This is a genomic window from Staphylococcus sp. AC872, from assembly GCF_979255425.1.
In genome coordinates this window covers 230,278-287,948 of sequence record NZ_CEEDKW010000001.1, presented here as the reverse complement: position 1 = coordinate 287,948, position 57,671 = coordinate 230,278, and the positions used below count along the sequence as shown (strand labels likewise).

The 57,671-nt window shown below is 32.7% G+C and carries 56 protein-coding genes and 1 pseudogene (2 of these 57 only partly in view); 37 read left to right on the top strand and 20 right to left on the bottom strand.

Annotated features, from left to right (window positions below; all coding sequences use genetic code 11):
- The 3 genes from arsB to ACZ267_RS01495 form a co-directional block, all read right to left on the bottom strand.
- Nucleotides 1–19 carry the start of an arsenite efflux transporter membrane subunit ArsB gene (gene arsB / locus ACZ267_RS01505; protein WP_079448993.1) on the bottom strand. The gene continues 1,271 nt to the left of window position 1, outside the view, so 19 of the gene's 1,290 nt are visible here — the first part of the coding sequence; it begins with the start codon at nucleotides 17–19; the stop codon falls past the left edge of the window.
- A complete protein-coding gene (locus ACZ267_RS01500) occupies nucleotides 19–336 on the bottom strand; it encodes an ArsR/SmtB family transcription factor (protein WP_047211068.1) in 318 nt (105 codons plus the stop codon). The genes arsB and ACZ267_RS01500 overlap by 1 nt, the downstream gene beginning before the upstream one ends.
- A gap of 110 nt (nucleotides 337–446) precedes the next feature.
- The gene (locus ACZ267_RS01495) at nucleotides 447–2,024 is read right to left on the bottom strand and encodes an FMN-binding glutamate synthase family protein (protein ID WP_079448974.1); all 1,578 of its coding nucleotides are present in this window, start codon (nucleotides 2,022–2,024) and stop codon (nucleotides 447–449) included.
- Nucleotides 2,025–2,231: 207 nt separating this feature from the next.
- On the opposite strand from ACZ267_RS01495, the gene lnsB reads away from it, so the two are divergent.
- The 5 genes from lnsB (at nucleotide 2,232) to ACZ267_RS01470 (ending at nucleotide 6,706) form a co-directional block, all read left to right on the top strand.
- The gene (lnsB, locus tag ACZ267_RS01490; RefSeq protein WP_047211066.1) at nucleotides 2,232–2,984 is read left to right on the top strand and encodes a CPBP family lipoprotein N-acylation protein LnsB; all 753 of its coding nucleotides are present in this window, start codon (nucleotides 2,232–2,234) and stop codon (nucleotides 2,982–2,984) included.
- A gap of 30 nt (nucleotides 2,985–3,014) precedes the next feature.
- Entirely contained in the window at nucleotides 3,015–3,803 is a 789-nt protein-coding gene (locus ACZ267_RS01485) for a CPBP family glutamic-type intramembrane protease (protein WP_058714562.1), read from the top strand.
- Nucleotides 3,804–3,950: 147 nt separating this feature from the next.
- The gene (locus tag ACZ267_RS01480) at nucleotides 3,951–4,613 is read left to right on the top strand and encodes an ABC transporter ATP-binding protein (RefSeq protein ID WP_047211064.1); all 663 of its coding nucleotides are present in this window, start codon (nucleotides 3,951–3,953) and stop codon (nucleotides 4,611–4,613) included.
- Nucleotides 4,606–5,379, top strand: coding sequence for an ABC transporter permease (locus ACZ267_RS01475; RefSeq protein ID WP_047211063.1), 774 nt, complete (start codon nucleotides 4,606–4,608; stop codon nucleotides 5,377–5,379). Before ACZ267_RS01480 ends, ACZ267_RS01475 begins: the two co-directional genes overlap by 8 nt.
- A gap of 151 nt (nucleotides 5,380–5,530) precedes the next feature.
- Nucleotides 5,531–6,706, top strand: a complete 1,176-nt coding sequence (locus tag ACZ267_RS01470; protein WP_047211062.1) for an MFS transporter — start codon at nucleotides 5,531–5,533, stop codon at nucleotides 6,704–6,706.
- Between the two features lie 61 nt (nucleotides 6,707–6,767).
- Here the strand turns inward: ACZ267_RS01470 and ACZ267_RS01465 are convergent, their stop codons facing one another.
- Both ACZ267_RS01465 and ACZ267_RS01460 read right to left on the bottom strand, forming a co-directional pair.
- Nucleotides 6,768–8,132 (bottom strand): carboxylesterase family protein, encoded by a 1,365-nt coding sequence (locus ACZ267_RS01465; protein ID WP_047211304.1) that lies wholly within the window; start codon nucleotides 8,130–8,132, stop codon nucleotides 6,768–6,770.
- A gap of 129 nt (nucleotides 8,133–8,261) precedes the next feature.
- Complete coding sequence (locus ACZ267_RS01460) at nucleotides 8,262–9,974, bottom strand: APC family permease (RefSeq protein ID WP_002467072.1); 1,713 nt, start codon at nucleotides 9,972–9,974, stop codon at nucleotides 8,262–8,264.
- 177 nt (nucleotides 9,975–10,151) lie between these two features.
- Between ACZ267_RS01460 and ACZ267_RS01455 the strand changes: the two genes are divergently transcribed.
- Nucleotides 10,152–10,751 (top strand): YdeI/OmpD-associated family protein, encoded by a 600-nt coding sequence (locus ACZ267_RS01455; RefSeq protein WP_047211061.1) that lies wholly within the window; start codon nucleotides 10,152–10,154, stop codon nucleotides 10,749–10,751.
- Between the two features lie 256 nt (nucleotides 10,752–11,007).
- On the opposite strand, the gene ACZ267_RS01450 is transcribed toward ACZ267_RS01455, so the two are convergent.
- The gene (locus tag ACZ267_RS01450; RefSeq protein WP_047211060.1) at nucleotides 11,008–11,787 is read right to left on the bottom strand and encodes a (S)-acetoin forming diacetyl reductase; all 780 of its coding nucleotides are present in this window, start codon (nucleotides 11,785–11,787) and stop codon (nucleotides 11,008–11,010) included.
- A 503-nt stretch (nucleotides 11,788–12,290) separates the two neighbouring features.
- Between ACZ267_RS01450 and ACZ267_RS01445 the strand changes: the two genes are divergently transcribed.
- The 4 genes from ACZ267_RS01445 to ACZ267_RS01430 are packed head-to-tail and all read left to right on the top strand — an operon-like array spanning nucleotide 12,291 to nucleotide 15,846.
- A complete protein-coding gene (locus ACZ267_RS01445) occupies nucleotides 12,291–13,544 on the top strand; it encodes a betaine/proline/choline family ABC transporter ATP-binding protein (RefSeq protein WP_002466464.1) in 1,254 nt (417 codons plus the stop codon).
- A complete protein-coding gene (locus ACZ267_RS01440) occupies nucleotides 13,544–14,179 on the top strand; it encodes an ABC transporter permease (protein ID WP_015364713.1) in 636 nt (211 codons plus the stop codon). Before ACZ267_RS01445 ends, ACZ267_RS01440 begins: the two co-directional genes overlap by 1 nt.
- 21 nt (nucleotides 14,180–14,200) lie before the next feature.
- Nucleotides 14,201–15,154: an osmoprotectant ABC transporter substrate-binding protein gene (locus ACZ267_RS01435; RefSeq protein ID WP_002466458.1), complete on the top strand. Its 954-nt coding sequence runs from the start codon at nucleotides 14,201–14,203 to the stop codon at nucleotides 15,152–15,154.
- Between the two features lie 2 nt (nucleotides 15,155–15,156).
- Nucleotides 15,157–15,846: an ABC transporter permease gene (locus ACZ267_RS01430; protein ID WP_002450378.1), complete on the top strand. Its 690-nt coding sequence runs from the start codon at nucleotides 15,157–15,159 to the stop codon at nucleotides 15,844–15,846.
- Nucleotides 15,847–15,908: 62 nt separating this feature from the next.
- Here ACZ267_RS01430 and lrgB read toward each other — a convergent pair whose 3' ends face one another.
- A complete protein-coding gene (gene lrgB / locus ACZ267_RS01425) occupies nucleotides 15,909–16,613 on the bottom strand; it encodes an antiholin-like protein LrgB (RefSeq protein WP_002466453.1) in 705 nt (234 codons plus the stop codon).
- 2 nt (nucleotides 16,614–16,615) lie between these two features.
- Nucleotides 16,616–17,062, bottom strand: coding sequence for an antiholin-like murein hydrolase modulator LrgA (lrgA, locus tag ACZ267_RS01420; RefSeq protein ID WP_002466455.1), 447 nt, complete (start codon nucleotides 17,060–17,062; stop codon nucleotides 16,616–16,618).
- A 602-nt stretch (nucleotides 17,063–17,664) separates the two neighbouring features.
- On the opposite strand from lrgA, the gene ACZ267_RS01415 reads away from it, so the two are divergent.
- The 5 genes from ACZ267_RS01415 (at nucleotide 17,665) to ACZ267_RS01395 (ending at nucleotide 22,140) form a co-directional block, all read left to right on the top strand.
- Nucleotides 17,665–19,068, top strand: a complete 1,404-nt coding sequence (locus ACZ267_RS01415) for an MFS transporter (RefSeq protein ID WP_047211059.1) — start codon at nucleotides 17,665–17,667, stop codon at nucleotides 19,066–19,068.
- A gap of 153 nt (nucleotides 19,069–19,221) precedes the next feature.
- Nucleotides 19,222–20,154, top strand: a complete 933-nt coding sequence (locus ACZ267_RS01410) for a 2-dehydropantoate 2-reductase (RefSeq protein ID WP_002466456.1) — start codon at nucleotides 19,222–19,224, stop codon at nucleotides 20,152–20,154.
- A gap of 106 nt (nucleotides 20,155–20,260) precedes the next feature.
- Nucleotides 20,261–20,710 carry a GNAT family N-acetyltransferase gene (locus tag ACZ267_RS01405; protein WP_047211058.1) on the top strand — a complete coding sequence of 150 codons (450 nt, stop codon included), beginning with the start codon at nucleotides 20,261–20,263 and terminating at the stop codon, nucleotides 20,708–20,710.
- A 66-nt stretch (nucleotides 20,711–20,776) separates the two neighbouring features.
- Entirely contained in the window at nucleotides 20,777–21,250 is a 474-nt protein-coding gene (locus tag ACZ267_RS01400; protein WP_047211057.1) for a DUF1440 domain-containing protein, read from the top strand.
- Nucleotides 21,251–21,288: 38 nt separating this feature from the next.
- Nucleotides 21,289–22,140 carry an NAD-dependent epimerase/dehydratase family protein gene (locus ACZ267_RS01395; RefSeq protein WP_047211056.1) on the top strand — a complete coding sequence of 284 codons (852 nt, stop codon included), beginning with the start codon at nucleotides 21,289–21,291 and terminating at the stop codon, nucleotides 22,138–22,140.
- A 63-nt stretch (nucleotides 22,141–22,203) separates the two neighbouring features.
- On the opposite strand, the gene yidC is transcribed toward ACZ267_RS01395, so the two are convergent.
- Nucleotides 22,204–23,016, bottom strand: coding sequence for a membrane protein insertase YidC (gene yidC / locus ACZ267_RS01390; RefSeq protein WP_047211055.1), 813 nt, complete (start codon nucleotides 23,014–23,016; stop codon nucleotides 22,204–22,206).
- A gap of 141 nt (nucleotides 23,017–23,157) precedes the next feature.
- Nucleotides 23,158–24,666: a serine hydrolase domain-containing protein gene (locus tag ACZ267_RS01385; RefSeq protein ID WP_047211054.1), complete on the bottom strand. Its 1,509-nt coding sequence runs from the start codon at nucleotides 24,664–24,666 to the stop codon at nucleotides 23,158–23,160.
- A 254-nt stretch (nucleotides 24,667–24,920) separates the two neighbouring features.
- Here ACZ267_RS01385 and ACZ267_RS01380 point away from each other — a divergent pair, with 254 nt between their 5' ends.
- Entirely contained in the window at nucleotides 24,921–26,750 is a 1,830-nt protein-coding gene (locus ACZ267_RS01380) for an APC family permease (RefSeq protein ID WP_002466462.1), read from the top strand.
- A 66-nt stretch (nucleotides 26,751–26,816) separates the two neighbouring features.
- On the opposite strand, the gene ACZ267_RS01375 is transcribed toward ACZ267_RS01380, so the two are convergent.
- Nucleotides 26,817–29,000 (bottom strand): cation:proton antiporter, encoded by a 2,184-nt coding sequence (locus tag ACZ267_RS01375; protein WP_047211053.1) that lies wholly within the window; start codon nucleotides 28,998–29,000, stop codon nucleotides 26,817–26,819.
- 125 nt (nucleotides 29,001–29,125) lie between these two features.
- On the bottom strand, nucleotides 29,126–30,529 hold the full coding sequence (locus tag ACZ267_RS01370) for an amino acid permease (RefSeq protein WP_047211052.1): 1,404 nt from the start codon (nucleotides 30,527–30,529) through the stop codon (nucleotides 29,126–29,128).
- 355 nt (nucleotides 30,530–30,884) lie between these two features.
- Here ACZ267_RS01370 and ACZ267_RS01365 point away from each other — a divergent pair, with 355 nt between their 5' ends.
- Nucleotides 30,885–31,694, top strand: coding sequence for a metallophosphoesterase (locus ACZ267_RS01365; protein WP_047211051.1), 810 nt, complete (start codon nucleotides 30,885–30,887; stop codon nucleotides 31,692–31,694).
- Between the two features lie 55 nt (nucleotides 31,695–31,749).
- Here the strand turns inward: ACZ267_RS01365 and ACZ267_RS01360 are convergent, their stop codons facing one another.
- Nucleotides 31,750–32,364: a C39 family peptidase gene (locus ACZ267_RS01360; protein WP_015364716.1), complete on the bottom strand. Its 615-nt coding sequence runs from the start codon at nucleotides 32,362–32,364 to the stop codon at nucleotides 31,750–31,752.
- Nucleotides 32,365–32,529: 165 nt separating this feature from the next.
- On the opposite strand from ACZ267_RS01360, the gene ACZ267_RS01355 reads away from it, so the two are divergent.
- Entirely contained in the window at nucleotides 32,530–33,009 is a 480-nt protein-coding gene (locus ACZ267_RS01355) for a GyrI-like domain-containing protein (RefSeq protein WP_079448973.1), read from the top strand.
- 66 nt (nucleotides 33,010–33,075) lie between these two features.
- Here ACZ267_RS01355 and ACZ267_RS01350 read toward each other — a convergent pair whose 3' ends face one another.
- From ACZ267_RS01350 to ACZ267_RS01340, 3 genes are all read right to left on the bottom strand, one after another.
- On the bottom strand, nucleotides 33,076–34,281 hold the full coding sequence (locus ACZ267_RS01350) for a multidrug effflux MFS transporter (RefSeq protein ID WP_047211050.1): 1,206 nt from the start codon (nucleotides 34,279–34,281) through the stop codon (nucleotides 33,076–33,078).
- 248 nt (nucleotides 34,282–34,529) lie between these two features.
- Nucleotides 34,530–35,216 carry a hypothetical protein gene (locus ACZ267_RS01345; RefSeq protein ID WP_047211049.1) on the bottom strand — a complete coding sequence of 229 codons (687 nt, stop codon included), beginning with the start codon at nucleotides 35,214–35,216 and terminating at the stop codon, nucleotides 34,530–34,532.
- Nucleotides 35,217–35,249: 33 nt separating this feature from the next.
- Complete coding sequence (locus ACZ267_RS01340; RefSeq protein ID WP_047211048.1) at nucleotides 35,250–36,398, bottom strand: glycerate kinase; 1,149 nt, start codon at nucleotides 36,396–36,398, stop codon at nucleotides 35,250–35,252.
- A 189-nt stretch (nucleotides 36,399–36,587) separates the two neighbouring features.
- Between ACZ267_RS01340 and ACZ267_RS01335 the strand changes: the two genes are divergently transcribed.
- The 3 genes from ACZ267_RS01335 to ACZ267_RS01325 all read left to right on the top strand — a co-directional run bounded on the left by ACZ267_RS01335 (nucleotide 36,588) and on the right by ACZ267_RS01325 (nucleotide 39,680).
- Nucleotides 36,588–38,099: a hypothetical protein gene (locus ACZ267_RS01335; RefSeq protein WP_058714567.1), complete on the top strand. Its 1,512-nt coding sequence runs from the start codon at nucleotides 36,588–36,590 to the stop codon at nucleotides 38,097–38,099.
- A gap of 2 nt (nucleotides 38,100–38,101) precedes the next feature.
- The gene (locus ACZ267_RS01330) at nucleotides 38,102–38,482 is read left to right on the top strand and encodes a GtrA family protein (RefSeq protein ID WP_002466655.1); all 381 of its coding nucleotides are present in this window, start codon (nucleotides 38,102–38,104) and stop codon (nucleotides 38,480–38,482) included.
- 295 nt (nucleotides 38,483–38,777) lie between these two features.
- Entirely contained in the window at nucleotides 38,778–39,680 is a 903-nt protein-coding gene (locus tag ACZ267_RS01325; RefSeq protein ID WP_047211046.1) for a cation diffusion facilitator family transporter, read from the top strand.
- A gap of 69 nt (nucleotides 39,681–39,749) precedes the next feature.
- On the opposite strand, the gene ACZ267_RS01320 is transcribed toward ACZ267_RS01325, so the two are convergent.
- Nucleotides 39,750–40,130, bottom strand: coding sequence for an aggregation-promoting factor C-terminal-like domain-containing protein (locus ACZ267_RS01320; protein WP_002466656.1), 381 nt, complete (start codon nucleotides 40,128–40,130; stop codon nucleotides 39,750–39,752).
- A 386-nt stretch (nucleotides 40,131–40,516) separates the two neighbouring features.
- Here ACZ267_RS01320 and ACZ267_RS01315 point away from each other — a divergent pair, with 386 nt between their 5' ends.
- Nucleotides 40,517–41,203, top strand: a complete 687-nt coding sequence (locus tag ACZ267_RS01315) for a 2,3-diphosphoglycerate-dependent phosphoglycerate mutase (protein ID WP_002466650.1) — start codon at nucleotides 40,517–40,519, stop codon at nucleotides 41,201–41,203.
- Nucleotides 41,204–41,360: 157 nt separating this feature from the next.
- Here the strand turns inward: ACZ267_RS01315 and ACZ267_RS01310 are convergent, their stop codons facing one another.
- Entirely contained in the window at nucleotides 41,361–41,465 is a 105-nt protein-coding gene (locus ACZ267_RS01310) for a putative metal homeostasis protein (protein ID WP_047211045.1), read from the bottom strand.
- Between the two features lie 168 nt (nucleotides 41,466–41,633).
- Here ACZ267_RS01310 and ACZ267_RS01305 point away from each other — a divergent pair, with 168 nt between their 5' ends.
- The 4 genes from ACZ267_RS01305 to ACZ267_RS01290 all read left to right on the top strand — a co-directional run bounded on the left by ACZ267_RS01305 (nucleotide 41,634) and on the right by ACZ267_RS01290 (nucleotide 45,392).
- Nucleotides 41,634–43,070 carry an MDR family MFS transporter gene (locus ACZ267_RS01305; protein WP_058714569.1) on the top strand — a complete coding sequence of 479 codons (1,437 nt, stop codon included), beginning with the start codon at nucleotides 41,634–41,636 and terminating at the stop codon, nucleotides 43,068–43,070.
- Nucleotides 43,071–43,187: 117 nt separating this feature from the next.
- A complete protein-coding gene (locus ACZ267_RS01300) occupies nucleotides 43,188–43,970 on the top strand; it encodes a transporter substrate-binding domain-containing protein (RefSeq protein WP_047211043.1) in 783 nt (260 codons plus the stop codon).
- Nucleotides 43,951–44,670: an amino acid ABC transporter permease gene (locus ACZ267_RS01295; protein ID WP_002466658.1), complete on the top strand. Its 720-nt coding sequence runs from the start codon at nucleotides 43,951–43,953 to the stop codon at nucleotides 44,668–44,670. The genes ACZ267_RS01300 and ACZ267_RS01295 overlap by 20 nt, the downstream gene beginning before the upstream one ends.
- Nucleotides 44,667–45,392, top strand: a complete 726-nt coding sequence (locus tag ACZ267_RS01290) for an amino acid ABC transporter ATP-binding protein (protein ID WP_002466659.1) — start codon at nucleotides 44,667–44,669, stop codon at nucleotides 45,390–45,392. Before ACZ267_RS01295 ends, ACZ267_RS01290 begins: the two co-directional genes overlap by 4 nt.
- A gap of 57 nt (nucleotides 45,393–45,449) precedes the next feature.
- On the opposite strand, the gene ACZ267_RS01285 is transcribed toward ACZ267_RS01290, so the two are convergent.
- Nucleotides 45,450–46,700 (bottom strand): aminoacyltransferase, encoded by a 1,251-nt coding sequence (locus ACZ267_RS01285; protein ID WP_015364722.1) that lies wholly within the window; start codon nucleotides 46,698–46,700, stop codon nucleotides 45,450–45,452.
- 278 nt (nucleotides 46,701–46,978) lie between these two features.
- Between ACZ267_RS01285 and ACZ267_RS01280 the strand changes: the two genes are divergently transcribed.
- The 7 genes and pseudogenes from ACZ267_RS01280 (at nucleotide 46,979) to ACZ267_RS01250 (ending at nucleotide 52,064) form a co-directional block, all read left to right on the top strand.
- Nucleotides 46,979–47,338, top strand: a complete 360-nt coding sequence (locus ACZ267_RS01280; RefSeq protein WP_002465456.1) for a DUF4467 domain-containing protein — start codon at nucleotides 46,979–46,981, stop codon at nucleotides 47,336–47,338.
- 26 nt (nucleotides 47,339–47,364) lie between these two features.
- The gene (locus tag ACZ267_RS01275; RefSeq protein WP_047211042.1) at nucleotides 47,365–47,964 is read left to right on the top strand and encodes a thioredoxin domain-containing protein; all 600 of its coding nucleotides are present in this window, start codon (nucleotides 47,365–47,367) and stop codon (nucleotides 47,962–47,964) included.
- Between the two features lie 293 nt (nucleotides 47,965–48,257).
- Entirely contained in the window at nucleotides 48,258–49,262 is a 1,005-nt protein-coding gene (locus tag ACZ267_RS01270) for a metal ABC transporter solute-binding protein, Zn/Mn family (RefSeq protein ID WP_047211041.1), read from the top strand.
- A 149-nt stretch (nucleotides 49,263–49,411) separates the two neighbouring features.
- On the top strand, nucleotides 49,412–49,882 hold the full coding sequence (locus ACZ267_RS01265) for an SRPBCC family protein (RefSeq protein ID WP_002465462.1): 471 nt from the start codon (nucleotides 49,412–49,414) through the stop codon (nucleotides 49,880–49,882).
- An 81-nt stretch (nucleotides 49,883–49,963) separates the two neighbouring features.
- Nucleotides 49,964–50,143 (top strand): hypothetical protein, encoded by a 180-nt coding sequence (locus ACZ267_RS01260; RefSeq protein ID WP_047211040.1) that lies wholly within the window; start codon nucleotides 49,964–49,966, stop codon nucleotides 50,141–50,143.
- Between the two features lie 286 nt (nucleotides 50,144–50,429).
- The gene (locus ACZ267_RS01255) at nucleotides 50,430–51,248 is read left to right on the top strand and encodes a formate/nitrite transporter family protein (RefSeq protein WP_463680278.1); all 819 of its coding nucleotides are present in this window, start codon (nucleotides 50,430–50,432) and stop codon (nucleotides 51,246–51,248) included.
- Between the two features lie 279 nt (nucleotides 51,249–51,527).
- Nucleotides 51,528–52,064, top strand: a pseudogene (locus ACZ267_RS01250) (GNAT family N-acetyltransferase).
- 93 nt (nucleotides 52,065–52,157) lie between these two features.
- Here the strand turns inward: ACZ267_RS01250 and nikA are convergent.
- Nucleotides 52,158–53,630, bottom strand: coding sequence for a nickel ABC transporter substrate-binding protein (gene nikA, locus ACZ267_RS01245; protein ID WP_047211038.1), 1,473 nt, complete (start codon nucleotides 53,628–53,630; stop codon nucleotides 52,158–52,160).
- A 318-nt stretch (nucleotides 53,631–53,948) separates the two neighbouring features.
- Between nikA and ACZ267_RS01240 the strand changes: the two genes are divergently transcribed.
- The 4 genes from ACZ267_RS01240 to cobA form a co-directional block, all read left to right on the top strand.
- Nucleotides 53,949–54,671 (top strand): sirohydrochlorin chelatase, encoded by a 723-nt coding sequence (locus tag ACZ267_RS01240; protein ID WP_047211037.1) that lies wholly within the window; start codon nucleotides 53,949–53,951, stop codon nucleotides 54,669–54,671.
- 69 nt (nucleotides 54,672–54,740) lie between these two features.
- On the top strand, nucleotides 54,741–57,146 hold the full coding sequence (gene nirB, locus ACZ267_RS01235; RefSeq protein WP_463680277.1) for a nitrite reductase large subunit NirB: 2,406 nt from the start codon (nucleotides 54,741–54,743) through the stop codon (nucleotides 57,144–57,146).
- A gap of 2 nt (nucleotides 57,147–57,148) precedes the next feature.
- Entirely contained in the window at nucleotides 57,149–57,463 is a 315-nt protein-coding gene (gene nirD / locus ACZ267_RS01230; protein ID WP_002465474.1) for a nitrite reductase small subunit NirD, read from the top strand.
- A protein-coding gene (cobA, locus tag ACZ267_RS01225; protein WP_047211035.1) for a uroporphyrinogen-III C-methyltransferase crosses the window boundary here: on the top strand, nucleotides 57,454–57,671 show its beginning. The gene runs 709 nt beyond the window's last position; the window shows 218 of its 927 coding nt (coding positions 1–218); the start codon lies at nucleotides 57,454–57,456; the stop codon falls past the right edge of the window. Before nirD ends, cobA begins: the two co-directional genes overlap by 10 nt.

Sequence of the window (57,671 nt, the reverse complement as noted above, 5' to 3'; positions counted from 1 at the left end):
CGATAGCAAGAATGGTCATCATGATTGATCATCTCGTTTCACTGACTGACATATACACTGATCATGTGTTGTATTAATAAGGTTTAGATTATCAATGATTTGTGTGTAAAATTCATGATTTAATTGATAAAAACGTTTATTGCCTTCTTTTCTGATTGAGACAAATTGATATGTAACTAAAACTTTCATGTGATGACTTAAGGTAGGTTGGGAAATTTGAAAATGTTGTAGTAAATCATACGCACATAGTTCACCACATGATAAAATATCTAGAATTTCCAATCGGTTTTCATCAGATAATACCTTTAATATAGATGCTAATTGTTGATATGACATAATGACCTCCAAAACATATATAGATTAACATCTATATAGATGAGCGTCTATGATAAAAGCACTGAAAAAGGCGACCACTTGTAAAGTAATCGCCTTGTATGTACACCATATTATGAAATTAATTTTAATTTGTAATCGTGGATGGTTTGTGTGCCACCATCTAATTTTCGATAAATGATATGGTCTGCAGTGATTTCTGTTGGACTTGATACGCCTACAGCTGCAGCAATATTAAATAAACCTTCATGTAAACTAGTGACATAGTTAGTTACACGGTATTGCTTTTCATCAACAATTAATCCTTTTTCTTTCTTTGGATCAGTTGTAGCAACACCTACAGGACATGTATTCATATGACATTGTTGACTCATGATACAACCTACACTAATCATCATACCACGCGCGATATTAACTAGATCGGCACCTAATCCTAAAGCAATAGCAATTTTATCTGGTGTGATCAGTTTACCAGATGCGAAAATTTTCATACGATCTCGTACGCCATATTTCTCTAACATGCCAGAAACAATAGGTAGGGCGGTTAGTAAAGGTAATCCAACACCATCTTGAAGTTCTTGGAATGTTGCACCCGTACCACCTTCACCTCCGTCAACAGTGATGAAGCTTGGGTATTTATCGAGTTCCACCATGGTTTTGACTAGTGTCTCGATCTCTTCAACACGACTGACAACAATTTTAAATCCAACAGGCTTTTGGCCTAACTGTTGTATATCGTCTACCCAATTGAGTAAGTCTGTAGTATTATGAATAAATTCGAAACGGTTTGGTGAGTTAATGGTTTTAAATGGTTCTACATTACGTATTTTAGCAATTTCTTCATTTACTTTATTACCTTCCATATGTCCACCACGAGTTTTTGCACCTTGTGCTAATTTTAATTCAAAAGCACGTACATTCTTACGTTCGGCAACTGTTTTAAATTGTTCTTTACTGAAATTACCTTCTTTATCTCTAACACCGAATAACCCAGGTCCAATTTGGAATATGATATCACCATCACCTTTAAGATGATAATCTGATAGGCCACCTTCACCTGTGTTCATCCATGTGCCAGCTTTAGATAAACCTTTAGATAATGCTGAGATAGCGTTTTTACCTAAGGCACCGTAACTCATACCTGATTGGCCGACTAAACGTTTAATTTTATAAGGATGTTCTAGATGTTCACCAAGAACCACTGCATTGTCATCAGTTAAGTAGAACGGGTCAATCTGTTTGCCTTTACGATGCTCATCACGACTAAATAAGCGTTCATTCTCGATTTGATAAATAAAAGTTGAAAGTAGTGTCGTATTATCAACTTTTAATTCACTCGCTTGTAATGGAAACATAGTATTTTGTATGTAAAAACCATCTTTATAATCTGACATTGTCCCAAAACTAGTCATTCTTGAATTATATTTCCCCGCTAATACAATATTTTTATAATCTGTACGAGAGAATGGTTTGCCTTCATTATCACCAGAAAATAAATATTGTCTAAGTTCAGGTCCCATTTTTTCTGAAAGGTATCTAATACGTGCTAATAGTGGATAGTTTCTTAACACACTGTGTTGTGTTTGTCTTTTATCTTTGATTAGCCAGATGATACCTAGCAATAATGCACCCAATAAAAAAATCATAATAATGATGTTGACGATAAACTGCATTGTAGTCAATACACTCATTAAAATGCCCCCCTTAATCATTACTCCAACACTATGATACACTTTTCTTTATGTTTTACAATGAAACCGGTTAAATTTATATTGTAGAATTTTAATTGTATAAGTTTATGAAATATTTATATAAGGAAATTTAACTTAAATAATGTATTAATATGAATAATAAAATGATAAAGTAATTATGATAGAATGCGATGGAGGAGGTGACACATGAACCAACAACAAAGACAACATGACATTTGGAACCAACCCAAAATCATGAAAAAAGATTTTTTAATGATACCGTTATACATATTATTTCAAATGGTGGTACCTATTATCGTAGTGTTTGGCACACTAGGATTAACAGCTATGATCACCCAAAAGCCACCAGCCCAGTTTTTATATAACTTATCTTTGAGCATAGGATTTGTCTTAGCTCAATTTTTAGTATTATTTATCTTTTTTGCGATGCATAAATTTGATATTGCTCAAGTCATGAAAAGGCAATTTCATTTTGGACGAAACAAGACCTTACATATATTGTTAATGATTATCGGTGTAATGATAGTAATGTGTATATTGCGATGGCTCTTTAACATATTGGGTATAGGGCCAACTCAATACGAAAGAAGAGTTGAGGGATTATTTCATTATCCATCAGCGCTATGTTTTACCATGATTTCAATGGTTATCTTACGTCCAATGTTGGAGGTAATCATTTATAAGCATCTCATCATACATGAATTAAGTAAGATATGGCCTACTACTGTGACTATCATACTTTCTATTATGATTGAGACTTTGGTTCATGTGTACGATATGATGAGTGTGTGGGAAATGTTACCATTTTTAATAATGGCAATAGGTTCAACATTGATTTATATTAAATCAGGTATGAATCTAGCCGCCGCATATCTTTATCAGTCGGGGATACAAGGCGTGTTATTTATCATCATGGTATTCAAAATGTTAATTATGTAAAACTAATTCAAGAGTGAAAAGGAGTTTTTTATGGAAAACCAATCCACACAACAACCCTTAGATTCACAGCAACACAAAAATGAATTTGCGTCCAAGAAGATAGTTAAAAGAGATTTCTGGCTTATAGTTGCTTACCTCATTGTGGGACAATACGTATTTCCGATGATTGGTATGATGATTGGTACCATCGTTGCGATGTCACTGGAAATCAAATCTGATAGTAGGATTAATGAGATTGGTATCAATTTTGCTACTGTATTTGGTTTCATTGGAATGTGTTTAGTCCTATTATTATTTTATTTAATGCATCGAAAGACACTTATTCCATTAGCTATTCAAAGAGTGAAAGATCTTAAAAAATATATAGTAACTTTAATCATCATTATCGTTATCATGTACATATTGAATATGTTGTATGGTATAATGGTTGAATTTTTACCAGAGAAATATCAGTTTAGTGATACAGAAAATAATAAAATGTTAGAAAAAATGTTTACTTCTGCATGGATGTGGCCGGTATTGTTTTTAGATATTGTCATTGTGACACCTATAGTAGAGGAACTGTTATTCAGACACTTATTAATTCACGAGTTAGGTAAGAAATTAACATATGGTTTGATGTATGTGGTTTCGATTCTGATGTTTGCAGGGGTACATGTAACAGAAGCGCAATCTCCATTTGAATTAGGACCTTATGTAATTATGGCAAGTGGTTTCGTAGCTGCTTATCATCTTACGAAACGTAATTTAGCAGCTTCAATAGCCCTGCATATGATTAACAACGCGATATCTTTTGTTGTGATTTTATTTACTTTATAAAATTTTAGAAAGAAATAATGAGAGGATGTGTATAAAAGCACATTCTCTTTTTTTATAATTTAAATTATCATAAAAATTAATTATATTGTTATTTAACGTGGAAAAATGGGAATGAGTAGTGTAATGGGATTTAAAGGAGCGTGTAACATGTTATTAGAAATTGAACATTTAACTTACGAAGCGGATCACCGAACAATTTTAAAGGATATTAATTTTAAGGTGGATAAAGGTGATACTATAGCGATTATTGGTCCTTCAGGAAGTGGCAAGAGTACACTTTTAAAGCAACTTAATCATTTGATTGAACCTACATCGGGCACATTGTATTTAAACGGCAAACCTTATCATGACTACACACCTGAAAGTATTCGTATGAAGGTAAGTTACTTAATGCAACAAAGTGAGATGATTGGTACAACGATTGAAGATAATATGAAGTTTCCTTCAGAAGCGAGAAACCAAGCATTTGATAAAGATAAAGCACTTAACCTTTTAGAAAAAGTAGGCCTAGGAGACTATGATTTATCTGCAGAAATTGAACATATGTCAGGAGGGGAAAAACAACGTATCACAATTGCACGACAATTAATGTTTGAACCCGAAGTCTTATTATTAGATGAATCGACAAGTGCTTTAGATACACATAATAAAGAACGCGTAGAAGATATTATTTTTAAAATGGCTGAAGAAGGTATAGCGATTTTATGGATTACACATAGCGATGACCAAAGTATGAGACATTTTCAAAAGAGAATGACAATCATTGATGGTGAAATTGATAAGATAGAGGAGTTGAATCAACATGAGTAATACGGCATTATGTTTAACAGCGTTGTTACTGTTTATTCCTATCCTCATTTCTTATAAGGAAGGCTTACATATTATTAAAGATTTAGTGGTAGCAACGATAAGAGCGACCATTCAATTGCTCATTCTTGGCTTCTTACTACATTATATTTTTAAAATAAATGATAAATGGTTACTTATCTTATGTGTGTTAGTGATAATCATTAATGCATCTTGGAATACCATTCAACGTGCATCCCCAGTGATGCATCATGTGTTTTGGATTTCATTTGTTGCAATATTTGTAGGTACTGCATTGCCACTAGCAGGTACGATTGCAACAGGGACCATTGATTTTACTGCTAATGAAGTGATTCCAATAGGTGGGATGTTAGCCAATAATGGTTTAATTGCGATTAATTTAGCCTATCAAAATTTAGATCGTGCATTTGTACAAGATGTTTCCGAAATAGAATCTAAATTAACGTTAGCAGCGACACCGAAACTTGCTTCTAAATCATCAATTAGAGAAAGTATTAGATTAGCTATCGTGCCAACGATTGATTCCGTTAAAACATATGGGCTTGTGTCTATACCAGGTATGATGACAGGATTGATTATCGGTGGGGTGCCGCCATTACAAGCTATTAAATTCCAATTGTTAGTGGTATTCATCCATACAACAGCTACGATCATGTCTGCACTCCTTGCTACATACATGAGCTACGGCCAATTCTTCAATGCAAGACACCAATTAATAGCAAGAAATACAGACATTAAGTCAAGTTAATGAAGAAAAGTTTTAAACTTTTGATTTCCTGACAAACAAAATAATGAAAAAATATTATATAATGAAACAGTTACTTATCTTAGTTAAATGGGTTTGTAGCTGTTTTTTTATGCTATAAACATTGAAAATTTATGAAAGGGGGATATGAAAAATGTCGATGATGCGTATCGTTACTTTCATTTTTAGTGTGTTTATCGTTGGTATGGTCGAGATGATGGTAGCAGGTATTATGAATTTAATGAGCCATGATTTACATGTATCTGAAGCCGTCATTGGCCAACTTGTTACGTTATATGCTTTAACATTTGCCATTTGTGGACCGATTCTGGTTAAAGTGACGCAACGTTTTAAAGCTAAATCGATATTACTTTGGACATTAGTGACTTTTATTATAGGGAATTTAATTATAGCAATAGCGCCTAATTTCACTATTTTAGTGATAGGACGTATTCTGTCCTCTGCAGCAGCATCACTCATTATTGTTAAAGTACTTGCGTTGACTGCAATGTTAACTTCACCTAAAAATCGAGGTAAGATGATTGGTGTTGTCTATTCAGGATTTAGTGGTGCCAATGTATTTGGTGTACCTATTGGAACATTAATAGGCGATTGGGTAGGTTGGCGTTTTACTTTTATATTTATTGTGGCTGTCAGTGTCATTGTAGGTATACTAATGATGTTGTATTTACCTAAAGAACATGAACTGAGTCATGCTAATCATACAGACGCTGACCATTCTAATCAGGTAATATCTAAAGTATTACGTCCAGCTGAAGTAGCAAAATTCATTATAATTACATTTTTAATTTTAGTAGCGAACTCAGTCACATTTGTATATATTAACCCACTGATTTTATCAAATGGTCATGAAATGTCATTTGTATCACTTGCATTACTAATTAATGGTGTTGCCGGTGTGATAGGTACATCATTGGGAGGTATCTTTGCAGATAAATGGACAAGTAAGCGTTGGTTAATCATCTCTATTACGATATTTATCGTTATGATGCTTGTCTTAAATTTCATTCTATCAGGTACGATCATGTTATTAATCGGATTATTTGTTTGGAATATTATGCAATGGAGTACGAATCCTGCAGTGCAGAGTGGTCTTATAGAACATGTTGAAGGAGATACAAGCCAGGTGATGAGTTGGAACATGTCTAGCTTAAACGCAGGTATCGGAATGGGTGGTATAATCGGTGGTTTAGTCGTATCACATCTATCAGTACATGCAGTGACATACACAAGTGCCTTGATTGGCTTTCTAGGATTAGTCGTTACCCTTACATTAAAGAATATTCACTTTGCTAAAAAAGAAGCATAATGAAAGGGAGTGGGACAGAAATAATATTTTCTTAAAAATTTATTTCTGTCCTACTCCTTTTTTAGTCATAAATATGTGGTGTTGTATGACCCACTTGATATGGTAGCCACGGCATCTTACTAAATCTTGCAAAGTATGCAAGGTCGTGAATCATTTTCATACTTAATTCACGTTCGTGAGTCGTGACATCTAAGCCATTAGCTTTTAAAATGTCCAAATGACCGAACCAAAAGACTATATCTAATATATGATAAGCAGAGTGATAATAAGTGTTATTTGGTTGGTGCCATTGAAAGGAAGCTAGCCATCTGTTGGGATTATGACTGATGCTTTTCAAAAAGTCATGTGCGGGTTGTTGAAAAATATAGTCAGTAATACATGTAGATTGTTGTTGCGCACTAGTGGCATCACTGATTTCTATTTCTACACCATTAAAAGCCATAGCTTTAACAAAGCGATCAGGTGATAACTTTCGAGATTCATTTTTTATATAAATATCACCTTCATTTTGAGTATAAGAAACAAATATCGGCTTTGAGAAATTGGGATTATTCATTGTCATTGATGATGTTTGAATAGGTGCGTAAATTAATTCTAAACCTTTGGACTGGCCACGAGTTGTTTGGTCTAAATTCATGATATTCATGATATTTTCTGTAGTTAATGAATCTATGGTTGAGTTAGGGTAGTTTTCCGCTATGATTTCACTAAAATTTTGTGCTTTTTCATAGCCTATCTTTCGACTGTCTAAGCGCAATGTACCGCTTAATAACATGACTTTATGGAAATAGGATTCTGTCTCTGGCAATTGCATCAAAGCCATGATACTCATACTCCCTGCAGATTGCCCCATTAACGTAACGTTATTAGGATCTCCACCGAAATTTTTAATATGGTGGTGTACCCATTTGATCGCATTGATTTGATCAGAAAGCCCATTATTACATTCGTAATTTGAATTGAAAAAGGACCAATCTAAAAATCCCCAAGAACCTAATCGATAGTTAAATGTGACGACAATCACATCTTCTTGTTCGACGACAGATTGAGGTTGATATAGTTCAGCGCTACCGTGGCCATTGACAAATCCGCCACCGTAAAAATAGATGATGACAGGTCGAGTTTTATTTTGAGAGTGATGACGTCGCCATATATTTAAATATAAACAATCTTCATCTTGTGTAAATTGATTGAAATGAAAGTAAACACCACTTGAGAAAAAATCTTCAAGTTGGTTATACGGTTGTGGGGGGATGTTATTGAAAAAGGTTGCGTCTACCGATTTAGGCAATGATGTAATCAATTCAGAATGTTTAAATCGACCATATTTGAGATCGGCATAACGAATACCAAGGAATGCGTCAATATCATTTTCATTATTATAAATACCTTTAACGATACGGTTATTTAAAGTTATGTTAACCATCATTGTCAATCGTCCTTTCAAAGTCATCTTTAATAACACTATATAATAAATGATTAAAGTCAGCTATATGTATAAAAAAACTGCTAACGATGTTTACAATCGTTAGCAGTTTTAATTTGATTTATGAGTTTATTCTTCTTTGTTTTGGCGTTTTTCTTCTTTATCTTGTTGTTCTTGACGTTTTTCAGCGATTTTTTCGCGTTTCTCACGACGTTTACGTTTCTTAAGTTTATCACCCATGTTACTATTCATTTTCTTAGCACGTCTGAAGTAGACACTTTCGAATGAACTAATTGCACCTAATTGATAGAAAATAAGTGCAACGATGATGATAACTAAGAAATCCCATGGATAATGTATCCAGTTTAAACCTTTGAATTCTTTACTACCAATAAATGATAGGAATGAAAGTACGACGAGATAAACAATAATCCATAAGCTTCCGCCGATTTGTTTTTTAGTGTTTTTCCAATTCATTTTATATTCATAGAAGAAATAAATTGGTAAACCTAAAATGATGATTAATATAACTTCTGCTGTTGTTGGCCACATGGCCCAATAAATAGCTAGTGACGCAAGAACGAATGATAATGGGGCCATGAATTTTAAAATTCTAGCTCTAAATGGACGTGTCATCTTAGGACCCATTTTACGTAATGCAATAACTGTCGTTGGACCAGTTAGATAAGCAACTAATGTTGCAGTTGAAATAACTGCTGCTAATGTACCCCAGTCACGGAATAGTGTAACCATTACCATGCTGATGATTGCGTTAAACACAATTGCAACACGTGGGATTTTATATTTTTCGTTCATTTTACCTAAGAATTTAGGGATGTGCCCATTTTTTTCCATGGCGCGTAATACACGACCAGTTACAGCAACAAATGATACACCAGTACCAAATGGTGACACTACAGCTTCAATATAAAGTAAAATAGCTAACCAATTTAAACCTAATAAAATGGCCATGTCAGCAAATGGTGAGTTGAAGTTAATACCGCTCCAACCATGTTCATGAATCATTGACTGTGGCATAGAAGTGATGAATGTACTTTGTAACACGATATAAAGCACAGCACTAATTGTAAGTGAAATAGCAATACCACGCGCAATGTTCTTTTCAGGGCTTTTAATTTCTGATCCCATATTAATGATTGTTTGGAATGCATTAAATGAGAAAATAATACCTGACATTGTTGTTGCTGCGAATATTGGTGCACTACCGTAAGGCATGAATGTACCTACTGAGTGACCATAATTTCCTGTATCAAAGCCAGAGATCATTAACATAATAATTGTTAATAATGGAACACCAAGTTTGAAGAATGAAATTAAACTTGTAAATGAAGTTAATAGTTTAACTGACCAGTAATTTAATAAAGAGAAGATAATAATAATAGCATAAACAGCGATTAAACCTGTTGTACTGATTGAACCATCTTTCATTAAACTACCCATCGGTTTAGCCCAATCCCAAGGCCAAGAACTCATATATTGAACAGCTGAAACTGCTTCAATAGGTATAATTGTTACGAGTGATACCCAGTTTGCCCAAGCGGCTATGAAACCGAGTAATGAACCATGTGTATATTGAGCATAGTTACTCATACCACCAGATTGTGGGAACATAGTTCCAATTTCAATGTAGTTATAGGCGATGGTTCCTATAACGACGAATCCAATAATCCAAGAAATGATAGCTGCTGGTCCTGCAATTGACGATGCTTCCCAAGCACCAAATAACCAGCCTGAACCAATTAATGACCCTAATCCGAGTAACACTAACTGGGGCAGATTAATCTTACTGTTATTCGATTCTGTTTCATTTTTATTTGCCATATTGACTCCTCATTCTTTTATATTCTGAAAATACTACGCCATTATTATACGCTAGTTAAAATATTAGTCAAATGTGTATATTGTAATTTTTATTTAAATGTATAAAATTAGTTTTTTTAATATTATAGTTTATAATAGTGGAGAAATGGCAGAATCAATAGAAAGTAGGGCAATGACATGGTAGAGAAAAATAACAATTTGGAAGTAGAAAAATTTTTGAAAAAAGATAGTCAATGGAAAGAAGAATATAATTATTTAAGAGAACTTATAGTGGATTTTGACGAGTTGGACGAAGATTATAAATGGATGCTCCCTTGTTACACTATTAATAATAAAAATGTGGTTCTTATTCATGGTTTTAAAACGTATGTAGCACTTTTATTCTTTAAAGGTGCACTTATTGAAGATTCTAAAAATACTTTAATTAGACAAACTAAAAATGTACAAGCTGCAAGACAGCTACGATTTACAACTTTAGAGGAAATTCAATCACGTAAAGAAGAAATTATTGATTATGTGAAACAAGCTATTGACATTGAAAAGTCTGGTAAACAAGTTGAATTAAAGAAAACAGAAGATTTTGAGGTGCCAGAGGAATTAAAACAACAATTCGATGCGATGCCAGAATTAAAAGTAGCGTTCGACCAATTAACACCTGGAAGACAACGACAATACTTGCATCATATTGGTGATGCCAAACGAGCAGATATCAGACAAAAAAGAGTGGACAAATATATTAATCACATTTTAGAAGGAAAAGGTATGCATGACAAATAGCAAGAGGGAGTGGGACAGAAATAATAAAGAACCACTAATCATTGATTATGTAGTGGTTCTTACGCGCATTAGCCACAGCTAATGTGTACTTTAAAATAGGAATACATGAGTGAAACTCATGCATAAGAAATACTAATTTCTAAAGAAAAAGAATGACTTTACAGTCAACTACTGCCTAAATATGAATGTAACTTGAAATATATATTTCTGTCCCTCTTCTTATTTTTATGAGTGTTTAAGCATTTAATAAAGAGGATTAATGGAATCTCATCCCACCATCAACAATAATCGTTTGGCCAGTAATATAATCTGAATCTTTGCCAGCTAAGAAACTAACAACATTTGATACATCTTCAGGTTGTGAAAGTTTGCCTAAAGCGATTTGATCTGTAAATTGTTTCCAACCCCAAGATTCAGGTTGTCCAGCTTCTTCAGCAGTTTTCTTAGCGATACCTTCCATCATTGGTGTTTGAACAATACCAGGCGCAAATGCATTTACTGTAATAGATTCATGTGCTAGATCACGTGCAGCAACTTGAGTTAAACCTCGCACAGCAAATTTACTACTACTATAAAGTGATAAGCCTGCATTACCTTCTACGCCAGCTTGAGACGTAGCATTAATAATTTTTCCGCCATGACCTAATTGTTTGAGTTGTGCATGTGCGGCTTGAATCCCCCATAAAACACCTTTGACATTGACGCCATATACTTTGTCAAAGTCTTCAGGAGTAATAGAATCAATCGGTGTCATGGGTCCTAAACCAGCATTGCTCACTAAAACATGGAAATCACCAAAATGTTCAACTGTTTGATTTATAGCACTAAATATATCATCACGATTGGCTACATCAGCTTTAATGGCTAAAACCTTTGAGTCATCTTGTGTTAAAGATTGTGCCGCTTGAATTGCGCCTTCTCCGTTGAAATCCACAATGGCAACTTTGAATCCATCATCAAATAAACGTTTAACGATTTGATACCCAATGCCTTGTGCACCGCCTGTTACAACTGCTACTTTGCTTTCTTGACTCATATAAAACCCTTCTTTGTCTATATTTTGGTTACAAGCTCAACGTAGCACAAAAATGAAATAAAAAATTATAAATGTGTAACATAAAAGTATAATTCAATGTATTGTCAATTTTTCTTAAAATAATTTTCATAATTCATTAGGTTATAAAATACTAAGCATATTTATCCTTTTATATAATTAATCAATTGAAATAAGAACTTTATAAAAATGTTAAGGGTGAACAGTTAAATTTTGTAAAAATGCAATAGGTTTACTAAAATTATATAGGGTATATATTTATATCGTTGTCGAATATGCGTGCAATTAAAATAGCATTAAGTGTTGGGAGCACAACATTAATGAAGTGTGATTCGCATTTTATCGTAGTTACAAATTTTAAAAGAAAGGCCATCGTGCTCTTGTTCAACTAATATTTTATTTTGTTAACAACTGCTCTGTAGGCCTTTTTTAATTGTCATCGTATTAATTCGTCATTTTTTACAATATGGAAGGGGAAAACAATCATGTTAAGCATTAAGAATTTAACCAAGATTTACTCTGGGAATAAAAAGGCAGTAGATAATTTAACGCTTGATATTGAATCAGGTGAATTTATCGCCTTTATTGGGACAAGTGGTAGCGGTAAAACCACTGCTTTAAGAATGATTAACCGAATGATTGAAGCAACAGATGGCCAAATTCAAATGAACGGCAAAGATGTACGTAATATGAACCCAGTTGAATTAAGAAGAAGTATTGGTTATGTCATTCAGCAAATTGGTTTGATGCCTCACATGACTATTAGAGAAAACATTGTACTTGTACCGAAATTACTAAAATGGTCGAAAGAAAAGAAAGACCAAAAGGCAGAAGAACTCATAAAACTTGTAGACTTACCAGTAGAATATTTAGACCGTTATCCGGCTGAACTATCTGGTGGTCAACAACAACGTATTGGGGTAGTAAGAGCCCTTGCGGCTGAACAAGACATCATCTTAATGGATGAACCATTTGGTGCGCTTGATCCAATTACACGAGATACATTGCAAGATTTAGTGAAAGAACTTCAACAAAAATTAGGTAAAACATTTATTTTTGTGACACATGATATGGATGAAGCTATTAAATTGGCAGATAAAATTTGTATTATGTCGAAAGGTAAAGTCGTACAATTCGATACACCTGACAATATTTTAAGAAATCCTGCCAATGATTTTGTAAAAGACTTTATTGGTCAGAATCGATTGATTCAAGATAGACCAAATATGAAAACGGTTGAAGGCGCAATGATTAAACCAATCACAGTACACGCAGATGATTCACTTAATGATGCGGTCAATATCATGAGAGAGAAACGTGTAGATACTATATTTGTTGTAAACAACCATCACAAATTATTAGGATTTTTAGATATAGAGGATATCAATCAAGGACTCCGTGCAAGAAAAGAACTGATTGATACGATGCAACGTGATATTTATAAAGTACATATCGATTCGAAATTACAAGACTCAGTACGTACAATTTTAAAACGTAATGTTAGAAATATTCCAGTTGTTGATGACGACAATATCCTCATTGGTTTGATTACACGTGCTAACTTAGTTGACATCGTTTATGACTCTATTTGGGGTGAAGCAAGCGACACACAACTAACTCAACCTTCTGACGAATCTGTTAATAGTGATATAGCAAATTCAGAACATCAAGCTCATCAACAAAATGATGCTAGTGTTACAGAAGAGGCGAATAAGCATGAAACGGGAGATGAGCGATAATGAAAGCATTCTTGAATGAATATGGAAGTCAGCTCGTATCTAAGACGATTGAACATTTCTATATTTCTATCATTGCTTTACTGATTGCAATCGTCGTAGCTGTTCCGGTAGGCATCCTATTGTCTAGAACAACGAAAACGGCCAATGTAGTTTTAACTATTGCGGGTGTTTTACAAACTATTCCAACATTAGCAGTATTAGCTATTATGATACCTATCTTTGGTGTAGGGAAGACACCAGCGATTGTGGCGTTGTTTATCTATGTTTTATTACCAATATTAAATAATACGGTACTCGGCGTGAAAAACATTGATAAAAACGTAATACAAGCTGGACAAAGTATGGGAATGACACAATTTCAATTAATGAAAGATGTTCAAATGCCATTAGCGTTACCTATGATTATTAGTGGTATACGCCTTTCAAGTGTATATGTTATTAGTTGGGCTACATTAGCGAGTTATGTCGGCGCAGGTGGTCTTGGTGATTTAGTATTTAACGGATTGAATTTATATCAACCACCAATGATTATTAGTGCAGCAATATTAGTTACGTTACTAGCGCTAATTGTCGACTTTTTATTATCATTAGTTGAAAAATGGGCAGTACCTAAAGGTTTAAAAGTATCTAGATAAGAAAAGGGAGGATTTATCAATATGAAGAAACATATCAAATATACAGTGATTCTTATTGCGTTGTCCCTCTTAGTATTATCTGGGTGTAGTTTGCCAGGTTTAGGGGACGGCAATTCAAAGAATGATGTAAAAATTACAACAACTGAGACGAGTGAAACTAAAATTATTGCTAATATGGAAAAATTAATGATTGAACATGAAACTAAAGGCAAAATTAAACCTACAATTATAGGTAACTTAGGTTCTAGTATTATTCAACATAACGCATTACAGCGCGGTGACGTCAATATGTCTGCGGTAAGATATACAGGTACCGAATTAACAAGTGTATTGGATGCCAAACCGACGAAAGATCCTAAAAAAGCCATGGCAGAGTCACAAAGACTATTTAAGAAAAAATATGATCAAAAGTATTATAATTCATTAGGTTTTGCGAATACGTATGCGTTTATGGTGACAAAAGAAACAGCTAAGAAATATCACTTAGAAAAAGTATCAGACTTAGAAAAACATAAAGACGAATTACGATTAGGTATGGATACGCAATGGATGAATAGAGCAGGCGATGGCTATCCAGCATTTGTTAAAGATTATGGATTCAAATTTGCCAGTGCACGACCAATGCAAATTGGACTAGTATATGATGCACTGAAAAATAAAAAATTAGATGTTGCTGTAGGATATTCTACTGATGGTCGTATTGCAGCATATGATTTAAAAATCTTAAAAGATGATCGTAAATTCTTCCCACCATATGATGGTAGTCCACTAGCGACTGAAAAAGTGATTAAAGATAATCCGAAAATTGATACGGCCTTGAAAAAGTTAGAAGGTAAAGTGTCAACAAAAGAAATGCAGAAATTAAATTACGAAGCAGATGGTAAAGGTAAAGAACCAGCTATCATTGCTGAAGAATACTTGAAAAAACATAACTATTTCGAAAACGACAAAAATAGTAAGAAAGGTGGTCAATAATCATGAAAGGTAATTTATTCCAATCTATTATTGAATATTACTCATTAAACTTTGGCTACCTAATGGAACTATTCTTTAAACATTTACTTATGTCAGTATATGGTGTGCTCTTTGCATGTATCATTGGGATACCGATTGGTATTGTCATTGCACGATATAAAAAATTAGCATGGCCAATCATCACGATTGCTAATATCATTCAAACTGTTCCAGCCATTGCCATGTTGGCCATTTTAATGTTAGCGATGGGACTTGGTCCAACTACAGTAGTTGTTACCGTATTCTTATATTCATTATTACCAATTATTAAGAATACATACACGGGCATTGTAGATGTAGATGAGAATATTAAAGATGCTGGTAAAGGCATGGGTATGACGAGAAACCAAGTTTTACGTATGATTGAATTACCACTATCTCTTTCAGTCATCATTGGTGGTATACGTATTGCGCTCGTTGTAGCAATTGGAATTGTGGCAATTGGTTCATTTATCGGAGCGCCAACGCTTGGTGATATTATCATCCGAGGTACCAATTCAACAGACGGTACGACTTTCATCCTTGCAGGGGCAATCCCTATTGCATTAATAGCCATTTTAATTGATTTAGGTTTAAGATTTTTAGAAAAACGATTAGATCCTACTCGTAAAAATAAAAAGAAATTTGAACATCAACCACAACAAATCAAATAAAATATAAAAAAGAGGTCTGAACTATGATTTTTGTTCAGGCCTCTTATCTTATATTAAATGATTTAACCTAATAAAATAGGTGCTAATATTGGCACAATTGCGACGACGATGACACCAACGATAACAACGGCAATACTACCCATTGATTCTTCAGTTTCACCTAAATCTTTTGCGGCTGCAACACCTAGTGTATGACCACTAGAACCTAACGCTAAACCACGTGCAATTGGATTGGTAATTTTAAACCATTGTACAATCTTAGTACCGAGCGCAGAGATAACAACAGCATTAAGAATAACAGCTAATGATGTTAACTCTTTTACTCCACCGATACCTTCAGATACTGGTAAAGCAATCGCTGTTGTAGCAGCTTGAGGTAACATTGATGCAACAATTTGATTACCAAATTGGAATAATGAAGCAACTAAGTAAATTAATATTAAAGCTACAACTGTACCTAATGCGATACCACCGAATATTTGTAACCAATATTTTTTTAACACATCACGTTTTTTATATAAAGGTATAGCAAAACTGATTGTCGCTGGCTCTAAGAAGAAATATATAATGTCGCCACCGATTTTGTAACTTTGATAGCTAATACCTGTTAATTTTAAGAAAGCAATACCTACAACCATACTTACAAATAAAGGTGCAAGTAAGAAAAAGCCATTTGTCTTTTTATAAAAATATGTAGCTATAACAAATGGGATTAATGATAATAAAATACCGAAATAGGGTGTATTAATACCTAAATAGTCCGCCATGATTAACCTCCTATACGACTAGTTTCTTCATTTTTCTCTTTACTTGGGAATAGTGATTTAGTCACAAGTAACTGAGATGCATAACCAGTACATACTAATAAGAAAATAGTTGAAATAATAATAAGTAAGATAATCAGTATTGGACTTTTACTTAAAATCGGTAATGAATTGATAACTGAAATCCCAGCTGGAACGAATAAGAAACTGATGTTATTCGTTAAAGCAGTTCCTACGGATTCAACCTGTTCCAATTTAACAATGCCAGTACATAAAGCTATAAATAATAAAACTAAACCGATTACTGAAGCGGGCATTGGGATAGGCATGACTGCTTCAATGATCTTGGAAATAAATAAAATAACTGCAAGTGTTAAAGCCTGTTGGAAGAAATGATACACTCTTCCAGATGTATGTTGAACTCGTTCACTTTGAGAAGGTGAGTTAGCCATAACATACATTCCTCCTGTTCTATTTGTATAAAATGATTTGGTAAGAACGTTTGGATTTGTCAAAAATACGACTCACTTACTCATTTAAAACAAAAAAAGCGACTGACTTGTTATTAGGTTTTAAAAAAATAAATAAAGCTTAAATTGCAAATTTCAAACGAATCTTTTGTGAAGTAATTCACAAGTGATTATACAATACATTTCATATTAATTTGTATATTGAATTCGTCATTTCAGTGACAATTTTCAAAATAATTAATAGGGATCATCGTTATCAATTTAACAAATCCTCGTATTATCAAATCGAAAACGCTTACCTATTTTTAACGATAATACTATCATTTGTATAGTTCAAGACGTTATGGAAAAATAAAAGTAATTGGTGTAAAATATAGATTTATATATACAAATATTCTAAATATTAAAAGAAATTAAAGGGTAAAGGTAAAGAAGTATTAAATCGATTTATATAAACAGATTAATAATTTAGACAAATAGAAGGAAAGAGATTGTTATTAAATCAAAGGTCATAACATTAAGTCGATTTAAAACCAAGTAAGTAAAAGTTGGAAAGTGTTTTTTGTAGGAGGAATTGATATTTTATGAACAAAGCTTCAAGAGAATTTGAAGGAGATAATAGGCTTCTTCTTGGTATCATTTTAGGTGTGATTACTTTTTGGTTATTCGCACAATCACTTGTGAATCTAGTTGTCCCTTTGCAATCTACATATCAAAGTGATATCGGTACGATTAACATAGCAGTCAGTCTTACAGCTTTAATGTCAGGCTTATTTATTGTAGGTGCTGGTGACTTTGCCGATAAATTTGGTCGTGTGAAAGTCACATACATTGGACTCGTTTTAAATATCATCGGTTCCTTGTTAATTATTATCACGCCATTAACACCATTTCTAATTGCTGGAAGAATATTTCAAGGATTGTCTGCTGCGTGTATTATGCCAGCAACATTAGCCATTATTAATCAATATTATATAGGTACAGCGAGACAAAGAGCGTTAAGTTATTGGTCAATTGGATCATGGGGTGGTAGTGGTATTTGTACACTCTTTGGTGGCTTAATGTCAACGCACTTTGGTTGGAGAACCATCTTCATCGTTTCTATTGTATTAACATTATTATCAATGTATTTAATTAAACATACACCTGAAACAAAAGCTGAACCAGTTATCACTGAAAATGGTGAGAAAAAGAAATTCGATATTGTTGGCTTAATGATCTTGATTATTTGTATGTTAAGTATCAACGTGATTATTACGCAAACATCTAAACTAGGCTTATTCTCACCAATTATTTTAAGTCTAATTGTGGTATTCATTGTTTCACTTATCGGCTTTATTATGTATGAAAATAAGATTAAATATCCTTTAGTAGATTTTAGTTTGTTTTCAAATAAAGGATATAGTGGTGCAACAGTTTCTAACTTTATGTTGAATGGTGTTGCAGGTGGGACACTCATTGTTGTTAATACCTACTATCAACAACAATTAGATTTTAATGAATCACAAACAGGTATGATTTCATTAACTTATTTGATAGCAGTATTAATTATGATTCGTGTAGGTGAAAAGATACTACAAGCACTTGGTCCTAAACGTCCTTTATTAATGGGTAGCAGTATTACTGCACTTGGTTTAGTATTACTGTCATTAACGTTTTTACCAGAACCTTGGTATATTACGTCTAGTGTCATTGGTTATTTATTATTTGGTACTGGCCTAGGTATCTATGCCACTCCATCTACAGATACAGCTGTAGCACAAGCGCCTGACGAAAAAGTGGGTGTTGCTTCAGGTGTTTATAAAATGGCATCATCTTTAGGTAATGCATTTGGTGTTGCTATTTCAGGAACGATATATGGTGTATTTGCATCACAAATGAATATGGAGTTGGGTGGTTTTATGGGTGTAATCTTAAACGCAGTCATTGCCATCATTGCATTCTTTGCCATATTATTATTAGTTCCAAAGAAAGCAAGAAATTTATAATTACTAGTGAAAGGTCGAAACGAAAAAGTTTCGGCCTTTTTTATAGCATTAATTCTAATGTTAGAAAATTATGAAAATTAAGTTATGTTCATTGACGATGTTAGTCTTAAATAGTATTTTAAAGGTAACTTTATCGAGGAATGAGGGATTGGAATGAAGATAGCTATTGCAGGTTCAGGTGCATTAGGAAGTGGATTTGGTGCTAAATTATTCCAAAATGGATATGATGTAACGCTAATAGACAGTTGGGAATCACATGTTAAGGCAATTCAAACGAATGGATTACACATAGATATTAATGGTGAACATTGTCATTTAGAAATACCAATGTATGATTCTAGAGACATACCTGAAGATGTGTTATATGATGTTGTATTTTTATTTCCAAAATCAATGCAGCTTAAAGAGGTGTTAGATTATATACAACCACATATAAATCAATCAACCATAGTAGTATGTACGATGAATGGGCTAAAACATGAGCGTTTGATTGAGCAATATGTCGAATTACCACAAATTGTGAGAGGTGTAACAACTTGGACAGCAGGTATCGAAAGTCCAGGTTATACGCATCTAATGGGTAGTGGCCCAGTTGAAGTAGGTGCATTAGTTACAGAGGGTACTGATAACGTAAAAACAATCGTAGACATTTTGAATCAGGCAGAGCTAAATGGTGTATTGAGTGATGATTTACATCAATCTATATGGAAGAAAATTTGTGTGAATGGGACAGCCAATGCACTATGTACAATTTTAGAATGTAATTTAGCAACGTTAAATCAAAGCGATGATGCTAAAAACCTTATTTATAAAATTACCCAGGAAATTGTGCACGTAGCAACGATTGATGATGTACATTTGAACTTAGATGAAGTGTTTGAATATCTCATCGACTTAAATGATAAAGTAGGTCCACATTATCCTTCGATGTACCAAGATTTAATAAACAATCATCGTAAAACTGAAATTGACTATATTAATGGTGCGGTTGCTCGTTTGGGAATGGAACACCATATCGATGCACCAGTCAATCATTTCGTAGCTAATATGATTCATGCTAAAGAACAACAATTAGATGCACAATAAATGTAAGAAACCTTTTATTAAGCTTATAAGCAAAATCCATGAATTGCTTATAAGCTTTTTTAAACTGAAAAATGACGTGTGACATTCTAATATTTGAGGTGAGTATATGATCGTTAATGAATTAGAAAATACGGTGGTCAAAAAATATATGAATTTACTATTATTAGCAGATCCTGAAAAACAGGCAATAGAACAATATATTAATCAATGTCAGGTCTATTTACTTAGTGATCATCACCAATCCCAAACACTAGCTATTGCAGCAGTAGAAAAATTATCTGATGCAGAGATAGAGCTGAAAAACATTGCTGTTCATCCTTTATATCGCAGAAAAGGACAAGGTACTTACCTAATGACATGGTTATTTAATAAATATCGAAACATGACAATGTATGTTGGTACTAGTGACACTGAAAGTACGCTCAACTTTTATTATCGATTAGGCTTTGAAGACTATGATATTAGAAAAAATTTCTTTATTAGCCAATATGAACAGCCTATTTATGACAATGGAAAATTGCTCAAAGACATGAAAATACTTAAAAAGGTTTTATAAATTGTGTCTTAAGTAAATATGAAAGGGTAATGATAAAAGGAAAGATAAGTTTAAGGAGATGTTTGTATGTCTATATCATACAAGAAAGTAATTATGACTGGTCTGGTTGGTGGCTTCTTAGGAGGCGCTGTTAAAATGGGGTGGGAAGCGTTATTACCACCTAGAACGCCAGAACGTGATGAAGAGCCACCACCAATGACAATGCTTCATCAATTAGGTTTACCGGAGAATGTTAAATATGCAAGTTATCATTATAACGGTAATCAGATTCCACTCACAATAATGGGTGTTCATTATGGATTTTCTATAGCGAATGCATTAGGGTATGCACTACTTGCAGAAAAATGTCCTCAAGTAAAAGTATTAAGAGGAAGTATTTTTGGTGTGTTAGTAAATATAGCCTTTCATGAATACCTACTACCAAAATTATCATTAACACCTAAAGTAGAAGATTTACCTAAAGAAGAAAGGTTTTCAGAATTGCTTGGGCATATTATTTGGATGAATACGATAGATTTTGTACACTCGTCTAGCAAGTAATTAAATACCCCCTATATAAATAGAGAAAAGGTGAGACTATGAGTAAAATATTTGTAACTGGTGCAACTGGTTTAATCGGTACCAAATTAACAAAAAGATTATTAGAAGAAGGTCACGATGTAGCTGGCTTTACAACATCTGAAAATGGTAAACATAAATTAGAATCAGCAAATGTCAAAGCGTATGTCGGAGATATTTTGAAATACGATACGATTGAATCAGCAATTGCGGATTTCCAACCAGAGATTATTATTAATCAAATTACAGATTTAAAAAATGTAGATATGGCAGCCAATACTAAAGTTCGTGTCGAAGGTTCTAAAAACTTAATCGATGCAGCTCAGAAATACAATGTTAAAAAAGTCATCGCACAAAGTATAGGCTTTATGTACGAAGCAGGGGAAGGCCTTGCTACAGAAGAAACACCATTAGATTTAGAATCAAGTGGTGACCGTAAAGTAACAGTTGATGGTGTAATTGGACTTGAGGAAGAAACATCTCGTATGGATGAATATGTTGTATTAAGATTTGGTTGGTTATACGGACCTGGTACATGGTACGGTAAAGATGGTATGATATACAATCAATTCGTAGATGGTAACGTTACATTATCAGATGGCGTTACATCATTTATACATCTAGATGATGCAGTTGAAACATCTATTCAAGCTTTAAACTTTGATAATGGTATTTATAACGTGGCAGATGACGAACCTGTTAAAGGATCTGACTTTGCAGAATGGTATAAACAACAATTAAATGTTGATCCAGAAATTAACATTCAACCTGCACAACCATTTGAACGTGGTATTACTAACGATAAGTTCAAAGCACAAGGTGGTAAATTAATTTACTCAACTTGGAAAGATGGAATGAACCCAATTAAATAGCGTATATGAAAAAGCACGACTTAGCCTAATGGTTTAAGTCGTGCTTTTTACTATGAATGAGTTTTAACGTTGTTCTTTATGTTGCTCTAATGATTGTCTTAGTTGTTGGGCTTCTGACCGTCCAACCTTGGCATAATGACGATGCGCAAAATGCATTTGGATGATTAGAAATGCCGCACTTACCGACCAATATAGTCCTAAAGCTGAAGCGGAATGTAAAGATGCATAAGTAATGAAGATAGGTGATAAAATCATCATCACATAATACGTTTTACGTTCATTTTTAGGATAATGAATTGAATTCACTAAAGGTTGAATCAAATACATGAGTGCTGCTATTAGCGTCATCATAATATTCGGTTCGGTTAAATTAAACCATAAAAAGTGTGGATATTTTGTAATACCATCACTACTTGGATATTTTAAACTCATATATAATCCCATAAGGATAGGGATTTGTATAATGACAGGTAAACAACCGATGATATTTTTAAATGGATTGATACCATATTGTTGATATTTCTTCATCAATAGTTGATTTGCTGCGTTTCGTTCCTCTTGAGAATCTGCTTCTTTAATCTTCTCTCTAATTTTATCAATTTGTGGTTGAACGACCTTCGTTTTCTCACGCATGATATGCATATTTTTTACTTGAATAAGCATAAAAGGTAATAAAATAAAACGCACGATTAAGACAATAGCTATAATAGCTAAACCGTAGTTATAATTAAATAATCGGCCAAATAAATGTAATAACCGATCCATAGGTTGTACAAATGTATTATAAAACAATCCTGTACGATTATCAGATTTTGAATAGTCACATCCTGATAAACATAAAACAGTGATTAATAATAGAGAAATTCGTTTGGCCATCATTGACTTCCTTTTCATATGAAATATCTTTGTTTTAAAGGTATGAAATCAATCATTACATACAATTTTAATCTAATATAACAAACTTTGAACATCGTTTTGGTTACTTATTCTTAACTGTTCATTTTTTAAACATAAATGTTAGTTAGAATGAAGTGTGCGTTTCTGACTTAAAATGATGATTACAAGTAATATAGTAATTAAGATGATACAACTATAAAAGCTAAATAAAGCCCATTTTGCGTGTGCAGGTAACCATGTCATCACAAACGACCAACTATTATTGCCTAAGACAAAGTACGGTAATAAATAAATCGCAACACTTATTAATACGAATACTATCATGACTAAAATAAAAGCATATAGTGAAACTTTGCTTCTTTGGACCATGTATTTGCCGTGTTTGATGGCAAATAAGCGACGTAAGATAAAGTAGAGACTTATAATAACGCCTATCATGGATATGATAGAGATGATGACGTTCATATTGTGAGCTTGATCTATTTTTGTCTCAATCGTTGTATAGTGTTTGTGGTTCATGACTTGTGCATTCAAATGGTCAGCGAGTTGTGTTACTTTATTAGAATTCATATTTGCTAATACGACGATACCATATGATTTTTTAGGATTGAGCAATATAACTGATGAATAGTTATCAAGTGTACCGGTATGGTATACATAATCTGCGTGTGAATTAGTGAACCATCCAGCAGCATAACCATTGGCATCATCTTCACCTTGTGATTCATTTATTGTTTTTTGAGAGGCTTTAACAATATCTTTTGTTTTAGATGATGGTGCTAATTGCATTTTAATCCAATGTTCTAAATCCTTTGTATTAGACATTAAAAAGGCTGAAGGTGTATCGCCAATATTGAATGAAGGTGCACTTTTTTTAATCGTTCCACCTGATTGTTCATAACCAACGGCTTCGTGCTTATTTTTAGAGTTTGTCTTTTTAAATGTTGTGTGTTCCATATGTAGCGGCTCTAAAATATGATCTTTAATATACGTGTTGTAAGATTCTTTAGATACGTTCTGAATAATGAGACCTAATACATCGTAATTCATATTGGAATATTCAAATGTGTCTCCAGGTTTATGATTGAGTTCCTTGCCTTTGATACTTTGAACTAAATTTTTGATAGAGTCACCATATACCTCGGTTTGATCCTCACTTGTAATATCTGCGGGTATACCACTTTTCTGACCAAGCAATTGTTTAATCGTGATGTCTTGTTTTTTACCATCGTATTTCATATAAAAGCCTGGAATATATTTAGATACATGATCATTAAGGCTAAGTTTGCCATTTTTAGCTAATTCTAAAATGGCATATCCGGTAAATGCTTTGGTATTTGATGCAATTTCATATCGTGTTGTAGGCTTTGCTTTAATTTTCTTCTCGACATTTGCATAACCGTAACCTTTATTTAAAAAGACTTTGTTATCTTTTATGATTAATATTGAAGCGCCAGGTATATCGCCAGATTTCATGTCTGATTTTACAATTGTATCAATATAATTTTGAGACGATTGAGTGAGTAATGTTTCATTTTTATTATATGCCCAAAAATGTTTCGTAATGATTACAGCAATGAGTATGGCAAACATCATTATGACAGTGATGATGAATGGTTTCTTTTTCATGATTCTAATCCTTTATTATTTAATGTTGTGTCGTTGTTAATTTTGTGTAATTTATTATAGCAGGTTTTGAAATGTTTTAGCGAGTTAAAGGATTTATTTTATGAATAACAGATGATTAGAAAAATGAATGAATAAAAAGTGTTATAATACTCTAAAGTAGTATATAGTTAGTAAAAAGATATAGTGTTAACCTATACAATTTTCAATGTTGGGAGTATAGTTTATCCATCAACATACAAAGAGGTAGTAGTGTTATGTTTAATCAAATTAAAAGACTTTTAATTGGGCGTCCCAAAAAGAATAGGGACTTGAAAAACGAAAAAATCACTAAATTTAAAGCATTAGCCATTTTATCATCAGATGCATTATCATCAGTAGCTTATGGTCCAGAACAGATATTAATTACATTATCTGTTGTAGGCGCAGTAGCGTCTTGGTATACATTACCTATTGCTGCAGGCGTTCTGATTTTATTAGCTGCATTGATATTATCATATCGCCAAGTGATATATGCTTACCCTAAAGGTGGCGGAGCATATATGGTATCAAAAACGAACTTAGGAGAGAAATGGGGACTTCTTGCTGGTGGTTCGTTATTGGTCGATTATATTTTAACCGTAGCAGTTAGTATATCCTCCGGTGCAGATGCGTTTGTAGCTGCATTTCCAAATTTATATGATTACAAAGTACTCATAGCATGTTTATTAGTATTAGTTATTTTGATATTAAATTTAAGAGGTCTAACTGAATCGGCTACTGTGTTATCTTATCCAGTGTACTTATTCATAATTGGATTGGTTGCATTAATTGTAGTGGGAACGTGGCGTGTTGCAACAGGTGACATTCAACCCCATATGCAATCTTCAGTAGGAACAGCAGTACACGGCGTGACACTCTTTTTACTATTAAAAGCATTTTCTTCAGGGGCTTCTTCTTTAACAGGGGTAGAGGCTATTTCAAATGCGGTGACAAACTTTAAAGACCCAGCACCTAAAAATGCTGTAAAAACGTTAGTCACAATGGGTAGTATTTTAGCATTCCTATTAGTAGGTATCGTAGGATTAGCTTATGTATATGGCATTATGCCACAGACTGAGACTACAGTTCTATCACAATTAGCAACACAAATCTTTGGTGACAATGTGGCATTCTATTTTGTACAAGCTACAACAGTATTGATTTTAGTATTAGCAGCAAATACTGGTTTTACAGCATTTCCAATGTTAGCGGCATCTATGTCTAAAGATAAATACATGCCTAGAATGTTTACAGTTAGAGGGGACAGATTAGGTTATTCTAACTCAATTCTAGTGTTAGGTATTTTTGCGATTATATTAATTATCTTATTTAAAGGTAAAACTGAAAATTTAATTCCATTATATGCAGTAGGTGTGTTCATTCCATTTACATTAGCGCAATTTGGTATGGTATTAAAATGGTTTAGAGAACGACCAAAAGGTTGGCAGGCTAAATTAGCAGTTAATACATTAGGTGGTACGATAACATTTGTAGTATTTATGATATTCTTGATTACTAAATTCAGTCATGTTTGGCCCATTTTATTATTCTTACCATTCTTCGTATCTGTATTTGTAAGAATTAAAATTCATTATCGTAATGTCGCAGAGCAATTACGTTCTGATTTAGATGTCCATGACGTACCAGTAGTAGATCGAAGTTTAGCGATTGTACCGATTATGAGTATTACGACTGTGGTTGATAAATCAATTTATTATGCACAAATGTTAGCGAATAATGATGTGATTGCAGTGCACGTTTCATTTGGTGATGAAGATGAAAAAGCATTCCAAGAAAAATGGAAGCAACACTTTCCTGACGTAAGACTTATTATTTTACATTCAGAATATAGAAGTATCATCAGACCGATATCGCGATTTATTGATAAAATACATCGCAAAGCCGAAGATCAAAATTATTTAATCACGGTGGTTGTTCCGGAATTTATTCCTAAGAAACCTTGGCATCATTTATTACACAACCAAACGAGTTTACGATTAAAAATGCATTTAATATATCAAAAGAACGTGATACTATGTACAATTCCATTTAAACTTAAAAAATAAATTAAAAAGCCGTCGCACTCATCAATTATTTAATAAGTGCGACGGCTTTTAGTTTGAGACATATAGTTAATATTTCTCTGCAAATACTATTTCATTGTAGTTGATATTTTCCCGTAATTGACTTGCCACTTTACGTGATAGTTGATTACGTTTAATTAAAGCATCTAAATATTCACGTTCAGCATAAATAGCTTGGAGGTGAATATTTTGTTGCGCTTCAGTTGTTAATTCTTTAGAAGTTTGGTTTGATTTATCTTTATTTTTATTACCTTTACGTCGATTACGTAAGGCACGAGATAAGTTGTGATATTGATCAACAACTAAACTTACTTCTAACACGTTTGAAGCATTTTGCTCTTTTTGCATACGTAAAATAATATGATGATTAACGATACGTAAAATTTGTTGCACCTTTTTCAAATCATTTTGATAAACTTTTAACATTTCTGTACGGTCAAGTTGTGCTTCTTCATTGTGATGTTGCGAATTATTTTCAGTTTGATTTGATTTGCTTGGTGAGACATGATCTTTATGAGCATGTTCCTTTTTAAATCGATCATACTCTTGTTTACGTAAATTCTTTCTTGCTTTAAAACGAAGATAGAACATTTTAAAGAAGCGTGAAATTTTCTTTACAAAAGAAGCTTCTTTATAGGAATTAGTAAGTTCTTTAACATTTCTATAGTTATTCAACTCTTGTGAATTGATCTTGCCTTTATTGATAAGTCTTTCTAATGTGGCAGTTTCTTCTTCCTCAGCAATTTCTGCTAAACGATGTAATTCTTTAGTATTTTGATTATCTGGTTCTGCATTAATTAGGAATGACATTTCTCCATAATATTGTGTTAATACAGGTCTATAATCAATGTCTTTATTCTTTTCAGATAGTTCTTTAAGGCGACTTATAACCGCTTGCATAATGAAAATTTTTGCTGATTGATAGGTCATACCTTCATTTTCTGTTGATTTCTCTGATTCTGTGATGAAAGGTAATACCACTTGCGCCATTATTAAGCTGATAAGTACCATTAATGAAGCGATGAATAATAAATCATTTCGATACTCGAAGGTTTGGTGGTTATTGATAATCGTTGGCAATGTTAAGGCCATGGATAATGAAATTGTTCCGTGTATACCACACATTGTCATAATAAATGAATAACGTATACGGCTTGGTGGTTGTTCTTCAGCGATATCCGTGTCTTCCAAGTAACGTTGTAAGTGATTTGGATAATAGAAATCTTTGTATAGTAAGAACACCCAGATAAAACGAACAACATAAATAGCTAGTGCAATAAGCAAACTAATCAATATTAAGAATTTAATATTATCTGGTTCTACTTTGATGATTTGGATGACAACTTCAGGAACGATGAATCCCAATACCACGAATACGAATCCGTTTAGGGCATAACTCAACGTATTCCAAATTTGCGAGTAGCTCATTTGTAGTTCAGTTTGTGCACGAATGAGTCGATCGCGTTCCCAACCATGTAAAAGACCTGCAACAACAACTGCGATAATGCCTGATGCATGGAACAACTCTGCAATAAAGTAAACAGCAAATGGTGTAAGTAATTGAATGAATGTTAAAGTATTATTGTCTTTCATACCTTTGTTAGCAGTTAAGTAAATACGTAATCTGACAACCACTGAACCTACAATAATTCCAATTAAAATACCAATAATTGTAGACACGATAAATTGCTCTATCGCATTTACAGCTGAAAAGGCACCTGTGACTAAAGCTGTAACAGCAATTTTAAATGAAATAATACCGGCAGCATCATTTAAAAGTGATTCACCTTCAAGTATGGACATTGATCCTTTAGGTAAGACTTTCCCTTTTGTGATAGCTGATACAGCAACTGCGTCTGTTGGGCATAGAATTGCTGCAATAGCAAAGGCAGCTGGCATTGGTAAATTAGGCCAGATCCAATGAATAAAGAAACCTACACCAATAACGGTAGTAAATACTAAAGCCATAGCCATTAGAATAATTGGTTTTTTATATTCAAGTAATTTCGTTCTTGAAACATGCGTACCTTCAACGAATAGTAAAGGTGCAATGACAGCCATCATAAAGACCTCAGAATCGAAATCAAAATGAATGGGGATAGGTAAGGTGAAGATGGCCACACCTAACGCGATTTGTATAAAAGCAGTAGGGATTTTAGGAAATCGATTATGTATAATCGAACTAATCACTACTGCAATTATAAAGATAATAAAAGCTTCTAATAATTCCATAGAAATCTCCTTGTAATAATGATATATATTATTCTACCTTATATTTTCACATTTACAATTTAAACAAATTAGACAAAAAAAGGTATAATCGACAAAATCGATTATACCTTATAATAATATAATTATTATGTGTTTTCTACGTGTTTTTGATCAGATAAGCGCTGTTTTTCAGCTAAGTCTTTAGCGTTATTTTTATACTTTTTATAGTAGAAGTATAAGAAGATGAACCAGAATGGTGAAATAAAGATAGCAGCTCTAGTATCATCACTAAAGAATAATAAAATGAAAACAAATGCAAAGAATGCTAATACAACGTATGCTGTAGCTTGTCCTCCAATCAATTTAAACTTATTATCTTTATGTTCTTGTGGATTCTTTTTAACATAAATGATATAAGAAACAATAATCATTGCCCATACAACTAAGAACAATACTGTCGATAGCGTAGTGACATATATAAATAATTGAATGGCATCTGGAAAGATAAAGTTAAGTAGTGCTGCGACCAATAAAGTAAATGATGACACGAACATTGATAAGTAAGGAACACCATTTGAATTGGTTTTACTTAACACTTTTGGTCCTAGACCTTGTTTAGATAAGCCGAATAGAATACGACTGTTTGAATAAATACCACTATTTGTCGCAGAAGCGGCAGCTGTTAATACTACGAAGTTAACAATACCAGCGGCAAATGGAATACCAATCAATGTAAATAATTTCACGAATGGACTGCTATCTGGATCGATACCATTCCATGGAATGACAGACATGATAACGAGTAGTCCACCAATATAGAATAATAAAATACGAATAGGTACGTTATTGATAGCTTTAGGAATCGTTTTCTGAGGATCTTTTGTTTCCCCAGCTGTAACCCCAATTAATTCTATACCTATAAATGAGTACACAGCAATTTGGAATGACATTAAGAACCCAAATGCACCATGTGGGAACATACCGCCATGTTTAACTAGGTTAGTAAATGATGCATGCCCGTAATGTGTTTTGAAAGAAAAGAATATCAATACTAAACCTACAATAACCATAGCGACAATTGTAACTACTTTAATAATTGAGAACCAGAACTCTAATTCTCCAAATAGTCTTGCACCGAGTAAGTTAAACGAAATTAAAATTAATACAATGAATAATACTGTTAGCCAGTGAGGTACTTGTGGATACCAAAAGGCGAAATATTGTCCCATTGCTGTTAAGTCAGACATACTCGAAACAATCCAACAAATCCAATAAGTCCAACCAATCACGAAACCACCGAAAGGTCCGATGTATTCATTGGCTATATCAACAAATGAATTGAATTTCGTATTACTTAATAATAATTCCCCTAAAGCACGCATAAAAGCAAAAAGTATCATTCCGATAATCATATATGTGAATAACAGAGAAGGTCCTGTAAGTGAAATCGTCTGTCCAGAACCTAGGAATAGCCCCGTACCAATTGCACCCCCAATTGCAATTAATTGGATATGTCTGTTATTCAACTCTCTATGTAGTTGTCTTGCCATAATGTTCCTCCTCAGGAAAGCAAAATAAACATTTTTGTGAAAGCGTTTTCTTTTTATTAATACTATAGAAATAGTTGTAATAAAGCAATTAATTTTCAAAATATAAGTAAATACATTTATTAGGCTTTGTATGATAAATATTACTTATGACTTTTTTGAATAATCACATAATTCTGTTAAATAGGGGTACTTTCAATAGTAATTAATTTTCGAAAACATAACTATTATAAAGATAAAATAATAATTTTTGAAATGATATGGTGATAATGATTATCAATCATAGTTTTTTGAATCAAAAAAGAGATATGTAATAATGATTAACAATGATAAATAATATGTGAAGAAGGAATGTAAAATGAGAATAGGTGCGATTTCAGATTTACATGTTGATCGACACCCCAAATTAACCGTGCAACATTATTTGGATAGTTTAGTTGATGTGGTAATCAAAAGAAATATAGAGTTACTCGTCATTGCAGGTGACATTTCAAATGACTATCGACAAGTGATTCAATTTATCAATGACTTAAAAGAAACGCTAAATATCCCAATATTATTTGTACCTGGGAATCATGATTTATGGTCTGATGGTACAGATAAAAGTTCACAAGACATTTTCGACATTTATACACAACAAGACACGTGTTTGATTAAACAACCGTATATTATTAATGATGATTGGGCAATAGTGGGGCATACAGGATGGTATGATTACTCATTTGCTAATGACCAATTTTCATTCGAGAAATTAGAACGAGGTAAACATTATGGTGCAACTTGGCAAGATAAAGTGAGAATGGATTGTGATATGACGGATAAAGATTTGTCATTACAAGCGGCGCAACAAGTAGAATCGGATATAGAACAAGTTGGCACACGTAAGATTATTTTAGTAACACATGTTGTTACACATCCTGCTTTCGTAGTGCCAACACCACATCGTATTTTTGATTTTTTTAATGCTTATATCGGAACCAAAGACTTCAATCATATATACCAAACTAACAATATTCAATATAGTATTATGGGGCACGTTCATTTTAGAAAAACTTTGATAGATAAGGGTATACACTATTTATGTCCATGTTTAGGATATCAACGTCAATGGCGTACAGATGATATTTCTCAGGAAATGAATCATGCACTAATGGACTTTATCATTTAAAAATCGCTAACACTCAAAATAATAGTGGGTGTTAGCGAAGTGTTTTTGATATTGATTATTTAGGATCAACGTATAAACACATGCGCCCTGGGGCATTAAAACTGCGTTCCATTTTAGATTTCTTAATTTTAATGATTTGTTTTTGATTAGGGAAGATAGCTGGAACAATAACACCTTTCTTTATATGACTCCATAGTGGGTCTATATAATAATAGTGTTGATCATCATAGCCAATTAGTAATGTGACATGGATATTCGAAACCAGACGAATTTTACGACCATCAAATTTGAAGCTACGACGCATTGGTCGAGCACCTAAACTCGTATGATAAATCACAATAGGTTGTCGTTTATCAATGATCTTTTCTAATTCAGCCAAGCTAGTACCTGTGCCGTCAATGATATGTGAGTTGTATTTTTGTAAAAACGGAACATAGGCTTTTGGGAAAATGGTTTGGTGATAGCCAAATTTAACAAGTAAATGATGACCAACATAACCTTTATATGGATTGTTTGGGTGGGTGGGCCAATTTTTCATAATGTCTGTAGCTTTAACAGGTTGTTCATTATAGTGAAGCATCATAGACGCTGATACGCCTTCACAGCCCATAATCATTGGTATTGGAAATAACTGACTCATCGGTTTAACAGGTAAAATAGTTTGGTTCATCGTTAATCTCCTTCGACTTAAATACACTTTAAATAATATTCAATATTATATACCGTGCACCATTTTTTGGATAATGATATGTTTAGAAATAATCATTTTAATGTTATTCAATCCCAAGATAGGTTATAAATAAATGGGAGTAGAAATTTTTAAGGGGAGTCAAAGATGGATTATCAAATTAAAAGTATGAAAGCGACACATATTATTGGCGTGACACGTCAATTTAAAAGTGGCGGTCATGCTCAAAGTAATATTCCTGATTTTTGGGAAGATGTGACGTCTATGGGATTAGATCGTAGACTTGCAGAAAAAAGTGACCTAGCACTTAATGGATTGCTTGGTCTTTGTTTACCACAACAAGATGGTAAAATGAATTATATGATTGGGGTGTCTTGTGAGACCAATCCAAACGACGGTTTAGAAACGTATCAACTAGAGGATAATGATTATCTTGTGGTCAATGCGAAAGGGAAAGTACCTCAATCCATTAGACAAGCGATGTGTCAAATTCATCAGGAATTGATTCCAACTGAGAATATTCAGTTAAAGCGTGCACCGTTTTTCGAATTGTATCCTGAAGGCGATACGCAAGACGACAATTATATTACTGAAATTTGGTTACCCATAGAACAAAATAAATCATAAAAAAGCGCAAGTGTTAGATGTTTTCAGACTTTTAGGTCTGTTATCATCACACTTGCGTTTTTTATTTTATGAACGATATTTAGTTGGATTAAGTTTGAAATAAATGACTTGTAATATGACTAATAATATTGCCGTTACTGAAATGATTACTAGGTATGGTGAAGCGTCAAATTGGCCTTTAAGACCAACTAATGGTGAAATCACACCGCCTAAAATAAATTGGAATAAGCCTAATAAACTTGAAGCATTGCCACTACCACCAGTTCGTTCTTCCATAGCGAGTGCAAAGCCTAACGGTCCGATAGACGTAACCGGGCTTATATTTAAGAAGAAGGCGATGATTAGCATCCAAATAGGCCAATGCATTGTTAACGTTAAAATAATCAATACGACCCCAATGATTTGGATTAGTGTTAAATAGATTAATAACGTGTATCGACTCAACCGTTCAACTAATAGTGCCACAATTTGACTTACTAGAATTAAGCCAATTCCATTGATTGCTAAAATCACACTAAATTGTTGTGGTGATAAGCTATAAATTTTTTGTGCAATAAAAGGTGACGCAGCTGAATAACTAAACAACATGACATAAGTTAATCCTTGTAACAACATTGGAATCACAAATGATGGTTTCTTTAACAATTGGCCAAAATCTTTAAATATACGTCCATAGTTTAATGTTTTACGTTCGGATTGATCTGTTGATGGCATTTTCATCAATACGCCAATAATGACGATGATTGTGATAATTGTCAGAATGACAAAGATACTTCTCCAAGTAGATATAGTTAGAGCGAATCCACCGAGTAATGGTGCAATGATAGTAATAATCCCATTAACAACCATAAGTGACGTTAAAAACTTAGCCATTTCATCACCGCTAAATTTATCTCCGATAGATGCTTTCGCAATAACAATAGAGCCACCTGCTGTTAAACCTTGAATCAATCTTAAAAATAGAAAGAAATATAAGTCTGTCGTAAATACCGCAATTAAGGATGCAAGCATATAAATAACTAAAATCGTTAAAGCAATTTTTTTTCGACCGAATGCATCTGATAACGGACCAAAGAAAAATTGTCCAAGTGCTAAGCCAATCATTGCAAAAGAAATCGTTAATTGAATTTCAGATGTCGTTGAACTAAAAGCATGTTGCACATTCGGTAACGATGGTGAATACATATCAATCGATAAAGGACCAAAGGTAGTCATTACACCGAAAATGATAATTAATATGAAAGGGAAGTGCTTGGCACTTGTATTTTGCATAATCATTCTCCTTTTAAAGAAGTTATAGAACAAATTATATATGTTTTGACCATATTTGTATGTAGTAATTTAAATTTTTATGTATTTGTATAAATTACTATCTTAGAAGAAAAATAGCATTATTTCTATTATAAACTCTTCGCGAAATAAACTATTTTAAGATATAAAAAGCATCCCCATAAGAGGAGTCGTTGAGCTCAACTTAGGGAATGCTTTTGAAAATAAAAGTCATACAAAATGGTTGATGACTATTGTTGTTGATTATTTGAATTACCGGAACCATTAAGGAGTTCGTCAATTTTAGATTTAATGCTATCAAATTTTGTATTGATGTCTTGTAGCATGCTATCTACTTTGTTTTGGTTCTCGTTGTTTTGTTGTGCATTATTTGCATTTTTTAATTTATCGATTTGGTCTTGATAAAATTGTGTGAGTTTTGAATCTGCATTAGTTTCTTCTTTTTGTTTTAAGTTATTAATTTGTTGTTGTAATTGATTAATTTGAGTTTGACTATTTTTATTTTGTTTAATTTCGTTTTTAGCTGTATCCACTTGTTTATTAATATCGTCGTCTTGATTTTCGACTTCTTTTTTATAGTTTTGAGAGACGTTAGGGTCGTTATTTACTTTGTTATTGTTGTGATTTAACACTGCTCTCGTTACGAAAATAGCCACGATAATTAATAATATAACGATAATAGCGATTAACCATTTTTTAGATTTACGTGTTTTTTGGTTTTCTTCTTGTAACTCTTGTTCTCTTCTATAATCTCTACCATTGTAATAGCGTTCAGGGTGTTGTTCTGGATCGTTAAATTCATTTTGATCACGATATTGACTTTGATTTCTGTATTCACGTTCTTCACTTTGGCTACGATGATTTTGGTATTGGTCATCATAACGATACGATTCTTTATACTTATCAGTTCTCTTCATTTCATTCACCTCATCATTATTGGGTTAGCTTATTTATGAATCAAAAGACATGTTTAATTTTAATAAACGGGCGATATTGTGTGCAGTTTGACTTAAAAGGGTAGGTCCATTATCCAGTGCGTATTGTAGATCCATAGGTTGATTCATGATACTCAAGACACTATCTATACCGTGATCATAGACTGCTTCGTATCGCTCGCCCAAACTACCACCAATGGCTATAACAGGTAGATTGAATTGCTTAGCAACTTGAGCAACACCAATTGGCGTTTTACCGAAAATCGTTTGGTAATCTAATTTGCCTTCACCTGTAATGACTAAGTCTGCATCTTTAATTCTAGATTTGAAATGTGTTTCTTCTAAAACCACATCAATACCTTTAGATAATTGAGCGTCCAAGAATGCTAATAAGGCTGTGCCCATGCCACCAGCTGCGCCTGCACCAGGTATGTCTTTAACATCTTTATCTAGTTGTAATTTTATCTTATCATGATAATGGCTTAGAGCGGTATCCAACTTTGGTATCATCTTTGTTGTGGCGCCTTTTTGTGGACTGTATATCATGGTAGCACCATTATCACCTAATAATGGATTAGTCACATCACAAGCTACTTTCATATCTATGTTTTTTAATTTTGAATTTAACTGTGTTGTATCAATGGTTTGGATATCAAGAAGATGTATTCCGCCTGGTTCAATAGAGTGACCATTGGTGTCTGTAAATTTTACGCCTAATGCTTGTAACATGCCTGCGCCGCCATCATTCGTAGCGCTGCCACCAATACCAAGTATAACTTTTTGAGCACCTTGATCTAAAGCATGATTAATAAGCTGCCCAGTTCCGAAAGACGTGGTTTTCAATGGATTTCGTTCTTCATTTGATAACAAATCTAAGCCGGATGCAGCGGCCATTTCTATTATTGCTATCTTTTGCTGTGGTGCGTAAGCATAATTAGCGTTAATGTCTCGGTAGAGTGGATCTTTTACGGTTGTTGTTATTATTTTAGCGTTTAAAGCATCCATCAAGGCTTCAGTTGTACCTTCGCCACCATCAGCCATGGGAATTAAATCATATTCAATGGTTGGTGATAATATTGTGGAAAATCCTTCTTGTATCGCTTCCGCTGCTTCTTTTGCGGACATACTCTCTTTAAATGAATCTGGTGCGATGACTATTTTCATTGGACGACACTTCCTCATCGATTTGATTATCTTTATTGTAAAAGAGTCAACTTGAAAACAAAAGATAAAACATTATCAGTGATCAATTAATCATGGATGAAAGATACAACATTATATATGGAAAATATAATTTATAATAGTATAATAATATAGCGTAATATTTATATAGGTAAGGTGAACAACTTAGACATGAACAACAAGATCAACTTTAAATTGAATGAATTATACGTATGGTGTACTTTCATTTTTCTTTTTTATTTATTAATTAGTATTCTAACACCTTTGTCAGGAGATGATTTCAAATGGGCAATTGCACATAATTTAACGGTGTATAAAGGACTGATTGAATACACGAATGGGAGATACTTAGATAACTTATTAGAATTAATAGCTATGAAAATCAGTGTTTTAAGATATGTTCTCTATGCCGGTATATCAATGAGTATGGTCTATTTATTAGTTATCATGACTGGCAAATATCAACGTAGAACGTATATTATCATTGCGTTTATAGTCATTTTAATGATGCCAAGAATCATTTATAGAGATACGTATGGTAACTTCGCAGGTTTCTTTAGTTATGTACCTAGTACAGTGTTATCGATATTGATATTATTTGTAGTTGTAGTATCTATATATAAATGGGAAGAACTCAATACTACGTGGATAAGTTTGTTTTTAATATCCACTTTAATAGGGCAATTGTTTGTTGAAAATTTAACACTTTATAATATGTTGATTTTGATTGTTGGGAATGTCATCTTTGTCATTCGAAATCGACATATCAATTATTATTTAATCATGGGCTTTATGTTAAGTTTAATAGGCGGTATGCTCATGTTTATTAACCCGATATATATCAGTATTTACAGAGGTGGCAACGAATATTTACGGTTCTCAGATAATCAAGGTTTGAAACATAAGATATTACATACTATATTTAAGGAATTACCGGAATATATTTTCATTAATCAATATTTAATATTAACCGTGATTGCGTTTATAACAATATATTTATTATTTAAAAATACCTTTTTCAATCATTGGATATTACGTTGGAAAGTAGTTTTGGTAGTCAGTATCGCTATTTTGCCTTTCTATAAATTCTTTATATATGATTTTCTTCAATTTTATAAATTAAAAGGGTCACTCAGTGTCGCTTTATTAAATTTCATGATTTGTGGATGGTTCTACATTGCGTTATTTATTGCAACTTATATCATTTTTAAAGCACAGTTTATGAGAATGTTAGGTTACTATACACTTGGATCTATATTATTAGTCACTGTGCCATTACTTGTAGTGTCTCCGATAACGGCAGGTAACTTCTATACTATTTATATATTATGGGCCTTGTATTTACTACTATTAATGACTCAGAGCAGAATTAATATGAAATCGTTACATATTGGGATAAGAGCACTAGCATTAGGATTATCTATGATATTTATTGTGACTTTTAGTATGATATATTTTACACATATACAACGGTTAAATTCTATTGAACATCAATTAGATACACAACATATTAAACATGTGGTCGTACTTGAGAAGTTGCCGTTTGAAAATATGCTTAAAAAAGCAACGCCTCGCAATGATATACAACACAATTTATTTAAAATATATTATGATATACCACAGAATGTTAAATTGAAAATTGTACCGTATGGATCGAACATGGCAAAACTTGAAGGAGATTAAGTATGAAATTGACTCAAACGCACTTTGAGATAATAAAATTTATTATTGTAGGCGGGGTGAATACATTTAATTATTATGTAGTGTATTTACTCTTACTAAAACTTTTAAATGTAAATTATTTAGTTAGTCATGTTACTGGCTTTTTAGTAAGCTTTATCATTTCTTACTATTTAAATTGTTACTTTGTATATAAAGTTAAACCTACACTACGTAAATTTATTAGCTTCCCTTTGACACAAGTCGTTAATATGGGAATGCAGACTGTATTGTTATATGTATTTGTACAGTGGTTCAATATACCATCAGAAATTGCACCATTCGCTGGCTTGATCATTACGATACCTATTACATTCATATTATCAAAATGGATTTTAAAAGATTGACGTTTGAGTAATCATCATTATTTCAATCATGCATAACATTATAATCTCGCAAATGAGTAGTGAATATCATTTGTGAGATTTTTTATGTGATCAAATATAAATTGATGGGTTTTTAATTTGAAATTGAGTTGAAAAAGTACTTTTTTTCTTAGCGATTAGCAGGTTGATTTTTAGGCAAATCTAAAAAAATAATTAGCTTAATTATATAAAAAATATAGAAATTAAAAAACGTTGTAAAAACATTTTTTATGATTCATACTATGATTACTAAAGGAAATCAAGGTGGTCTATTGTCATGTCTCAAAATGAAAATTTGAAAATTGCACAACGTGGGGCATATCTAAGTTTAGTTGTTTATATTATTCTTTCAATAGCTAAATACGTGACAGGATTTATATATAATTCTGCAGCAGTCAGAGCGGACGCATTGAATAATATGACAGATATAGTGGTCTCTATTGCTGTTATTGTTGGACTGAAAATTTCTATTAAACCAGCAGATAAAAATCATCCATATGGTCATTTAAAGTCTGAAAATATCTCAACATTATTAGTATCATTTATTATTATGTTTGTGGGGATACAAGTTGTCATTGAAAATGCACCTCGATTATTAACCCATGATAAACATGTACCAAGTCCGATTACAATTCTAGTTAGTATTGTCAGTGGTCTCATCATGCTTGGCGTTTATGTCATTAATCATAAATTAGCAAAGAAAACAAATAGTAGTTCGTTAAAATCTGCTGCTAAAGATAATCTATCAGATAGCTTAGTCAGTATTGGTACTGCAGTAGGTTTGGTATTTACACAAATCGGATTTCCTATTATTGATATTGTTTTAGCAACAATATTAGGTTTATTAATTATATATACTGGCTTTGGAATATTTAAAGAATCTATCTTTACATTAAGTGATGGTTTTAATGAAAAGGATTTAGAAGAATATCGTAATGATATTTTAGAAGTGGATGACGTGCTAGACATTCGAAGTATTAAAGGACGTTATCATGGTAGTAGTATCTTTTTAGATGTGACTATTGTAGTTGAACCTAATTTATCTATTAATGAAGCACATTTAATTTGTGATAAAGTTGAATCACATCTTCATGAGAAAGGTATATCATCAGTATATGTACATCCTGAACCGAAAATAGATGAAGCTACTGAAAATGAAATACATCAATCACACCAATAAAATAATATAGTAAAAGCGTCGAATAGTATCAATTAAGATTCTATTCGACGCTTTTTTAATATATACAGCTTACCAATAACCGTTAGCTTCTCTGAATGAAATAGCTTTATCGATTGAGCCGTAACGTTCTTTAGCATAATTAATCATACCTTTAGTTTGGTTTTCAACGGAACCATAGCCCCAAGATTGGTTCGTTTGACCTAAACCATGATATTGTCCGTTTGATGCATTAGGATTACCACCTGATTCTGGTATAACAATACTGTCCCACAATGCTTTAGTACCGCCTGCATCTATGAACTCTTGATAAACACTACTTGTAGATTCATTACTTTCTGAATAACTTTGTTGTGACGATTGGTTGTTTTCAGCTGCATGAGCTTGATGTGCTTCCATACCTGTAGCACCTATAGAAATTGTAGCGATAATTGCTAAAATAGATTTTTTCATTATAGTTAACTCCTTTAGTTAGTGAATAATATTCGACTTAAATTGATATCCCCCAAGGATATGAGTCTGAATGTATCATTTGAATTTATGATGTTCTAAAGATGTAATGCATACTATAACACCTCAATTGTTTGCGTAGGTTACATGAAAATAAAAAAATGATGACATACATGTTAGTGAGAATACATTCATTGCAATAGAAATAAAAATATGTCAAAAAATGACAACAAAATAGCAACTGTAAATGATTGAAATTTTATATGGTAGTTCTATAATGAAGATATAAAATTTAATAAATCGATTTATTAAACGAGTTTTTTTAATTGAATATACATATCAACTATCCTTCAAGATAGTTTGTTATATAAATAGGAAGGTGTTAAATGATGCCAAAATTAATTCTATGTCGTCATGGTCAAAGTGAATGGAATGCGAAAAATTTATTTACAGGATGGGCAGATGTTAACTTATCTGAGCAAGGTATTGAAGAAGCAACTGCAGCAGGTAAGAAAGTATTAGAGAATCAGTTAGAAATAGATGTTGCCTTTACTTCATTATTAACACGCGCATTGGAAACAACGCAGTATATCTTAGCACAATCAAAACAACAATGGATTCCAGTATATAAAAGCTGGCGCTTAAATGAACGTCACTATGGTGCGTTGCAAGGATTAAATAAAGATGATGCAAGACAACAATTTGGTGAAGAACAAGTTCATCAATGGCGACGTTCTTACGATATTCAACCGCCTGCAGAAAGTGAAGAACAACGTAATGAATATTTGAAAAATAGAAGATACCGTCATTTAGATCATAGAATGATGCCGTATTCTGAAAGTTTGAAAGATACGTTAGAACGTGTGGTACCGATTTGGACAGACCAAATTTCTCAACATTTATTAGATGATAAAACTGTATTAGTTTCAGCACATGGTAATTCAATCCGAGCACTAATCAAGTATTTAGAGAATGTATCAGATGAAGACATTATCGGTTATGAAATTAAAACAGGAGCACCATTAGTATACGAATTAACAGATGATTTAGAAGTGAAAGACAAATACTATTTATAGTCAAAAATAAAAGGTCACGTGTTGATGCTTGCATCAATAGGTGACCTTTTTTGTGGAGTAATATTAATGTGAATTAATGATGTCTAGCAATATGATGTTTTGCATCAAATGAAAGTATCATCTTTCTTGTAAATGTATATATTGAAATAGGGAAGGATTACTTTGCTCTTTTATGTTGTTTGATAATTTTCAAAGCACGTTTTCTTGTTTTTATATTGGGACTGTTCAAATTACGTCGTGCGGTTTGTACATCTGTTTTCATAATATGACCTCCTTTATCTGTTTATATTATGGCGGAAAGTTTCAAAAATGTAAATAGTAATTATTACGATTTGCAGAAATGAAACCTTTTGAACTAAAAAAATGCATATTACATTCAACAACTGTATAATGTTGTGATAAAAGAAAAGGAAAGTAAGGAGGAGTATTAGTGTCTCTTAAAGCAAAATTAGTAATGATGATTACGATGTTACTAGGCGGGTTCTTTGGTTTGCTTAATGAAACCTTATTAGCGACAGCACTACCTAGTATTATGAAAGATTTCAACATTGAATATTCACAAGTACAATGGCTGACAACAGCTTTTTTATTAACTAATGGGGTAGTGATTCCATTATCAGCATTATTTATCCAACGATATACGACAAGACAAGTTTTCTTAGTTGGTATTTTTATATTTTTCTTAGGAACTATGTTAGGTGGATTTAGTCCTAACTTTACTATTTTATTAATAGCAAGAATTATTCAAGCATTAGGTTCAGGTATCATGATGCCCCTCATGATGACAACCATCTTGAATATATTTGAACCACATGAACGTGGTAAATATATGGGAATGTTTGGTTTAGTTATTGGACTTGCGCCAGCTATTGGACCAACATTATCAGGGTATTTAGTTGAGTATTTAAATTGGAGATCACTATTCCATGTGGTTGCTCCTATTGCTGCCATCACATTTATCATTGCCCTATTTACAGTGAAAAATGTGGGCGAAACAATCAAAGTACCTATTGATATAATTTCAATCATTTTATCTGTCTTAGGATTTGGTGGTTTGTTATATGGAACAAGTTCAATTTCTCACGATGGTTGGAATGATCCTATCGTTCTAACTACTATTATTGGTGGTGTGATACTTGTTGCCTTATTTATCTGGAGACAATCTAAACTTGAAACGCCATTATTAAACTTTGGTGTGTTTAAAAACACTCAATTTGCCATTGGTATTTTAATTATGGCAGTTACCATGGTTTCCATGATTGGTTCTGAAACAGTGTTACCTATGTTCGTACAAAATTTATTAAATCGTACGCCTTTAGACTCCGGATTAATTCTACTACCTGGTGCCATTGTGATGGCGATTATGTCATTCACATCAGGGGGACTTTATGAAAAATTCGGTGCAAAACCTTTAGCACTCATCGGTATGATGATTGTAATCATTACTACTGGTTATTTTGTCATTATGGATGAAAATACAAGTTCAGTGATGTTAGCAACAGTTTATGGCATACGTATGATAGCAATCGCATTAGGTTTAATGCCTGTGATGACGCATACAATGAACCAATTAACATATGAAATGAACGCGCATGGTTCATCCATGACTAATACAGTACAACAAATTGCGGGATCAATTGGTACAGCAATTTTAATTACTATTTTAACGCAAGCAAGTAAACACTATTCACCTAATATGAGTGATTATGATGGCATGAAACGTAGCGAGATGTTAGGACAGATTAAAATAGATACGTTATTACATGGTTATCACGCTGGTTTCTTATTTGCCGTTTTAATTACAGTAGTGAGCTTTTTATGTTCATTTATGTTAAAGAAAAATACAAAATCGACAGACGAACAATAGCTAATCAGAGTTGTGATGACAGTCAAAAGCCAGTAACTAGTTATTGACTTACTACCCATTAAGGATTAAAATGTTTTTATTCCGATTAGAATAATAAGATTAGGGGAGAATAGTTTAATGAAAAGACTTTTATTTTGTGTCATTGCATTAGTATTTGTATTAGCAGCATGTGGTAACAATTCAAACAAAGATAGTAAATCAAGTAGTAAAGATGACAATACAATTCGAGTGGGTACTGAAGGTACATACGCACCTTTCACTTTCCACAATAAGCAAGATAAGTTAACTGGTTACGATATTGATGTTATTAAAGCAGTAGCGAAAGAAGAAGGACTTAAATTGAAATTTAACGAAACATCTTGGGACTCAATGTTTGCAGGTCTAGATGCAGGTCGTTTTGATGTCATTGCCAACCAAGTAGGTATTAATAAAGATAGAGAGAAAAAATACAAATTCTCTAATCCTTATACTTATTCAAGTGCGGTATTAGTCGTTCGTGAAAATGAAAAAAATATTAAATCATTCAATGATGTTAAAGGTAAAAAGTTAGCACAAACATTTACTTCTAACTATGGTCAATTAGCTAAAGATAAAGGCGCTAAAATCACAAAAGTTGATGGATTTAACCAATCAATGGACTTATTATTATCTAATCGTGTAGATGCTACATTTAACGATAGCCTCTCTTATTTAGATTATAAAAAGCAAAAGCCTAACGCTAAAATCAAAGCAATTAAAGGTGACGCTGAGAAAAATAAATCAGCATTCGCTTTCTCTAAAAAAGTTGATGATAAAACAGTACAAAAATTCAATGATGGATTGAAGAAAATTGACGAGAGTGGCGAACTTAAAAAAATAGGTAAGAAATGGTTTGGTCAAGATGTTTCTAAACCTGAATAGTGAACAACTTCATGCTTTAGACGCTGCAAAGCAAGCATTTGGACCTATGTTAGAAGGATTAGTGAAATATTCTATCCCAATCACACTTGTAACATTTGTATTAGGCTTAATCATTGCCTTATTTACAGCCTTAATGCGTATTTCTACAAGTAAAATATTAAAAGGTATTGCACGAGTATACGTATCAATCATTCGTGGAACGCCTATGATTGTTCAATTATTTATTATTTTTTACGGTATTCCAGAATTAGGAAGACTCTTAACAAACGATGCTGATAATCAATGGACATTGGCACCAGTTATCGCAGCTATTATAGGGTTATCACTTAATGTGGGTGCGTACGCATCTGAAATTATTCGTGGTGGTATTATTTCTATACCAAAAGGACAGACAGAAGCGGCTTATTCAATCGGAATGAATTATCGCCAAACTGTTCAACGTATTATTCTGCCACAAGCCATTCGCGTATCAATACCAGCATTAGGTAATACATTCTTAGGACTTATTAAAGATACATCTTTATTAGGATTTATCTTAGTAGCTGAAATGTTCCGTAAAGCACAGGAAGTTGCTTCAACTTCTTATGAATATTTAACGATTTATCTTTTAGTTGCATTAATGTATTGGGTCGTTTGTTTTATCATTTCAGTTATTCAAAGCTTTTATGAATCATACATTGAAAGAGGGTATCGCTCATGATCGAATTATCGAATATTCATAAATCATTTAATCAAACAGAAGTGATTAAAGGTATCGATTTAAAAGTCGATAAGGGCGAAGTTGTAACATTAGTTGGACGTTCTGGTTCAGGTAAAACAACACTCTTACGTATGATGAACGCTTTAGAGATTCCGACAGAAGGTACAGTTTATGTTAATGGTAAAACGTATACAGCTAAGGACAAGAAATCACAGATTGAAGTACGTAAACAGTCTGGGATGGTGTTCCAAAGTTATAATCTATTCCCACACAAGACTGCGCTAGAGAATGTCATGGAAGGTTTAGTAACTGTTAAGAAGCAAAGTAAGTCTGAAGCTAAAACAAAAGCACTAGAGCTACTAGAAAAGGTAGGCTTAACACATGTGAAAGATCAGCGTCCACATGCATTGTCTGGTGGTCAACAACAGCGTGTAGCGATTGCTAGAGCTTTAGCTATGAATCCTAAAGTCATGCTATTTGATGAACCAACATCTGCACTTGATCCTGAACTTGTTAATGACGTATTGAAAGTGATTAAAGATTTAGCACAAGAAGGTATGACGATGGTCATCGTTACACATGAAATGCGATTTGCTAAAGAAGTATCTAACCAAATTGTATTTATTCATGAAGGTAAAATAGGTGAACAGGGCACACCCGACGATATATTTAATCGTCCACAAACAGATGAACTTAAGCGTTTCTTAAATGTCATTCAATAGTATTTATAAGATAAAGAAATCCCAGTGAATTCAGTTTCACTGGGATTTTTAGTATACTTATTTTTTTCTGTTTTCAATTAATTCTTTTACATGGTAGAACAATGGTTTAATCGGTTTAACAAAGTCACCGATATATTCGTATACATTAGCATTAAAGCCTTCTTTAAAGCGTTGAACGCCATAATCTTCAGCGTTTTCACTAAAGTCGCCAGTAATACCATAGAAATTATAACGATCAATATGATGTGCTTTGGCAAATTTAATCATTTCCCATTGCAAACGGTAAGCGCCCATATAAGGGTTATATCTTGGGTTAGAACCACTAGATAAGTAATATACTTCATGGTCGTTATAAATATATATTGCAGCGGCTAAGTTCAATACTTGACCTTCTTTATCAATTTCATCTTTAGTTTGGTTTATCTTACGTTCATTGCTATCGTATTGTTGTTTAATTTGTGTATGCTTCGTTTTATTTTTCTTAGAATTTGGATTCTCTTCTAAAGCTGTTTCTACGTCATGAAGTTGTTTTGATAAATCCTTGTGTTTGTCTTCTAGAGTAGTGAGATATTCTTGTAAATCGATATAGGCTAATTTAAGCATAGCGTTGTCGCCATATGTCTTTTGTAATTCTTCAAAATATGGTTCATCACGGAATTTGAAACCGTGTTTTTCTTCCGCCATTCTAAATAAATCAAAGAATGTACCTGTTTCTTCTATAGATAATGTGCGTACTTTTACACCCATTTCATAAGTTTTTTTAATATTACGACGTGTTTGATAGTCCATTTCTTTCATTAATTGATCTTCTGATTTACCTTTTAAATCTAAAACTGAAAGCCAACGAATTTGGCTCATCATATCATATCCGACTGTATAACCTTGGTGTTTATAGCCTAAATCTTCCATAGTTTTGATAACAGCGCGGTTATCGTATGATTTTAAAATTTCACCATCAGCATTTCTTAAATTTTCAAGAATATAAGGATCAACAAGTACATATAAACAATTATGTTTCTTCAAGTATGAAGTTAAAGATTTAAAGAAGAAATGTACTAGTGATAAGTTATTATAGTCCATGACTGGACCACGGTGTGTATAAAAATATTTAAAGAATTTTAATGTACGTGCTTCAGTTAACAGACAAGCAGCAATGACCTCGTCTTTATCGTTTTTAACACCGACAAGATGAACGTCTCCACGCATTTCACGTCGATTGTCATAATGAATGCTTGATTGTGTGTAATGTGAAAAATGTTCTGTAGTAAATTTACCGAATTCTTCGGATGTTAAGTTTACAAATTTCAATATATATCTTCCCCTCTAGAAATAAAAACTAATTAATGAATCGTCAATAATTATATTATCAAAATACTACTATCATTACACATCATATCATAAAAAATAGCGTCATACTTTTGTATGATGTGATAAAATCATAGATTCTATTTATTTTTAAAATTGTGTTTTTTGTATGAATTGATACTGTGATACTCTGGATTCTATGATAAAATCTAGAGTGAAAGATGACATGATTTAAAATAAGATTTCATCTCAAATGAGTCATATTATCGGGAGTGAACATATTGAAGAAATTCGTAGTGATGATCAGTGTATTAACACTAGTACTAGTCGGATGTAGTAGTGGAAAATATACAGATAAAATTGATAAAGCGGTTAAGTTACAAGAAAAGAAACAAACTAAAATAGCAAAAAGAGATGCTGGCGACGAAGTGAAGCACTTTGATAAAAAGGATGCTAATATCTATGTTTATGATAAAGGAAAATACGTTATCCTAGCGTATAAACCTTTAAGTGATGATGAAGAAGTCCATTATTACACTTATGAGTTTAAGGGGAAAAAGGCTAAATATAAAGAAAACTTTAACTCAAAAGGTTATTATCAAGAACATGATCCAGATTACAAAGAAGAAAATATGCGCTAGCCTGCTATAAGTGATAAGGAGCAACAATGAAAAAATTAATCAGTATAATATGTTTATGTTTCATCATCGTGTTAGTGAGCGGTTGTGGTAAAGAAGATGTGAAATCGCCTCAAGCCACTAAAGATGGTAAACCACTCATTGTTATTTATGGTGACTTTAAATGTCCATATTGTAAAAAGGTTGAAAAGAATGTGATGCCTAAACTTAAAGAGAAATATTTAAACAACCATAAAGCGGAAATTAAATACGTTAATATGGCATTTTTAGGTAAAGATTCAATTATAGGGTCAAGAGCAGGACATGCAGTTCAAAATATTGCACCTCGTTCTTATTTACAATTTCAAAAATTAATGTTTGAGCATCAACAAGATGAAAAGAAAGCGTGGATTACTGAAAAAGTAGTTGACCAACAGATTGATCATTTGAATATTTCTGCAGATCAAAAAGAAAAAATAAAGTCAGAATATAAAACTAAAAATAGTGCCGCATGGAAAGATGCAAATAAAGATAAGAAAGATACAAAAGCACATCATATTAAGACAGCGCCAACTGTGTTTATCAATGGCAAAAAAGTGGAAGATCCATATCACTTTAAAGAATATGATAAATTACTTCAATCAAAATAAATCATTTATATAATGAGGTCGGGATTTATGCCTGCATTTTGGACGACGATGAATCGTTTTTCAAATATGCAATAGCATCATATCTCGACCTTTTATGGATATTGTAAAAATTTGATGAAGATGATGGATAACTAGATAGTTAAAGGTGACACTGGGTATGGTCATATAAGATGAAATAATTTTGAATATTTAAAAGATATGAATGATAAAAAAGTTGTCTGAATAGGCTTGTTTTTTACGAGAGTAAGGTATATAATTTTTAATCGTAATAATTACTATTTAGGAGGAACGACATGAAAAGAAAATTAAGTTTATTGTTACTTATTCCTCTTATGATATTAGCACTTGCTGCATGTGGCAACGGTGATGATCATAAAAAAGGAGATAAGTTAAAAGTTAATACAACAGTATATCCGTTAAAATCATTTACAGAACAAATTGGTGGTAAATATGTAGATGTTAAATCAATTTATCCAGCGGGCGCAGATTTACATAGTTATGAACCTACTCAAAAAGATATGATGAGTGCGGCAAAATCTGATTTATTCATTTATACTGGTGACGATTTAGATCCAGTAGCTAAAAAAGTGGCTTCAACAATTAAAAAAGATGATAAAAAATTATCTTTACAAGATAAAATCAGCAAAAATGATTTATTAGCAGATCATCATCATGAAGGTGAAGAAGAACATCATGGCGAAGAAGAACATCACCATCATGGTAAATATGACCCACACATTTGGTTAGATCCTAAGATGGACCAAACATTCGCTAAAGAAATTAAAGATCAACTTGTGAAAAAAGACCCTGATCGTAAGAAATATTATGAAAAGAACTATAAAAAATTAAACAAAGATTTAGAGAATATTGATAAAGACATGAAAGACGCGACTAAAGGTAAAAAAGGTAATGCAGTATTTATCTCTCATGAATCTTTAGGTTATCTTTCTAATCGTTATGGATTCGAACAAGTAGGCGTTCAAAATATGAGTGCAGAAGATCCATCACAAAAGGATCTTACAAACATTGTGAAAGAAATTAAAAAGAATAAAGTAGAATACATTTTATATGAAGAAAATGTATCAAATAAGATTACTGATACAATTAGAAAAGAAACAGATGCGAAACCATTAAAATTCAACAATATGGAATCTGTAACTAAAGAACAACAAAATGAAAAAGGTCTTTCATACCAATCATTAATGAAAGAAAACATTAAAAACATTAAAAAGGCTTTAGATAGTAAAATTAAAGTAAAAGATGAAGACCATGAGCATGAACACGAACATGAACACTAAATAATATATTGAGAAATACAGAGCACTTCAGATGTTAGAACTTGATTCTAGCATGTTGAGGTGCTTTTTATGGTTCAATCTTTAGTAACTTCTATTCTATTTTGCTATGATAGATTTGTTTTAAATTATCAAAATTTAGGAGAATATCTATGACTATTAAAGTTGAAAAAAATAAAATTATCTTTTCAAGAACATTCACAGGAACGATTCATGAACTATTTAACGCATATACACAAGAAGATTTGTTTAAACAATGGTTTCATCCAGAAGGTGCTTCTACGGAAGTATTTGAATTTAATGTAGAAGAAGGTGGACATGCATTTTTTGCTATACACACGCCCGATATGACAAGTTACACGCGTTCAGAATACAAAAAAATTGAAAAACCTAATTACATTGAATACTTAGACTTTTTCGCTACACCAGATGGCGACAAAGATCCTAATATGCCAGGTATGCATATTGTAATTGAATTTGAGGAGAAGCAACCTAATCAAACTACAGTGACGTCAACTTCTGTATTACCTTCAGAAGAAGCTGCTCAACAAGCGCTTGATATGGGCGTCGAAGAAGGTATGAATTCAACATTGGACCAATTAGAAAAACTATTGAAATCATAATTGTAAATAAATTGTACCAACTGTGGATTTGTAAATGGGTGTATTATTGAAGTGGAATCTTATTTAAAAGAGGTTGATTTGATGAAAAAACTATATCTAATCGTGTTGGGATTATACTCAATAACTCATTTTATTTCGGCGGTTGTCATTAATTCCAAATGTTTTGCTAACCAATATGTACGTTTTATATTAAGAACGTTATTAGGGTATAGTATTTTTGCATCAGGATTACATTATTTTTCAAAATTAAAACGAAAATAATGGGATCGCTAATATTTAAATATGGACTGGGGTGGGGACAATGGTTGAGTGTCTGCCTCAGTTTTTTCTATTTAGTTTTTATTAGATTAATTGGTAAAGTCAAAAGGGAAATGTTAGATGAGACAATCATTAAATTGAAATGTAAAACTGATTCTATCAAATATTTATAAATAACTTAAAAAGCATTTTATCATTTGTTAAAAAATTACCACTATTCATCATCTTTATTTCTTCATATAATGAATATGAAATAAATGATTTTAAAAAGATGGGAATAATTGAGAATATGATGGAAAATCGAAAAACTACCGAAGATACATACGCAACTAAGTCTATTATGGAAGCGGTAGTAAGCCAAGGGCAAATGAAAGAAGTCATGGCTGATCAAACACCTATGCGTTATGCGTTAAAAGCAATGATGGCAGGATTCTTGTTATCTATTGTCACGGTATTTATGCTAGCTATTAAAACACAATTTGCTGCTACACAAATTGATGGCTTAATTAATTTGCTTGGTGCCATTGCATTTAGTTTAGCCTTAGTATTAATTGTATTAACGAATTCAGAATTACTAACAAGTAATTTTATGTATCTAACAGTAGGTTGGTATTATAAAGCAATACGTTTGAATAAAGTCATATGGATATTTACATTTTGCTTTATCGGTAATGTACTGGGTGGAATCATCTTATTTTTCTTAATGAAATATGCACATGTAATGACTCCAGAAATGACGGATGCACTAACTGAAACTGTACAAAAGAAAACAGAAGCATCAACATGGTTAAATATATTAGTAAAAGGTATTTTCTGTAATTTCTTTATTAATATAGGTATCTTTGTATCTATGCAATTTAAAGAAGGATTAACAAAAGCATTCTTTATTGCTTGTGGAGTAGTTGTGTTTGTCTTCATGGGTTATGAACACGTTGTCTTTAATGCCGGTTTATTCTCAGGTATGCTATTTTTCAATATTGATGGAATGTCAGGTTTAGGCGTTTTGAAAAATATTGTATTTGCTTTAATAGGTAATTATATTGGTGGCGGTATCTTTGTTGGATTAGTTTATGCTTATTTAAATGGTCAACGTTCACAATTAAAATAATGATCTTTGTGTAAGGGAGTGGGACAGAAATTATAAAGAACCACTAATCATTGATTATGTAGTGGTTCTCACGCATTAGCCACAGCTAATGTGTACTTTAAAATAAGAACACATATGTGTAAGTCAACTACTGCCTAAATATAAATGTAACTTGAACTATATATTTATGTCCCAGCCTGTTAATTTTTGTGACGAGTTATCAAACAAGTTGATTGACTCTTGTCGTTTTTCTTTTTACGCTTAATGTCATGAATAGAGAAAACGAAAGACGTGAAGAGAATGAGTAACGTGAATATAAGAATTGCAGATCAAAATGATGTTGTACCGATTCATCAACTTATGTATGAAGCCTTTACACCATTAAGGGAATTAGGCATTGATTGGCCATCAGTGAATGCCACAGAGGAAATGGTAGCAGACAACATCAAACATAATACAACATTTGTATTAGAATTGAACGATACAATCATCTCAACGATTACCGTACGATATCCATGGGGGAGTGTCAGAAGTATTTCTGGTTATCCGTTCGTTTGGTGGTTTGCCACACAACCAGAATTCGATGGACAGGGCTATGGTAGTCAATTGTTAAAATACGTAGAAGAAGATTTTTTAAGAGATACATTAAAGGCCTCAGCAGTCACATTAGGAACATCCGCGCGATTACATCCTTGGTTATTAAGTATTTATGAAAAAAGAGGATATGAAATATATGCTTAACATGAAAACGATGACGGTGATTTAGGTGTGATTATGAGGAAAATATTAATTCCTGAACGCTTTGAAGAAAAAATTCTAGGACAACCACCATTTTAAAAAAGTCATCACAAAGAGTTAAAAATAGCCAGAAAATGAATTGAAACATTCATTTTCTGGCTATTTTAATATTATTAAAAGTTCGAGGATTTATTATTTTTTATCTACTTTGTAATCAATTAAATAAATAGACTCTGGTGTTACATTGAAGTTTTTAACATTTTTACTTACACCGTCAATTTGGTCATTGTACGTTATATAACTATTTGGAATGTCTTTGTCTGACGTTTTCAATATTTGATTCGTTAGTTGCTCACGTTCTGTTTGACCGAATGTGTGGTTTAGTTGTTTGATTTGTTGAGTAACCTCTTTATTGTCATAGTTACCTTTATTATTTGCGCCTTTTGGTAAATAAGCAGTATTAAAGAAATAACCTGTATCTCCTCTAGGAACTGTTAAGTAACTATACATAGAAGCATCCCATGCATCTTTATCTTTCAAATATCCTTCGATATCATCTACGTTTCTTAATTTTACTTCAATGTTTGCTTTTTTAGCTTCAGATTGGATAACTTGTCCAATCTTAGGTAATTCAGGTCTACCATCATAAGTAACCATATTTATTTTTAAAGGATGATCTTTAGTGTAGCCTTCTTTGGCTAATAGCTTTTTCGCTTTATTAATGTCTTGTGGCTGAACCTCGCTACCTTTAATATGCTTCAATCGATCATTAAATGGTCCAGAGGCTGGTTTGGCATAATTTTTGGATACATTCTTAGCAATTTCTTTACGATTAATAACTGCATCAAATGCTTCTCGAACATTTTTATTCATTTTTTTGCTGTCGTGATTATAAAGTAATAAATGTGTTCTGAAACCAGATGTACTTTGAATATTCGCTTTATTAGATTTTTTAACGTCATTAATTTGATCGATAGGTACATCTGTTGTTAAATCTGATTTGCCAGATAATAAATGATTGACACGAGTATTGCCATCTTCATGATATGTGACATTGATTTTACTTAATTTAGGTGTACCTTGCCAATAATCTTTGTATTTTGATAGCTCTATCTTTTGTGACCGTTGATATTTGTCAATTTGGTACGGGCCTGTACCAACTGGTTGATCCGAAACTTTGCCTTTCGCTTGTGTGTCATAAATAGCTGCGAATGGACTCGCTAATTCGGATTTTAATTCAGGATAAGGTTCCTTGGTTTTGATTGTCACTTCTTGGCCTTTTGCAGTGATTTTATCAATAGGTAGAGATCCACTTAATAAGTCACTCTTTTTAACACCTTGTTCTAGACTACGTTTGACAGCATCTCCAGTTAATTTATGACCATTTTGGAAATGAATGTCATCTTTAATTTTTAGGGTAAGTGTATCATCAGATTTTTGTTTGAAGGATTTAACCAATAGGGGTTTAACTTTACCATCTTTAGACATTTTGAATAAAGATTCTAATGCACCGATTTTCACAGGTACATCCGTTTCATATGGCGCAATTGATGTTGTTTTTAATGGGATTTCAACATTAAGCGTATCTTTTTTATTTGTTGCATTATTGCTACAACTTGCTAAAATAAAGGATACTATAATTATCAGAATAGTAAATCTTTTCATGTCGTTTACTCCTCTCCATTGTCTTATCATGAAAATTTACTAAGTCGTTAATATGGCACGTACATATTGCATCGTTCGTTATGTATTTGAAATTGGTGCTAGTTGAAGTAGTACATATATTAACCACTAATATTTTAATTATATATCTTATTACATGTAATTTAAATCTTTATACATCTCTTTTTACAAAGTTAAATATTTTATTATGTCGTGTATATAACTTGTATAAGGGTATTCCCTAATTTTCACTAAAAATGTGAAATTAATCACAAAAACTCTACGAATTAGTTTACAATTCAAGTTGAAAGGATTGGTATTATGGTAGGCAACATTTTAGTGGCACATGGAATGAGAAAAGGAAATCAAAATAAAGCCTTAGAAGAATTCATTACAACTTTACTAAAAGATGAAGAGTACCATTACGAATTAGCGTTTTTAGAGAGTGACACACAGAGTTTAGAAATAACAATGGAAAATATGATCGAAAAAGGAATCACACAATTTAGAATTGTGCCGTTACTTATTTTTAGAGCGATGCATTATATTGGCGATATTCCTAACATACTATCAGAGATGAAAGTAAAGTATCCTCAAATTTCGAGTCAAATGAGTGAACCTTTAGGCACACATCCTTATATGAAATCACTAGTAGAAAGAAGAATAGAGGATGTGCATCTTGCTGATCAAGCCTCCAAGACAGCAACGGTTATTATTGCACACGGTAATGGTAGCGGCCGTTTTACAAAAGCACATGATGAACTTAAAGCATTTGTGGAAACCATCGACTCGAAGCGACCTGTATATGCAAGAGCTTTATATGGCGTTTTAACATTCAGAAATGATTTAGACGAGATATCAAAACAATATGATGAATTAATTATCGTGCCACTCTTTTTATTTGATGGAAGATTGGTCAATAAAGTAAAACGATTCATTGATGACATGGATATTCATTGTAAACTACACATTACACCGTCAATCAATTTTGATGACGCATTGAGACTTATTATACGAGAACGTCTTGAAGCACTCCAATTTTAAAAATAACAACATGTGCCTTTATATCTAATCCTTTAAATAACTTATCTATAGTGATAAAGGGGCATATATATGACTAAAAACAAATTAGTGATGATAGGAAATGGCATGGCTGGTTTGAGAACTATCGAAGAAATTTTGGATAGAGATCCGCAACGTTTTGAAATTACCATTATCGGTAAAGAAGCCTATCCAAATTATAATAGAATCATGTTATCTAATATTTTACAAAATAAAATGACTGTAGAAGAAACAATCATGAATTCATATGACTGGTATGCAGAACATGACATTAAATTGGTTAATAACGATCCAGTGACGATATTAGATAGAGCAAATAAGACTGTTATAACTGAGAGTGGGCTATCCTTTGAATATGATCAATGTATAATTGCCACAGGTTCAAAAGCATTTGTTTTACCTATTCCAGGATCTGATTTACCAAGTGTTATTGGGTGGCGAACAATTGATGATACTAAACGCATGATGGAGATAGCTCAAACTAAACATAAAGCAATTGTTATAGGTGGGGGACTATTAGGATTAGAATGTGCTAGAGGGTTATTAGACCAAGGTATGGAGGTAACCGTAGTACATTTAGCAGAATGGCTTATGGAAATGCAATTGGATCGAAAAGTAGGTCAAATGCTAAAAAATGATTTGGAACAACAAGGTATGCGATTTGAATTACAAGCGAATACCCAAGAAATTCTCGGTCATGAAGATGTTGAGTCCGTTAGATTAGCAGATGGACGTGTGTTAGAAGTGGACTTAGTTGTTATGGCGGTAGGTATTAGACCTTATACTGAGGTAGCTAAAGCGGCTGGTTTAGACGTTAATAGAGGTATTATCGTTAATGAATTTATGCAAACAAATGATCCAAATATCTTTGCTGTGGGAGAATGTGCAGAATGTGAAGGTAAAGTATATGGTTTAGTTGCACCATTATATGAACAAGGTATCGTTTTAGCAGACTATTTAATAAATAAGGAAACTAATGGCTACCATGGCTCTACTACATTTACCTCTTTAAAGGTATCAGGGTGTGATTTATATAGTGCAGGTATTATTCAAGAAACTGACGATATTCATGGTATAGAGATATTTAATAGTATCGATAATAATTATAAAAAAGTATTTTTAAAAGATGGAGAAGTTGTCGGTACAGTGTTATATGGGAATACAGATGATGGTTCTCGCTTCTATAACATGATGAAAAAGCACGAATCTATCGAAGACTATACGTTGGTCTCTTTATTAACAAAAGGTGGAGAAGCTGCCAATGTATCTATTGAGGATATGGCAGATGACGAAACAATTTGTGGTTGTAATGGTGTCAATAAAGGCACAATTGTAGAAGCGATTACTAAAAACGGATTAACGTCTGTAGCTGAAGTTACAAAAATGACTAAAGCAGGAAATTCATGTGGGAAATGTAAAGGCCAAATCGCAGACATTCTACAATATGCATTAGGTGATGATTTTATAGCCTCTAAACCAACTGGTATATGTGCTTGTACGGATTTATCACGAGATCAAATTGTTACTCAAATTAGAGCAAAAGGACTCAAAACATCTAAAGAAGTGAGACATGTACTCAACTTCAAAGATAAAAATGGATGTCCAAAATGTCGTCCTGCTATCAACTACTATTTGAACATGATATATCCAAATGAGCATAAAGATGAAAAAGAATCACGATTTGCCAATGAACGTTATCATGCAAATATTCAAAATGACGGTACATTCTCCGTTATCCCCCAAATGCGCGGTGGTGTTACAGATGCAGATCAACTTATTAGACTAGGAGAAGTCGCTAAAAAATATAATGTACCACTTGTTAAAGTTACAGGATCTCAACGTGTGGGATTATATGGATTGAAAAAAGAAGAACTACCAAGCGTATGGGAAGACTTAGGCATGCGTTCTGCTTCAGCTTATGGTAAAAAAACACGTTCAGTTAAAAGTTGTGTTGGTAAAGAATTCTGTAGATTTGGAACACAATATACGACTCAACTTGGTATTAGATTAGAGAAAACATTTGAATATATTGATACCCTACATAAATTCAAAATGGGTGTATCAGGATGCCCTAGAAGCTGCGTGGAATCTGGTGTGAAAGATTTTGGTGTGATATCAGTAGAAAATGGTTTCCAACTCTATATCGGAGGTAATGGCGGTACTGAAGTAACAAAAGGACAATTACTAACTACTGTAGAAACAGAAGATGAAGTGATTCGTATTTGTGGTGCATTGATGCAATATTATCGTGAAACTGGAATATATGCTGAAAGAACTGCGCCTTGGTTAGAACGTCTTGGTTTTGAAAATGTGAAAGAAGTATTGTTAGATCCCGAACGTCAACAAGCACTTTTCGATAGAGTGATGGAAGCGAAACAAGCGATCCAAGAGGAACCTTGGCAAGCAATCGTAAATGATAAAGCATCACAAAAAATCTTTGAAGTTGAGAGGGTTTAATCATGAAACATATGGAGAAAATTAAAGTGTCCCGTATAGATGAGTTAACACCATTAATTGGTAAGAAAGTATTCGTAAACGATAAAGAGATTGGTTTGTTTTTAACAAATGAAGGAGAGATATTTGCAGTCAATAATATTTGTCCTCATAAAGAGGGGCCTTTGTCAGAAGGTACTGTTAGTGGAAACTATGTTTATTGTCCTTTACATGACCAAAAAATTGATCTTAAGACAGGTGATGTTCAGGAACCAGATACTGGTTGTGTAGAAACGTATCCAGTAGAAGTCGTAGATGGAGATATTTTTATATGCCTTTAAATCGATACGGAACTGTCTACTTAGTAGGTGCAGGTCCTGGTGATCCTAATTTATTAACTAAAAGAGCGCAAAGACTCATTGAAAATGCAGATATTATATTATACGACAGATTGGTTAATCCCTTTATATTGCAATATGCTAAACCAGATATAGAAATCATTGATGTTGGTAAGAAACCATATACTAAACATATTCAACAAGAGGCCAT

Coding starts and splice junctions, on each gene's coding strand:
- ACZ267_RS01335 (WP_058714567.1), top strand. CDS start 36,588: ATGAACAACAAGATCAACTTTAAATTGAATGAATTATACGTATGGTGT.
- ACZ267_RS01445 (WP_002466464.1), top strand. CDS start 12,291: ATGTTAAGCATTAAGAATTTAACCAAGATTTACTCTGGGAATAAAAAG.
- ACZ267_RS01365 (WP_047211051.1), top strand. CDS start 30,885: ATGAGAATAGGTGCGATTTCAGATTTACATGTTGATCGACACCCCAAA.
- ACZ267_RS01310 (WP_047211045.1), bottom strand. CDS start 41,465: ATGAAAACAGATGTACAAACCGCACGACGTAATTTGAACAGTCCCAAT.
- lnsB (WP_047211066.1), top strand. CDS start 2,232: ATGAACCAACAACAAAGACAACATGACATTTGGAACCAACCCAAAATC.
- nikA (WP_047211038.1), bottom strand. CDS start 53,630: ATGAAAAGATTTACTATTCTGATAATTATAGTATCCTTTATTTTAGCA.
- ACZ267_RS01405 (WP_047211058.1), top strand. CDS start 20,261: ATGATCGTTAATGAATTAGAAAATACGGTGGTCAAAAAATATATGAAT.
- ACZ267_RS01470 (WP_047211062.1), top strand. CDS start 5,531: ATGTCGATGATGCGTATCGTTACTTTCATTTTTAGTGTGTTTATCGTT.
- ACZ267_RS01325 (WP_047211046.1), top strand. CDS start 38,778: ATGTCTCAAAATGAAAATTTGAAAATTGCACAACGTGGGGCATATCTA.
- ACZ267_RS01465 (WP_047211304.1), bottom strand. CDS start 8,132: ATGGTTAACATAACTTTAAATAACCGTATCGTTAAAGGTATTTATAAT.
- ACZ267_RS01500 (WP_047211068.1), bottom strand. CDS start 336: ATGTCATATCAACAATTAGCATCTATATTAAAGGTATTATCTGATGAA.
- ACZ267_RS01370 (WP_047211052.1), bottom strand. CDS start 30,529: ATGGCAAGACAACTACATAGAGAGTTGAATAACAGACATATCCAATTA.
- ACZ267_RS01265 (WP_002465462.1), top strand. CDS start 49,412: ATGACTATTAAAGTTGAAAAAAATAAAATTATCTTTTCAAGAACATTC.
- ACZ267_RS01480 (WP_047211064.1), top strand. CDS start 3,951: ATGTTATTAGAAATTGAACATTTAACTTACGAAGCGGATCACCGAACA.
- ACZ267_RS01270 (WP_047211041.1), top strand. CDS start 48,258: ATGAAAAGAAAATTAAGTTTATTGTTACTTATTCCTCTTATGATATTA.
- ACZ267_RS01400 (WP_047211057.1), top strand. CDS start 20,777: ATGTCTATATCATACAAGAAAGTAATTATGACTGGTCTGGTTGGTGGC.
- nirB (WP_463680277.1), top strand. CDS start 54,741: ATGACTAAAAACAAATTAGTGATGATAGGAAATGGCATGGCTGGTTTG.
- ACZ267_RS01395 (WP_047211056.1), top strand. CDS start 21,289: ATGAGTAAAATATTTGTAACTGGTGCAACTGGTTTAATCGGTACCAAA.
- ACZ267_RS01295 (WP_002466658.1), top strand. CDS start 43,951: ATGTTTCTAAACCTGAATAGTGAACAACTTCATGCTTTAGACGCTGCA.
- ACZ267_RS01385 (WP_047211054.1), bottom strand. CDS start 24,666: ATGAAAAAGAAACCATTCATCATCACTGTCATAATGATGTTTGCCATA.
- ACZ267_RS01455 (WP_047211061.1), top strand. CDS start 10,152: ATGGTAGAGAAAAATAACAATTTGGAAGTAGAAAAATTTTTGAAAAAA.
- ACZ267_RS01330 (WP_002466655.1), top strand. CDS start 38,102: ATGAAATTGACTCAAACGCACTTTGAGATAATAAAATTTATTATTGTA.
- ACZ267_RS01380 (WP_002466462.1), top strand. CDS start 24,921: ATGTTTAATCAAATTAAAAGACTTTTAATTGGGCGTCCCAAAAAGAAT.
- ACZ267_RS01485 (WP_058714562.1), top strand. CDS start 3,015: ATGGAAAACCAATCCACACAACAACCCTTAGATTCACAGCAACACAAA.
- yidC (WP_047211055.1), bottom strand. CDS start 23,016: ATGGCCAAACGAATTTCTCTATTATTAATCACTGTTTTATGTTTATCA.
- ACZ267_RS01240 (WP_047211037.1), top strand. CDS start 53,949: ATGGTAGGCAACATTTTAGTGGCACATGGAATGAGAAAAGGAAATCAA.
- ACZ267_RS01320 (WP_002466656.1), bottom strand. CDS start 40,130: ATGAAAAAATCTATTTTAGCAATTATCGCTACAATTTCTATAGGTGCT.
- lrgB (WP_002466453.1), bottom strand. CDS start 16,613: ATGGCGGACTATTTAGGTATTAATACACCCTATTTCGGTATTTTATTA.
- ACZ267_RS01410 (WP_002466456.1), top strand. CDS start 19,222: ATGAAGATAGCTATTGCAGGTTCAGGTGCATTAGGAAGTGGATTTGGT.
- ACZ267_RS01340 (WP_047211048.1), bottom strand. CDS start 36,398: ATGAAAATAGTCATCGCACCAGATTCATTTAAAGAGAGTATGTCCGCA.
- ACZ267_RS01350 (WP_047211050.1), bottom strand. CDS start 34,281: ATGCAAAATACAAGTGCCAAGCACTTCCCTTTCATATTAATTATCATT.
- ACZ267_RS01300 (WP_047211043.1), top strand. CDS start 43,188: ATGAAAAGACTTTTATTTTGTGTCATTGCATTAGTATTTGTATTAGCA.
- nirD (WP_002465474.1), top strand. CDS start 57,149: ATGAAACATATGGAGAAAATTAAAGTGTCCCGTATAGATGAGTTAACA.
- ACZ267_RS01460 (WP_002467072.1), bottom strand. CDS start 9,974: ATGGCAAATAAAAATGAAACAGAATCGAATAACAGTAAGATTAATCTG.
- ACZ267_RS01355 (WP_079448973.1), top strand. CDS start 32,530: ATGGATTATCAAATTAAAAGTATGAAAGCGACACATATTATTGGCGTG.
- ACZ267_RS01415 (WP_047211059.1), top strand. CDS start 17,665: ATGAACAAAGCTTCAAGAGAATTTGAAGGAGATAATAGGCTTCTTCTT.
- ACZ267_RS01290 (WP_002466659.1), top strand. CDS start 44,667: ATGATCGAATTATCGAATATTCATAAATCATTTAATCAAACAGAAGTG.
- ACZ267_RS01260 (WP_047211040.1), top strand. CDS start 49,964: ATGAAAAAACTATATCTAATCGTGTTGGGATTATACTCAATAACTCAT.
- ACZ267_RS01275 (WP_047211042.1), top strand. CDS start 47,365: ATGAAAAAATTAATCAGTATAATATGTTTATGTTTCATCATCGTGTTA.
- ACZ267_RS01345 (WP_047211049.1), bottom strand. CDS start 35,216: ATGAAGAGAACTGATAAGTATAAAGAATCGTATCGTTATGATGACCAA.
- ACZ267_RS01475 (WP_047211063.1), top strand. CDS start 4,606: ATGAGTAATACGGCATTATGTTTAACAGCGTTGTTACTGTTTATTCCT.
- lrgA (WP_002466455.1), bottom strand. CDS start 17,062: ATGGCTAACTCACCTTCTCAAAGTGAACGAGTTCAACATACATCTGGA.
- ACZ267_RS01440 (WP_015364713.1), top strand. CDS start 13,544: ATGAAAGCATTCTTGAATGAATATGGAAGTCAGCTCGTATCTAAGACG.
- ACZ267_RS01375 (WP_047211053.1), bottom strand. CDS start 29,000: ATGGAATTATTAGAAGCTTTTATTATCTTTATAATTGCAGTAGTGATT.
- ACZ267_RS01495 (WP_079448974.1), bottom strand. CDS start 2,024: ATGAGTGTATTGACTACAATGCAGTTTATCGTCAACATCATTATTATG.
- ACZ267_RS01430 (WP_002450378.1), top strand. CDS start 15,157: ATGAAAGGTAATTTATTCCAATCTATTATTGAATATTACTCATTAAAC.
- ACZ267_RS01360 (WP_015364716.1), bottom strand. CDS start 32,364: ATGAACCAAACTATTTTACCTGTTAAACCGATGAGTCAGTTATTTCCA.
- ACZ267_RS01255 (WP_463680278.1), top strand. CDS start 50,430: ATGATGGAAAATCGAAAAACTACCGAAGATACATACGCAACTAAGTCT.
- ACZ267_RS01450 (WP_047211060.1), bottom strand. CDS start 11,787: ATGAGTCAAGAAAGCAAAGTAGCAGTTGTAACAGGCGGTGCACAAGGC.
- ACZ267_RS01315 (WP_002466650.1), top strand. CDS start 40,517: ATGCCAAAATTAATTCTATGTCGTCATGGTCAAAGTGAATGGAATGCG.
- ACZ267_RS01435 (WP_002466458.1), top strand. CDS start 14,201: ATGAAGAAACATATCAAATATACAGTGATTCTTATTGCGTTGTCCCTC.